Genomic DNA, 54198 nt, shown 5'->3' on the forward strand with positions numbered 1-54198 from the left:
TGTCCAGTGCTTTCAACATCAGCTCTTCATCCAGAGCTTCTGCCATGACCCGCACGAGCGGCTCGGTTCCGGATTTTCTGACAACCATCCGACCACGGTCGCCGAGAAGGGCTTCGGACTCGGCGAGCGCGGCCTTGACCCTATCATTTTCGAGAGGGTTCGCGCCTGTGTAACGTATGTTAATCAGCTTCTGCGGTGCTGGCTTGAATACGTTCAGCCTCTCCGAGGATCGGCCACCACGCGCCGCCAAGACTGACAGGACCTGCAGTCCGGCCAGCAATCCATCGCCTGTTGTGGAGACATCCGAAAGAATGATGTGACCGGATTGTTCTCCACCGAGATTATATCCGTGTGCGCGCATATGTTCGCCAACATACCGATCGCCCACTTTTGTGCGCGCAAGGTGCAGGTCCTTGGCTTTCAGGAATTCCGAAAGGCCCATGTTGGACATAACGGTGGCGACCATTCCGTTGCCCCGGAGGCGGCCTGTGCGATGCATTTCTTCAGCAATCAGCGCCATGACCTGGTCACCGTCAGCTTCTTCACCGGTTTCGTCGATCACGATGAGCCGGTCGGCATCTCCATCCAACGCGATGCCAACGTCCGCGCCCGACTCGACGACTACGGCTTTCAGGGCGCCTGTCGCCGTAGAGCCAAAGCCGGCGTTGATATTTATGCCGTCCGGCGTTGCGCCGATCACGGTCAACTGCGCGCCCAGTGCTCTGAGCGCTGCCGGCGCCGTTTCAAAGCCAGCACCGTGAGCGCAGTCGAGCACGACCTTCAAGCCGGAAAGATCCCGTGCGCCTTGCAGGGTGTCGATGCAGCGGCGAACGTATCGTGTGCCTGTAGCTTCCAGTGTTCGCGCATGCGCAATTGCATGCGGCGGCGCATAGTCTCCCTCGAAAGCAGAGGCCATAGCCGCCTCCAGCGCCTCTTCAGTGGCGTCGTCAAACTTTATGCCTTCGGGGCTGAAAAGTTTGAGGCCATTGTCTTCAAACTTGTTGTGACTGGCGGAGACCATCACGCCAAGCGCCGCGTCGGTTTCACGGGCCATCATTGCAACGGCCGGAGTGGGAACAACTCCAAGCAGGACGGGTGTTAGCCCCATCGAGGAAAAGCCCGCGATCAGCGCCGCCTCAATCATTTCGCCGGAGCGCCGTGTGTCGCGGCCAATGACCACTTCTCTGCCGCCGTCGGGCGCAAAGGTTCGTGCAGCAGAGATTGCAAGCCGCAAAGCTGTCTCTGCTGTCATAGGCTTCTTGTTTACGCGGCCTCGGATGCCGTCGGTGCCGAAATACTGGCGGGTCATGCCTCTTCTCCGGTCTTCGCCAGTCAGGCGGGCGTCACGTCTCCAAAGACGATGAAATGAGGATTGTCATAGCCGCGCTCACGCTTGCCGTAGAGCAACGGCTCATGGTCCGTGGTCAGCACGCGACCACCGGCGGCTTCCACCACCGCCTGCCCCGCTGCCGTATCCCATTCCATGGTTCGGCCGAGGCGAGGATACACATCCGCCTCTCCCGACGCCACAAGGCAGAATTTTAGCGCGGAACCTGCGCCTTGAATGTCGGCCACAGGATACTTTGATAGCCATTCATCCGTTTCCGGACTTCTGTGTGACTTTGAGGCAACCGCAGTCAGGCCGTCTGCGGGCGCTTGCCGGATGCGCAAAGGGGCGCGCTTGTCTGGAACTGGACCATCGGGAGCGGCTTCTGCCTGCCATGCCTTCGATGGGGATTCGGCAACGAACAGGCGGTGCAGCGCGGGGGCATAGACGACCCCCATGACAGGCCGGCCGTTTTCTATGATGGCGATGTTTACGGTGAACTCGCCATTCTTTGCGACGAACTCCTTGGTGCCATCAAGCGGGTCAACCAAGGCGAAACGGGCGCCATGCTCAGGCATATTTCCGCTCGCAACTGACTCTTCAGCGATCACTTGCAGGTCCGGTTCAGCATCTGCCAACCCCTTCAGAATGATCGCTTCGGCAAGTCCGTCAGCTTCCGTAAGGACTGACTTGTCGTCCTTGTGGCTTACGCTGAAATCAGTGCGGTATACGCGCATGATTTCCTTGCCGGCAGCGAGAGCCAGGGCGGCAAGTTGGTTTGCGTCGACGGCCATGAAGATATCCTTTGTTTATTGCAGAACGTCTAGGAGTTCCACTTCGAACTGAAGTGCTGCGTTCGGAGGGATTGGGCCGCCTGGCGTGCCTTCTTCGCCATATCCGAGGTCGGATGGAATATGCAGCATCCAGTGGTCGCCGGGCTTCATCATGGAGAGCGCTTCCACCCAGCCGCTGATGAGCGCATTGGAGGGAAACACTTCCGGGTCGCCGCGCTGATAGGAGGAGTCGAACAACTCTCCTGTTTCGGCAAGACGGCCCTCATAGTGAACGACGACCAGCTGGCCGCCTACAGGGGATTTGCCCTCGGCGTCGCCGCTCTTGAGGACGACATACTGCAAACCAGATTCCGTGGTCTGAACTTCAGAAAGCTCAGGGTTCCAAGGATAGTATTTCGTCCAGGCGGCGGCGTCAGATTTTTTTGGCTCAACGATATCAAGAAGAGAAACAAAGAAGACGAGGTCGTCGCCTGCCTTGATCACATTGCCGCGGGCCTGTTGTCCGTAAGCGAGGTGATTGGGGATGTAGAACACATATTCATCTCCTTCACGCATTTCCTGCAGGCCCAACGTCCAACCGGGGATAACCTGATCGAGGCGGAACTCGGCGGCCGTGCCGCGGTCGAAGGAGGAGTCGAACTTCTCACCAGTCGGCAGGCGGCCATCATAGTGAACGCGGACCCTGTCGGTTGCGACGGGCTTCTTGCCGTCTTTGGGGCCTTCCTTGGCCACGATATACTGAATACCGCTGTCCAGGGTCTGGATGCCCTTCGCGTCTGGATTCCAAGGGACATATTTATCTAGCGGAGAGGTCATTGCGGCTTCTTCGGCTTTAGTTGTTGATGCTTGGGGCGCGCATGCCGTCAGCGACAGGCTGAGGGCGAATGCGACGGCGAGAACACGAAACATGGGGCAATGCCTCCTGTGGACGTCGAAACCAGAGTGACGTCTCTATTCGGGTTTTTCAGGTTAGTCACGCGCCTCGGCAGGCTAGAGCGCACGGGGCGGGTAACCAGCTTGCGCGAGCGCGTCGATTACTTCTTGGGTGTGCTGACTGTCCCGTGTTTCCATCAGGATGTCGAATTCTGCGCCCTTGGCGGGCACATCCAGCGCAATCCGGTTGTGTGCGACTTCCATGATATTGGCGCCATTGTCACCAATGATCTTGGACACGAGCGCCAACAGGCCGGGACGATCATCCCCCACGATACGAATACGGGCCAGCCGGTTCTCGCGAACCAACGCACGTGTCAGGACAGAGGCGAGAAGGCGAGTGTCGATGTTGCCGCCGCAAAGGACAAGGCCAACCTTCCGGCCATAGAAGCGCGAAGGATGCGCCAGAAGTGCTGCCAGCCCAGCCGCGCCGGCGCCTTCCGCAACGGTCTTTTCGACCTCTGCAAAGAGGGTTATGGCCCGCTCCAGATGCTCTTCTTCGACCAGCACGATGTCGTCGACGAGCTCCTCGGCAATGCGCCGAGTCAGTTGCCCGACTTCCTTGACCGCAATGCCCTCGGCGATGGTCGCGCCGCCCATCTTGGGGGACTTGCCGCGCAAGGCAGCGTGCATGCAAGGGTACATCGCCGCTTCGACGCCGATGATCTTGATGTCGGGTTTCAAGGCTTTGGCGGCGATTGCGATGCCGCTTATGAGGCCGCCACCACCAATCGGGACGACGAGTGTATCGAGACCGGGATTGTCAGCCAGGATTTCGAGCGCGATCGTTCCTTGGCCTGCGATGATATCCGCATCATCGAAGGGGTGAATGAAGGTCAGGCCTTCTTTCTCTCCAAGTTTGAGAGCGTAATCCTTTGCTTCGTCGAAGATTAGACCTTCCAGAAGCACTCGGGCGCCGTGATCGCGGGTATGCTCCACTTTATTGAATGGGGTTGTTTCCGCCATGACGATGGTCGCCGGAATGCCAAGCCGGCGCGCGTGATAGGCGACGCCCTGAGCATGGTTGCCGGCGGACGCTGCGATGACGCCTGCTTTCTTTTCGTTGTCCGACAGCTTCACCAGCTTGTTCAGCGCGCCGCGTTCCTTGAAGGCGGCGGTGAACTGGCGATTTTCGTGCTTCACCCAGACTTCGGCGCCAGTGATCGCCGACAGCGTCTTGGAGTGAGACAGCTCAGTGCGCTCAATCTGCCCCTCAAGCACCTTGGCGGCGGCCTGGATGTCTTCCAGCGTAACGGGCAGGGCGGGATTCAATGTGTCAGGCATGGTGTAGGGTTCCGGCAAAGGCGGCCGCACCCTATTCGGGCGAAGGTCAATTTACAAGCAATCCTGCTGCACCAGGGGCCGGGTCATGCTCAGCAACCCAATGGTTTGCAGACACCTGAACCAGCTGGGGTTGATATTGGTCGGCTTCGGGGTCGTCCACCAGCTTGGACTTCAGGAAACGAAGCGCTGCCCGGCTATCCAGGGGGCTCGGCAGGTCGCCTGTCAGGCGTGTGCGTTCGCGCGTGCGTTCACCCTTGGGGTCTGCGTTAGGGACGGCCGCGATCAGGCCCTGCGTATAGGGGTGGCGGGCATCTTCATAAATCTCGTTGCGCCCGGCCAGTTCCACGACGCGGCCCAGATATAGCACCATCACCCGGTGGCTGATCTGACGGACGACTGCTAGGTCATGGCTGATGAAGATCATAGCGAGGTCGAACTCCTTCTGAAGTTCGATCAGAAGGTCGACCACCTGGGCCTGAACCGACACATCGAGCGCGGATACTGCTTCATCGCAAATCACCAGCTTCGGCTTCAGGATCATGGCGCGGGCAATGCCAACACGCTGGTTCTGGCCACCGGAAAGTTCGTGCGGATAGCGGTTGATCAGGTTTGGATCGAGCCCGACGCGGGGTAGAATCTCGCGGACTTTCGCTTCTCGTTCGCTTCGGGATAAGCTCGGCGCGTGCACTAGCAGGGGCTCTGCGATCGAGGCTCCGATTGTCATGCGGGGATCAAGGCTGGCGAGTGGATCCTGGAACACGATCTGCAGGTCGTCGCGAAGGCGGTCCATTTCGCGGCGGCTGGCATGAGCGATGTCTTTGCCAAGCCAGGCAACCGTCCCGGCGGTGGGAGGGATCAACCTGAGAACACCGCGGGCCAGCGTGGATTTTCCGCATCCGGACTCTCCGACGACGCCCAGAGTTTCCCCAGGTTTGAGATCGAAACTAACGCCATTTACCGCCTTCAACGGTTTGCGCTTGCCGAATAGCCCCCCCTTAACCTGAATCGGGAAGTGGACTTTCATATTGTCGACTCGGAGCAGGGGCTCGATATCTGACGCGGGTGAAGCGCTCAGCGGCGGTCGACCCGGCGGATCTGGTTGGTCGAGCCTCGGAACGGCGGCCAGTAGCATTTTTGTGTATTCATGTTTGGGCGCGTAGAAGATGTCGTCGGTTGCGCCCTGCTCGACAATCTCGCCATGGCGCATCACGATCACACGGTCGCACATACGGGCGACCACGCCCATATTGTGCGTGATGAGAGCAATGCCCGTTCCGGTTTCGCGCTTCAGTTCGTCCATTAGCTCCAGAACCTGCGCTTGAACGGTCACGTCCAGGGCGGTAGTCGGCTCATCCGCGATCAGGAGCTTGGGGCCACAGAGCATGGCTATCGCGATCATGACGCGTTGGCGCATGCCGCCAGAAAGCTCGTGGGGGAACTGTTCCATCCGGCGGGCAGCTTCCGGGATGCGAACATGCTCTAGCCACTCGATGCAATGACGATTTGCTTCGTCGCCCTTCAGGCCCTTGTGAAGCGCGAGAATCTCCCGCATCTGCGCACCGACGGTCATGTGCGGCGTCAGGCTCGTCAGCGGATCCTGAAAGATCATTGACATTTCCGCGCCGCGAATGCGGCGCAGTGTCGGTGCCGACGCGCCGAGCATTTCTGTATCGCCAAAGCGAATACTGCCGGTGGAGGTGCCGTTTCCGGCAAGCAGGCCCATCGCCGCAAGCGCCGATTGGCTTTTGCCGGAGCCGCTTTCGCCTACGATCCCCACACACTCACCGGGCGAAATGCCAAATGAGATTCCCTTAACAGCATTAACGGTGCCATCGGGCGTGTCGAATTCGACCTTGAGGTCTGTCACAGTCAGAAGTGTCATGCCTTGACGAGTAACGAGGTGAGGGCGCGGCGCAAGTGCCTGTCGCAGATGGTGGGCACAGAAAAACGCCGCGTGCAGCTGGGAGGAGCGCGCGGCGTTTCCTGAAAGGCTGTTCCGGCTGGGATAGGGGGACTAGACGCCGGAACGGCCCCTATCTGACCGTGGCCGGGTCAGAATTTGTAACCAAGGCCGACGCCGACCACCAAAGGATCAATGTCCACGTCAGCGTTTACCTTGGCGCCCAAGGCCGTCGTGAAGTCGACCGTGACATCGGTGTTGATCCAAATCTTCTTGACGTCGACGTTGATGGCCCAACCACCTTCTTTTCCGTCGAGATCATAGTCGAAGCCTGCTTGCAGAGCCGGGCCAAAGCTTGGGTCGTAGTCAATGCCGTCGGCAACTGGGCCTGCGTCCTCATTGAAGAAGAAAGTCGCGTTTACGCCTGCGCCGACATAGGGTTTGAACTTGGTACCGTTCTGGAAGTGATACTGCAGCGTAAGTGTCGGCGGCAGGAGCCAGACGTCGCCAAGGTCGATGTTGGCATCGGTCAGCGCGCCCGGAACGGTTACGTTCACGGCTTTGACGTCATGTGGGGTCACCCCGAGGATCAGCTCAGCGGCGATGTTCTTCGTGAAGAAATAGGTGATGTCGAGCTCAGGCACATACTGATCGCCAATGTCTACGCCGCCTTGTAGCGCAGTATTGCCAACCGAGAGCGCTCCGGCTTCGTCAGGCATCACGCTGATTACGCGTGCGCGAACCATCCACGGATTGTCTTCGGCGCTTGCTGTGCCGGTAAATGCCATCAGGGCCGTCGAGGCCAACAGGGCGGTTGCGAGGAGCTTTTTCATGATTGAAACCCGCTGTTTCAGTGAAGGATAGGTTTGGGTTAGCTCTTTGGAATTAAAGGAGAAATCGTCCAGTTTGACGCGCGTCTGCGGGCCGCGCGGCACAAGCGCTCAATTAGGTACTCGTCCGTATTGAGATAAATTCACGCACACCGAAATATCGGGCTGCCAGCGCCTTGCTTGGAATCCGGTGGCGCCGGTCAAGGTGCCTCCCGTGACCCCGTATTGGGCAAAGCTGGCTGCCGTAAGGAGAGGCTTGCCTAATATCCGCTCAGTTGGGAACATGCGGCACCATATTTCCGCTGGAGTTCCGTATGCCCGTCATCAATTTCCTCACCCAATGCGTCTTTGACGCTGGTGCCCTCAAGCAACTTGGATCCCTTGCAAAGGCACGTGGTATAACGCGGCCGTTCATTGTGACGGATGCGGGCATCAAGGCCTCCGGCATTCTGGCGAAGGTGGAGGACGCCCTGGGTGTACCGGCGGCAGGTGTGTTCGCCGAAACCGTTCCCAATCCGACGGAAACCCAGACAAAGAAAGCCACCGCGCTTTACAAGGAATCTGGCGCTGATGGGATCATCGCAGTGGGTGGCGGGTCTTCCATGGATCACGCCAAGGCAATCGGTCTTCTGGCCAGTCATCCAGAACCACTGGAGACATACGCGGCCATTATCGGCGGTGCTAAGAAAATCGGGAAGACCCCGCCGCTGATCGCCATTCCGACGACCGCTGGCACGGGTTCTGAAGTTTCCGTGGGCATGGTCATCACAATGGAAAACGGCCGGAAGGAAACCTTTGCCTCGCCCAACCTAATTCCAGTTGTCGCCCTCTGCGATCCGGACCTGACGCTTGGGCTTCCGGCGGGATTGACCGCGGCCACAGGTATGGACGCGCTGACGCACTGTATCGAGGCTGTTCTGACTCCGGCTATAAATCCGCCCGCGGAGGGCATTGGTTATGATGGCGCTCACCGTGCGTTTGGTATGGGAATGCTGCAGCGCGCAGTGAAAGACGGCTCAGATTCTGAAGCGCGTTGGCACATGATGATGGCGAGTTATGAAGGCGCGCTTGCCTTTGTAAAAGGACTGGGCGGTGTTCACGCGCTTAGCCACGCAGCGGGGCGTTTGCATGAGAAGAAGCTTCACCATGGAACGCTGAACGCCGTCTTCCTGCCACATATCCTGCGTTTCCATAACGGCGCGGCGGACGAAAAGTATGCGCGCCTTCGTCAGGTCATGGGCCTGAAAGCCGGCGCTGATCTGGCTGATGCGATTCAGGACCTGAACGACGCAATTGGAATTCCGAAGACACTCAGTGCAATGGGGCTCGCGGCTTCAGATGGTCCGGGCATTGTCGAATATGCGCTCAAGGACCTCGCGCACTTCGGAAACCCGAAGCCGATGAGTGCAGACGATTACGCAAAAGTCTACGAAATCGCATTGGGCTAAGGACGTTGCTCATGGGCCGCCTGTTCGCTCCGATCCTGAAAATGGCGGCAAGCCATCATGGCGGCGAAAAGGCGGTCCTTGAGAAATCCAGGAATGAATATGCGAGGGAGAACCTGGCCAAACAGCCGGCGGACCGCCTTCTTTCCGTGATGGCGCGCTGCGTCTTCAATGCCGGGTTCAACTGGAAAGTCATCGATGCCAAGTGGGAGGGGTTCGAAGCGGCGTTTGAAGGCTTCGATCCCGCCAAGCTCGCTTTCTTCGGTGAAGAGATGCTGGATCGTCTGGTGTCGGACCAAAGAATTGTGCGCAACGGACAGAAGATCAAGGCAACGCTCGAGAATGCAAGGCTTGTTGCGGAGATAGAGGCGCGAGAGGGCGGATTTGCCAGATTTCTCGCGACTTGGCCTGCGGCTGATCAGATTGGGCTACTCGACATTCTGAACAAACGCGGCAGCCGTCTCGGTGGCGCAACCGGGCAGTATTTCCTGCGCTTTGCGGGATGGGACGCATGGATTGCGTCGTCGCATGTGTGTGCGGCGTTGGTGCGCGAAGGTGCGCTCGACAAGCCGCAGGCGACCAGCAAGCGCGATCTGGTCAGTCTACAAGCCGCTATCAACGCTTACCATGATGATAGCGGCTTGCCGCGTGCTCAGATCAGTCGGTTGCTGGCATTGAGCGTTGGCTGACGTTCCTGCTAGTTCATTGCGATGAAGTTGCCGTGGAATCCCGGTGGGATCCGGTGTGGTATGTTGATAGCTGCAACTGGAGCGCCTTCAAAGTTGGCGGCGTCCAAGATTACGAGTTGGGATTGTTCGCTGCGAGTGTTGATCACATAGCCGATCAACCAGCCGTCACCCTCGCCGGCATTCTCCGAGGCGGGAACGAAAACGAATTCGCCGGGCACATTCCCTTCACCAAAGTCGTGAACCTGACGCTTGCCTGTTTCCAGGTCATGTTTGAACAGGCGGGTCTCGTTCAGGAACGCTGCGTCACCATGCTCGGGCAGTGCAACGGTATAGGCAAATCGATACGGTTTCCCCGTCCTGCGTTCGTCATAACGCGGAAACTCCTGAGGCGCTGCATCCAGGGTTGTCCGTGTTACGCGCTTGTTGGCTGGATTGATTTCCAGTCTCTGGAAACGGGCGTATGTCGTGTCAGGTCCGCGTGCATCGCTGTCGAACATCGTCTCATAGACGCAAGCATCCAATACAACCTTGCCATCATCCGTTTCGAAAGCATTCGCGGGGTGGAAGATGAAGCACGGGTCAACCTCGCACCACACAACATCCGCGGCGTTCCCATGGCGCGGCAATAGTCCTATACGCGCGGCGTGTTTTGAATTCCAGCGGTAGGGCAGACTGATGCCACCCACCATCGAGGCCATTGAGAATGTCACCGGCAGATCCATGATGATCACGTAATGTGGTGTGATCATGCAATCATGGATCATGGGGCCGTGTTCAACTGGTATCGGTTCGCGACGGCAAACTTTTCCTTGAGCGTCGATCACAGTGTGAAAGATCGTGACCGGGTTCAGTGGATTGTAGCAGATCGCGTGCATCTCGCCCGTGTCCGGATCGTAATGTGGGTGTGCGGAGTAGGATTCGCCAATCAAGCCATTGAAGTCGCTATGCGCGCGTGTCTCTAGATCTTCCGACACTTCGACCGGAAAGCCGCCAGCCTCAACGACGGCCCAGATCTTGCCGGCATGCCCGACAATATTCGTGTTCGGATTGTCAGTTCGCGGGTTCCGTGGGCCGGGTGCCCGCGGCTCTCCCAAGGCATCGCTGACGGAATTGGAGCGTACCCAGCGATTGCGATACCAGAGCGCTTTGCCCCCCTGCAGACGGACACCGTGAAGCATGGCGTCTCCGGTGAACCAGTGATGCGTTGCCGGGTTCACTTTCTGAAGCGGGTTTGGTCCATTGCGAACGTACAGGCCGTTCAGCCCCTCAGGAATTTGCCCCGTCACTTGAAGGTTGTCTTCAATAAATTCAGCCGCAAGGGGGGAATGAATGCCGCTCAAGAAGGGGTTGGTGCCCTTCATTTTGCGGTGGTTTCGATTGAAGTTTGCCAGGGCCATCACGCCTTGAGTGACGACGCCGCGAATGGCTGCTTCCACAGGGCTCGGCATTTCTATCTCCCCTCGGCCTTGTCGAGTGGCCGGTTATGTTTACACTGGCAACATGACCAATAAAGATAACACTGTCAACATAAAGCCTCGCAAGGCCCGCTATCATCATGGCGATCTGCGATCCGCCCTGATTGAAGAGGGGATGGCAGAGATCTCCATGAAGTCGCCCGAAGAGATTAGCTTGCGGGAGATAGCGCGCCGCGCCGGTGTCTCTGCGACGGCTGTTTATAGGCATTTTCCGGACAAAGCGGCGTTGCTGGGGGCATTATGCGAAGTGGGGAGTGAGCGCCTCAATGCCGCGTTCGAAGAGGCGATGAAGCTTACGCCGGGTGGCCGGGAGGCATTGAACGCCATGGGGCGCGCCTATGTCCGCTTCGCGCTCGCAAATCCCTCGCTGTTCCGGATGATGATGACCTATCCGTCGCCGGGAAGTGCGGGAGATGCCGGCGCGCCACTCTGGGAGGCGAGGTTGCGGATGGTTTCGCGTTCGCTTGAGGGCATTCTGCCAAAGGGGGCATCCGCAGAGCGACGGCGCATCCGCCAGCTTCAGGCATGGTCAATCGTGCATGGCTTGGCGATGCTGATGCTAGATGGACAGGTTCCAGCAGACGACGCTGTAATCGATCAGGTTGTGGAATCGAGCTTCGTCTAACGCTGCCTACTCGGCTTCAATGGGTTCCAGACTCAATGCTGCCTGGATGTCCAGCCAATCTACAATCTTGAAGTTTTGGTTCTGGCCGGAACGTGGGTTGCCATCGTCCTGAACCACGAGGATCCCTCGCGGAAAACCTGGCAGCGCACCGGAGAAAATATCAAGTCCATCCGTATGCGTTACTTTATCAATCCCTAGGCTTTCATTTTCCTGAATTGAGAAGCTGCCGCGATGCGTATAGGGCGCCTTTCGGTCGTAGACGACATAACGGTTCTCTGCTTGCGCGGAGGCAATCACCCAGCCATCCCCATTCTTGCCGCGCCAGATGGAAACACCCTCCACATCGGCCACCAGACCCGTAGTGCCGCCAACCGCGTCGATCAGCAGGGGCGCGGAGTTGGTGCTCTTATAATCTACTGCCCACAGTCCATGGTCTTCTTCGCCGACAAATAGGGTGCCATTGGCTTCATCGAAGACACAACCTTCAAGTTGGGTGTCGAACTTCCAAGAGTCTACCATCTCTCCGGACAATCCGTCATCGCTGACGTCGATAGCCCAGACTTGAAGGAGGCCGTCCTTGTAAGTCACGCCTGCATAGTCCTGTCCATCTTCGCGTGCCTGGCAAACGCCGTAAGGCTCTTCTGTCAATGTTGGAATGTCGCCGCGATGGGAGACTTCGCCTGTCTTGCGATCGATGAGAAAGATAGAGATTGCATTCACCTGATCGTTGCTGGCGACAGCAATATCGAAAGGACGATCCGAAGATTGACGGATGTCTACATTGTTGATCAGTCCGATCGGCAGACGCTGCACTTCGGCGCCGTCCAATGAAAATACGACAAGCCCTTCCCGTTTGTTGGTTCCGAGGATCAGGGATTTTCCGGCACTTTCGGGGTGCCGCCAGACAGCTGGATCATCCGCAGCGTCTCCTCGCGCGCCGGCGGGCGCTGTTTCAATGCTTGCCGGAACGAATTTCTGGCCCTCGATCACAGGAGCTGGAGCGCTTGCGCAAGCAGCGGCGAATGCGGTTACGAGGATCGCGGAAAGCAGGCGCAAACGGGTCATAACAGCTCCTGAGGATGACGAGTTTACGGCCCCCAATATCGCAGCTGCGTGACAGAATGGCGACGGTTCCCCGCCTTATTTGCCGGCGGCGCTCCAGTAAGCGGCCCAGCGCAATGTCAGCGCGTCAGATTTCTCGGCGGTCAGGAGTCTGGACATAAATTCTGCCTTCTTCAGAAGCCGTTTCTGGTCGCGTACAGCCGCGCGTCTCACTTGCTTGAGCGCGCTTTCATCCAATCCCGTCGCCTCGAGCTCATCCAGGGCTGCGAGCAACAGGCCGGTGTCCCGCCAGTCTCCCAGAAGTTCTGAAAGCCGGCCGGCCATCCTTGCGTGACCGTCCATCGCGTCCGGACAGATGCGGGAGAGCAGGAGCGTCTGATGCCAGTGATTTTTTGCGCTTTTCCGCCAACAGTGCTTTGCTTCCTCTTCATCTGTCTTGAGGGCGTCAGCAAAGTCTCTGCGCAGCTTTCGATAACTGCGCTTCAGGCCGGGCTGGATCAGATCGAATCCGGCGCCGGAAATGTCCCAATGTTCTGCTCGCCTGGCCGCCGCCTTCATGTCCTTCGCAAACGCTTTCAGAAGCTCGGCGGGCGTGCCCCCGATTGCGGACGGTCGGGTAAGGGTATGTAGCGAGGCTTCGACGCTGCCGCGGATCTCCGGCGAAAGTTTCAATCGTGCGAGGCTTTCCAGCAAAGCGCTACAATCGCGCGCCGAGGACAGGCTGCGCGCTGCGTCCCGCAAGACGGTATTTTCGCGGGCAGCGTTGGCAAACATCGGTGCAATGAGTCGGATGAGTGAGCGCAGCCGTTTCGTGCACTTGCGGGCTTCGTGCACCTTGCGCGCGATTGTCAGCGTGTCGTCGGAGACAACTTCGGCAATTCTATCGAATTCGGCGCGTGCAATTCTGCGAACGCCGTCCGGAACGCTCTCGCCGCCGGGCTTCAGTTTGTAGGTCATCGATGAGAACCTGAGCTCAATGGTCCACAAAGTCTCATATTTTTAGGCCAATCGCCAACCAGATCCCGCAAAGGGCGAGTGCTGAGTGGCAGGAAACCGGCGAAAATCTACATGCCTTTACCGCGAATCCAGCGATAAGGGGGGATGCTCGATAGCCTTCAATCCCTATTCAATGGCATTGCCCTGATCAGTTGCGCGATGGCGATCGGTGCGTCTTGGGTCGCTTCGGTAGCGTCCCCTAATTGCAGTTTCGACAAGTTGACGGGTGCTCGCGCCGATTCCCATGTCCGAGAGCTGCTCTACCGGACCGCGACGCCGATCTCGGGCATGATGCTTGTTTCCGGTGCTCTGTTCCTGCTCGCCACCAGTTGGATCTCGGGTGTCGTCGCGCTGGTTTCGTCGTTTGGCTTTTTCTCTACGCGGCTGATGCTCGCGCCCAAGGAAGGCAAAAATCCGAAGGGAGTCCGCACGCGCCGGAAGGAGCAGCGGGGCAGCTCTGTGCTGCTGTCTTTGATGTTCACGATTGGCTCAGTGGCGGCGGCCCTGCTCGGCCTTTTCGGCCTTTAGGCCATCACCAGCCAGAGGCAGCCCATTTCGTGAAGCTGCCGGAAGTTTTCGGATGAACGCTGCGCCGCCGACTTCGCCAGGCGGCCAGCTGTTTTCCGGTTCGCTGCCAGCATCATGACGCAGATTACGAGCCCGACACCTGCCATCCACCAGCCGATCACAAGGGCGGCGATTACACCGGCCAGACAGGCCAGATAGGCAATCGCGTCCAGCACTCTGAGGCGCACATGCCATCCACGCCCAAAAGGTTTGAGCAGTTCTGGGTTGCGGTGCAGCGTTTCGGCATCGATCGCGAAACGCGTGCCTGGCGTGTTTTCGAATACCAGTGCGCGTGTCATGCGGCCGGCATCGTGCGGATTAGGTTGGCAAGTAAGAAACATAGGCATCGCTCCCGCTGGACTCTCCCCATGGAAGAATAAGTACCGGTAGGGTGTTAACTCTGTGCAGGCCGGGGCACGGAAGTTTCAGGGGTTTTCAAGACTTTCAGTTAACCCTTCGCTTTCCCCTGGGTGAGATCCTCACTGGCGAAACTATTTGCCGCATCAGAATTTGGGGCGTACGCTGCACCGCAGCAAAAAAGGGTTTGAAGGACGATGCTCTACTCCCTTGTCGAACTGAATCGGGTGGCGATGGCGCCTATGCGGCTTGCCGCGCGGGCTGGCCTTGCAGCTCTGAATTCACCACTGAACCCGATTGGTCATACCAGTTATGGTAAGTCCCTTGCCGCTATGGCGGACGTGTTCGAAAGTGCGACGCGGTATTATGGCAAGCCGGAATGGCGGATCACTTCGCTTCGGATCAACGGCATTGATGTGCCGGTAGAGACCGAAGTCGCTTGGCGGTCTCCCTGGTGCAACCTCGTCCATTTCCGAAAGGACGCCGATCGTCTCGCGGCAGCGCGCCGGAAAGGCGCAGCTCCGCTGCCCCGCATGCTCATCGTTGCGCCCCTGTCAGGACATTACGCAACCCTGCTGCGCGGAACCGTGGAAGGTTTCCTCGAGACGCATGATGTCTACATCACCGATTGGGTAGATGCGCGCATGGCGCCCGTCTGGCTCGGCCGTTTCGATCTAGACGATTATATTGACCATATCCGGAAGATCCTTACCCGTTTGGGTGGTGGCGCGCATGTCGTTGCGGTTTGCCAGCCTGGCCCTCCGGTGCTCGCGGCTATTTCCATGATGGCGGAAGATGAGGATCCGGCTTTGCCGGCCAGCATGACCTTCATGGGGTCACCCATTGATGCGCGCCGCTCGCCGACCGTACCTAACAAGCTTGCTGAAGAGCGCTCGTTCGATTGGTTCGAGCAGAACATGATCTACACTGTGCCTGCGCCTTATCCGGGTGTTCTTCGGCGGGTGTATCCGGGCTTCGTTCAATTGGCTTCGTTCATGAACATGAACTGGAACCGGCATGTCGATGCGCATTGGAAATTCTTCAATCACCTTGTCGACGGCGACGGCGACAACGCCGCAAAGCACCGCGAATTCTATGACGAATACCTTTCTGTCCTTGATCTGACGGAAGAGTTCTACCTTCAGACCATCCAGCGCGTATTCCAGGAACACCACCTGCCGCGCGGGATTTATAATTATCGCGGCGAACGGCTCGTCAAACCCGAAGCTGTCCGCGATGTTGCCCTGATGACGGTTGAGGGTGAAAAGGACGATATTTCCGGCATCGGCCAGACCCAGGCTGCGCACGACCTTTGCAAGAACATCCCCGATGATATGCGGACGGATTATATCCAGCCCGGTGTCGGCCATTACGGTGTGTTCAACGGCTCGCGCTTCGAGACGGAAATCGCGCCGCGTGTGACCCAGTTCACGCGCCGCTTTACCAGCCGGGAAAGAGAAGAAGCCGCCGCCGAGAAGCTCGCCAGCTAGGGCCTAGTTGCAAACGCTGGCTTCGAAATCGATGAGTTCGATTTCCGGCGTCAGATGGCTTTCCTTGTGTGGCTCTTCCGATGCAAGCGCGGTCGAAAGGTATTTCTTGTTGTCGTCGCAGAAGACTGTGGCGACGCAGGCGCCCTCACCAATTTTCTCTGCGGCCATCAGGGCGCCAATCAGGTTTGCGCCGGACGAGATGCCGACGCCGAGGCCCAGCTCACGCGCCAGGCGCTGCGCCATCCGGATGGCGTCGCCATCAGACACGGCAATCACGTCGTCGAGCTGATCAAGCTTTACCAGCGCCGGGATAAAATCGTCTGAAATGCCCTGAATGCGGTGGTGGCCCACCTTGTATCCAGTGGACAGTGTTGGCGACTCTTTCGGCTCGAGCGGGTGAACTTTTACGCCGGGAAATGCTGCCCTCAGTGTGCGCCCAACGCCCATAACGGTTCCGCCCGTTCCAACACCGGCGACGAAAGCGTCTGGCTTCAGACCGACGCAGCTCATCTGTTCGATGAGTTCCCGGGCGGTCCCTTCGGCGTGCGCTGCTGCATTGTCGCCGTTGGAGAATTGGCAGGGCAGGAACACGGAGTTGCTTTCGGTGGCGCGCGTCTCAGTTGCAGCGATCGCGCCAAGGAATCCGCCTTCTTCGCGCGACAGGAGTTTGAGGTCCGCGCCGAGGCTGCGCAGCAGGCATTTGCGCTCATCGCTCATCCAGTCGGGCATGTAGATTTCCACTGGATGGCCAAGCGCGCGGCCGAGTGCCGTGAGGGCGATGCCGGCGTTGCCGCTGGTGGCTTCCGCAATGATGTCGCCCGGTTGTAGCGCTCCGGTCCGGTAGGCGGTTGAAAGGATCGACAGCGCCATCCGGTCCTTGATGGAGCCCGTGAGATTGTAGTGCTCGGCCTTAGCGTGGATCACATGCTCCCGGCCGCGAAAGCGCAGCCGAATTGAAAGCATCGGCGTGCGTCCGATAAGGGCAGAAAGCGCCTTCAGCCGCGTCTCCTGGCAGGAGGAGGCCGTGGGGAGGGACGAGACGGCGGGCTGCTTGAGAGCGGAGGCGGGCTGAGGCATCTGCTGAGAATCCCTCAGTCCGAGGCCAAAATCATCTTATAAAATCTCTCTAATCCGGATATGTATGATAACAAAATTCGAGAAAATGGTATTTGAATGGAAAAGATTGACGAAACGGATCGTGTGCTGCTCCGCGCGCTTCAGATCGACGGGGCGACCTCTCTCGATTCGCTGGCAGAGATCGCCAGCATCTCGGTAAACACCTGCTGGCGGCGCATCAAACGGATGGAAGAGGCTGGCATACTCTCAAAGCGGGTTGCGCTGGTCGATCCGGACAAGGTTGGTCTGGCGCAAACGGTGTTTGTCGCCATTCGCACGCGGGATCACTCCGCCGCCTGGTTGGAGCGGTTTGCAGGGGCCGTTCGTGCCATTCCTGAAGTCGTCGAGTTTTACCGCATGGCGGGCGATGTTGATTACCTGCTGAAAATTCAGGTCGGCAGCGTTCCGGACTATGACCGGGTCTACAAGGCGTTGATTGCGCGAGTGGATCTTGCCGATGTCAGCGCAACGTTTGCGATGGAATGCCTGAAGAATACGACAGAGCTTCCGATCTAGGGCGCCTCGGCCGGGACGTGCAGCATCAGGTCTGGCATCAGGCAGCTTGCAAGTGGTTGGCCAGGCTCTGTGTGGGGCAGGGCGACCGGTTTGCGCAGATAGGCGCGCATGGCTTTACTGGCGTCCCGATCAAAACTTTCGATTGCTGCGGGTTGAGCGGTCTCGCGCAGGATGCGCGCGTCCTGGCAGGTACGCTGCTCCAGAATGGTCAGCGCTGCCGGTGACCGTCCAGTCCGCAACGCCCGCAGAGAGGCACGCATTGGATCGGGCCGCAGAACCGCCGCAGCCGGCAGGCCTGGCCCATCCGGCACGGCCAGCCACAGGGCATGGACGCTGCCTTCTGTGTCACGTCTTGGGAAGTTTACAGCGAGGATGATACCTCCGCGCGACTTGCGAACATCAATGCTGGTCACGCCGCGAGCGGCGAGTTTTTCCAGCCAGTCGCCGATGGCAAGATTGCGGGCTTCGACGGCAGCGCGATCTTCGCCCGCTGCCAGCAGGGCGACAGACTGGTCGAGGCGCTGAACCGGCGTAAGACGTGCTCCGCGTTTCACGGCGTCGTCAAAATGAAGAACGGCTGCCTGAGCCTGCCCGGAATCCATGGCGCCGCGGGCTGCGATCAGATGTGCGTCGCGTGTTTCGAAACGATCCGGACAATCTGAGATGAAGCTCTCTGCTGTCTGTTTCAGATAGGCCGGTGTCGCTTCAACGGCGGGCTGCAGCACGGCCGCCTGGAAGCGTTCTACCTCACGCAATCCGCAGCCGCTGTCAGCGTTCGCGGCGACCGGCAGAGATGCCAGAGCCGCCATGACACCCGTTGTTTTCACCCAATTCGTGAAGGCAACCATACCCGACTCCCGCCCATTCAGAGGCTTGTTTCGGGAAGTAACGGTGCAAGGGCCGTGCCGGTTCCATCAATGAGTATGGATTCCGGAAGGATCTCTCAGGCTGTGATCATGGTCGTGCGTGTCGCCCTCATGTCCATGGATCGGCATCAGCATGAGAACCAGCGCAATTGCGACCCCGCAGCCGAGCGCAAGGATGCCCCGGAAGGGCGGTTCGTCCTTCAGAGGCTGCATCAGAGGTCCTGTCGCAACATAGATCAGCAGGCCTGCCGAGACGGCGTAGAGCGCGGAGACAGCGTCCGCGCCGAGGCCTTGCATAAAGACGCCGCTTACGATTGCCCCCAGAGGTGTTGTCGCGCCGGCGGCCAGGAAGGCCCAGAGGACGGCTTCGCGAATCCGGAATCCGTGCCGGGTCAGAATTGCGAACGAGATCACGCCTTCCGCAAATTCGTGAATGATGAGCGAGGTCGACGCGTAGACGCCAGCCTCAAAGCTTGCCGCAAAAGTGACAGAGTAAATTACTCCATCCAGAAAGGAATGCAGACCAATGGCGAGCAGGGGCGTGAAAGCGAGTGCCCGGCCGCCCGCTTTTTCCGGAAACAGCATCGCTATACCGGAGGACAGCATCAGCCCGCCAAAGAAGCCACCAAGCACAAACATCGGCGCACCATTGCTCATGCGAATGGCTTCCGGCGCAATGTGCAACAAAGTTAGCGAGATCAGCATGCCGCCGGCGGCCAATGAAAAGAGGCCGGACTGGCGCGCAGTCCACTCACTGCGCAACGCAACAGCGAGTAGTCCCATGGAAGTTACAAGCGCGGCCAGCAGGCCGAACAGGATTGGCGCCTGAAGAGAGAAGGGCATGCGGCGTCTTACGTCCGGTTGTCGGGCCTGATGAGTGCCAGATGGGTTTGAAAAGGCTGCGCGATGTGCGCAGCGGCACCTTGCAGAAAGTGTTATAATGTTTCACTCATGGGCTTGCCAGAAGATTTTTACCTGCTTGCTGGTTTTTCAATGTTTTCGCCAGCCGGCAGGCTGACCAGGAGTTCTCCATGATCCAATTTCCCCGTCTTTCCCTGCCTGTGCTTGCTGGCGCGGCTTTTTCGCTGATCGCCGCCTGCGGACAATCCGAAACGTCGGCGCCTGCTGCGTCTCCCACGGAAACTACGGCCGCGGCCGCGGCAGGCGAAGCACATGATGATCACGTCCATGAGGAAGAAGCAGGACACGCTCATGAGGGTGAAGGTGACGCGCACGATCATCACGAGGATCATGCCGGCGGCGCAGCGCATGTGCATGGCATTGCCGATCTCGCCTTTGTGTTCGAGGGAAACCGGCTGACAGCCGAGATGATTTCGCCGCTTGCCAATTTCGGCTTATCCGAAGCTGACGGCACAATCACGGAAGAGGCAAAGGCTGCATTCCCCGGCCTTGTCACCGTGACAGGGGGCGAATGCTCAGCTGAAATGCCCGAAGCGGTCGTCGACACCAGCAGCGGCCACACCGATATTCACCTCAACTTCGTCTGGAGCTGCGCCCGGCCAGGCGCGGTCACGGCGGCACGCTTCGATGGTTTCACCGTGTTTCCCGGTTTTGAAACGATCAATGCCGTCTTCATCGGCGACACGGTTCAGAAAGCCGCAGAGCTGACGCCTTCCGCACCTGAAATTTCCCTGAAATAAAAGCGGCATGGCTGATCCCGTCATTGAAATCGAAGGGCTGCGCTTTGCGTGGAAGGGCGGGGCCCCTGTGCTCGATATTGCTGGCTTCCGTATGGAAGCAGGTGAGCGTGTTTTCCTGCGTGGCCCCTCCGGCTCCGGCAAATCGACGTTACTGGGTCTGATCGCCGGGGTTCTGCAGCCTCAGGCTGGCCGTATCGCGGTTCTGGGCGAAGATATGTCCAGCCTCGCTGCGTCTCGGCGCGATCGGCTGCGGGCCGACCGGATGGGCGTCATCTTTCAGATGTTCAATCTGGTACCTTACCTGTCGGTGACTGGGAACGTGCTTTTGCCGCTGCGGTTCTCGGCGGCACGTCGCGAGGCCGCCGGCGATCATCCGCAGGCAGAAGCGCAGCGCCTGTTGGCCCGGCTCGGTCTTGACGATGCGGATCTGCTTTCCCGACGTGTGTCCGATCTTTCCGTCGGCCAGCAACAGCGCGTGGCGGCTGCCCGCGCTTTGATCGGCAGCCCCAGCCTGGTGATTGCCGACGAGCCGACCTCCGCGCTCGACGCAGATGCGCGCGACCGGTTCATCAATCTGCTCTCCGAAGAGGTGGCTCGTTCTGGCGCCAGTCTCCTGTTTGTCAGCCACGATGCTTCGCTCGCCAGCCTGTTCACCCGGGCTGCTGACCTGACTGAAATGAACCGCGCCGGGGTAAAGGCATGACCGCTCTCTTCTCGCTGGCATGGCGCAGCCTGCTGAACCGCAAAGGCTCGGTCATCCTCACCATCGTTGCGGTGGCGCTTTCCGTCGCCCTGTTTCTTGGTGTTGAAAAAGCACGCAGCGGCGCGCGCGAAGGGTTCGAAAACACGATTTCCGGAACTGACCTGATCATCGGCGCGCCGACGGGCACGGTGAACCTGCTGCTCTATTCCGTGTTCCGCATGGGCTCTGCAACAGCAGAGGTTTCCTGGCCCACTTATCGTCAGATTGCGGAGCGCCCGGACATAGCCTGGGCTGTTCCGATCGCGCTGGGTGACAGCCATCGCGGCTACCGCGTGATGGGCACGACGACCGAATATTTCGACCGCTATAAGTATGGCGGTGGTCAGCCCCTTCAGCTGGCAGAGGGCGCGGTGTTTGACGACCTTTTCGATGCTGTCATCGGCGCGGATGTCGCCCGCGAGCTTGGGTATCAAATCGACACGCCTCTGGTGCTCAATCACGGCCTTGGCGCGGCAGACCTCGGCTCTGGTCACGAGAACCGCCCCTTCCGCGTGTCCGGCATCTTGAAGCCGACCGGCACACCGGTGGATCGCACAATCCATGTGTCGCTCGAAGCGATCACTGCCATCCATGTCGGCTGGGAGACGGGCGCCAAGAACCCGCTCGCCGATTCGATCCCAACAGAGATGATCCGCTCGTTCGACCTCACGCCTAAAACGGTAACCGCCATCTTCGTGGGCCTTGAGCGGAAGGGGACGATCCTGACGACGCGCCGTCAGATCAATACCAACAAAACCGAGCCCCTGATGGCGATCATTCCGGGAGAGGCTTTGCACGAGCTTTGGGGTGTCACCGCCATCGCCGAGCGCGCCCTGCTGGCGGTTTCGGCTTTTGTGATCGCTGTTGGACTGGTGTCCATCCTGACCTCCATTCTGACCAGCCTGAATGAGCGTCGCCGTGAAATGTCCATTCTGCGTGCGACGGGCGCCCGGCCTGGCCACATCTTCTTGCTGCTGGTTCTGGAGGCGGGCCTGATCGGTTTCCTTGGCGCGGTGATCGGTATCTTCATCATGCACGCGCTGTTTGCCGTGGTAAGTCCACTCCTTCAGGCGCGGTATGGCGTGTCCTTCGGCGGTGGCGGCCCTGGCCTGCTGGATCTCTATGTTCTGGGCGCGGTGACAAGCGCTTCTCTGATCATCGGTGCGGTTCCGGCCGTGGCGGCAATGCGGCGATCACTGGCAGATGGCCTCAGCGTCCGATTGTAACAGCATTGTGCTCTTGGCGCGCGCCGCTCAGTCAGCCTAAATTGGCGCCATGAAAACGACATCCCTTCCGGGCTTCGCCCTCGCCAGCCTCGCATTTGGTCTTGCCGCTGCTTGCGGCGGGGCCACCACCGTCGGAACAGCCGAAGCTGCCCCGGCCAAACCCGCCAAGGAATCGGCCACCGAGACGAAGGCGGAAGGCCCGAAAGTGGGCGACAAGATCGGCCAGAGTGCCGCTGAGCGCGCTGCCGCCCGCGCCGAAGCTGCAAAGAAGCGCGCGGAAGAGCAGGCCCGCAAGGATGCTGAGCTGGCCGCCCGCGGCGTCACCCGGATCGGTTGGGAAGACCTGATGCCGGAAGGGGAGGAAGAACGCCTCGCCCAAATGTATCAGGCGCAGATGGCGATGCTTTATTCAGGCAGCGGCATTGCCGAAGGATCGGCCGCCGATACCGCCGTCCAGATCGGCACTTTCAACACAGTGAAGGAACTCAACGGCAAGAAGATCCGTATTCCGGGCTACACAGTGCCGTTCGAATACGGCGCGGATGCCCAGATCAAGGAGTTTCTCCTCGTGCCGTACTTCGGTGCTTGTATCCACGCGCCTCCGCCTCCGCCGAACCAGACAGTGTTCGTCATGTCGGACAAGCCGATCAAGATGCAGGACCTCGCCCAGGCCGTCTGGATCGAAGGCACCATCCACACCCAGACGCAGGAAAGCGAACTGGCGGATGCGGCCTATACGATCACCCTCACGGGGATCGAGGAATACACTTACTGACATCAGCATTGTCGCGTTTTCAGATCAGGCTCAATCCGAACCCGGATTGGGCCTGATGCGTGTTTGCGTCTGACAATCTCAAGCTGGGGCACCGCTTGGATACTGCACTTGCACCAAAAGACTGGCGCCAAAAGCAAGAAGGGCGACCCGACAGGCCGCCCTCCGCACTCTACGCGGTACTCTACTATCCACAAAGTAGCAGCAGACTGCTTAATACTTTGCGAACCCGGTGCCGCAGTTCCTACTGGTTCTTGGCCAGCAGGTTGCGGATCTCTTCGAGCAGCACTTCCTGGCGCGGCGGAGCCGGCGGCGGTGCAGCTTCTTCTTTCTTCTTGAGTGTGTTCATTCCCTTGATGATCATGAACATCACGAAGGCGACGATGATGAATGAGATCACCGCTGAGATGAAAGCGCCAAGCTCTATGATGGCGGCTTCCTTAACGACTTCGCCTGCTGCGCCGACTTCAGCCGGAACGACTGTGAACTTCAGAGAGGAAAGATCGATGCCACCCATGATGGGCGCGAGGACCGGCAGGAAAACGCCTTGAATGAAGGCAGTTACAACGGTGGCGAATGCGCCGCCCATCACAAAGCCGACAGCCATGTCGATGAGGTTGCCCTTCATCGCAAATTCTTTGAATTCCTTGAGCATTTTACCCCTTTCCCATGGAACCAAGCCCAAACCTAAGTTGGGCTGAACGTCGCGGGGTTTGCCTGCAGCGTCAAGAAGCTGCATCAGCGGCGCGAAGACCTCGGCACCATTATCGCGCTTCGGGGTCGCTGCCGCCATTCACGCGGGCGCGCAGTTCCTTGCCTGCCTTGAAGAAGGGGACGGCCTTGGCCGGAACCTTGACCGGTTCGCCGGTGCGGGGATTGCGTCCTTTACGAGCGTCCCGCTTGCGCACGGAAAAAGCGCCAAAGCCGCGCAGTTCCACCCGGTCACCCCGGGCGAGCGCTTCGCCGATTTCGCCGAGAATAACGTTCACCACCTTTTCTACGTCTTCATGACGCAGGTGCGTGTTCTCCTCAGCGAGCTTCTCTATGAGTTGGGACTTAAGCATTGCGTTGATATTAAATGCATTTGCGGCGGGAGCGCTAGGCCCCCGCCGCAAACATTTCGGGAAATTTAGGTTGCCGGTCAGCTTTGCGGCAGACCGGCTCCCAAATTAGGCCAGAGAGTCAGCCTGATCCTTCCAGCCATCGCGCTCGAAGCGGCCCTGGATGGCCAGTTCTTCTTCCAGACCGGCGATTTGCTCGTCGGACAGGGCAGCGATTTGCCAGAAGTGATAGATACCAGCTTCGTTGAGCTTCTTCTCGAAAGCCGGGCCGAGACCTTTCAGCTTCTTCAGGTCGTCAGCTTCGCCTTGCGGACCGGACAGACGGCCCTGGGCGTCGAGCGCGGAGGAGTCGCCGGCCGATTTCGTCTTGCCTTTGGAAGAGGCAAGCGCGGCGCCGAGGATGTCGCCCAGCGATGCACCGGCGTCAGCCGAACCGTATTGTGCAACGGCTTCAGCTTCTTCGGCGATCTCAAGAGCTTTGATCGAGAGCGAAACGCGGCGCGTTGCGCGGTCGATCGTGAGGATTTTCGCGTCGACCTTGTCGCCAACAGCGAAACGCTCAGGGCGCTGGTCTGCGCGGTCACGCGACAGGTCGGAGCGGCGGATGAAGGCCTTCATCGGCGGGGCGCCGAATTCGACTTCGATGCCGCCCGAAGTGACCTCGGTGACGGTGCAGGTGACGGTGCCGCCACGCTTCAGGCCGCCGCCGGTGTCGCTGGTAGCAGACTCGATCGGGTCGCCCGACAGTTGCTTGATGCCCAGCGAAATGCGCTCTTTCTCGACATCAACGTCGAGAACTTTCGCGCGAACGCGGTCGCCTTTCTGGAAGGCTTCAATCGCTTGATCACCCGATTTGTCCCAGGCGATGTCGTTGATGTGCACCATGCCGTCGAGGTCCGGGCCGAGGCCAACGAACAGACCGAACTCGGTGATGCCGCGCACTTCGCCCTCGATTTCCGAGCCAACCGGGTTGGCAGCAAGGAAGGCGTTCCACGGATTGTCCATGGTTTGCTTGAGGCCGAGCGAGATGCGGCGCTTTTCGCTGTCGACGTCCAGCACTTCCACTTCGACTTCCTGAGAGGTCGAGAGGATCTTGCCGGGGTGGACGTTCTTCTTGGTCCAGCTCATTTCGGAGACGTGGATCAGGCCTTCCACACCGTCTTCCAGCTCCACGAAGGCGCCGTAGTCGGTGATGTTGGTGACGGTGCCCGTCAGGCGTGCGCCAACCGGGTAGCGGGACGAGATGTTGTCCCACGGATCGGTGCCGAGCTGCTTCATGCCGAGCGAGATACGCTGGGTCTCGGGGTTGATCTTGATGATCTGAACTTCGACTTCCTGACCGACTTCGACCACCTGCGAGGGGTGGTTGATGCGCTTGTAGGACATGTCGGTGACGTGCAGCAGGCCGTCGATACCGCCGAGGTCGACGAAGGCGCCGTAATCGGTGATGTTCTTGACGATACCCTTGCGGACGTCGCCTTCAGCCATGTCGGAGACGATTTCCGCACGCTGTTCGGCGCGGCTCTCTTCGAGGATTGCGCGGCGCGAGACAACGATGTTGCCGCGAACGCGGTCGAGCTTGAGGATTGCGAACGGCTGGACTTCGCCCATGAGCGGGCCGACATCGCGCACGGGGCGAATGTCCACCTGGGAGCCCGGAAGGAAGGCGTTGACGCCGCCGAGGTCGACGGTGAAACCACCTTTGACGCGGCCGGAGATGGCGCCTTTGACAGGCTCGCCTTTCGAGAAGCTCTTCTCGAGCTTGATCCAGCGCTCTTCGCGGCGGGCTTTGTCGCGCGAGAGGACAGCTTCGCCGAGGGCGTTCTCGATGCGGTCGAGATAAACGTCGACCAGGTCGCCCGGAGCGGGCTGCTTCTCTTCGAGAAGGAATTCTTTTGCCGGGATGCGGCCTTCGGTTTTCAGGCCGATGTCGACGACGACGGCGTCATTGTCGATGCGCAGGACGGTTGCCGGGATAACCTGGCCTTCCTGCATCGCCGAAGCTGCCGGCGAAGATTCGAACATCGCGGCAAAATCGTCAGTGGTGGGGTTCATTTGATTGGTCATAGGGTCTCCGGTGAGGGACGAATGGCTCAAAGGCAGGGCCGGCACTATTGCCGCCTGCTAACACTCGACCCGTCGCGTGGGCTTATAAGATTTGAAGCGGGTTCCGCCTGTTTGGATTGAGGTTGTCCCGTTTCAGAGAGCCCCTCAGGCAGTCTTTCCCTTGGCGAGAGCAGCCTCCACGGCAGCCATCGCCCTTTCCACAGCCGCGTCTATAGTGAGATCAGTGGTATCGATCAAGATGGCATCGGCGGCGATTGTTGCAGGCGCATCGGCCCGCCCCTGATCACGTGCATCCCGGATTTTCAACTGCTCGATCACCTGGTCCAGCGTGACGGTCTCGCCATTGCCGACCAGTTCCTTCCAGCGTCGCTCGCCCCGCTGGCGGACATCGGCGTCGACCCAGAGCTTCACATCGGCGTCCGGGGCGATCACCGTGCCAATGTCGCGCCCGTCAAGCAGGGCGCCCCCGGCGCGGGTGGCGAAGGCGCGCTGCAATTCAAACAGGGCCTGACGCACCGACGGGATCGCCGCCACAACGCTGGCGGCTTTGCCTGCTTCGGCCGAGCGCAGCTCGTGTTCCACAAAGTCGGCTAGGTCCAGCATCCGGGCTAGGTCGGCCAGGGCGCCGGCCTCATCGAGCGGTACGCCCTTCTTCAGCGCGGCGACCGCAACGGCGCGGTAAAGCCGTCCGGTGTCCATATGAGGCAGGCCAAAATGCCCGGCCAGGCGCCGCGCGATAGTGCCCTTGCCGGAAGCTGTCGTGCCGTCGATTGCAATGATCATGGGGGCGGGGAGTGGGCTAGCCGCCCTCGCAAGTCAAGTTAGGCGCTGGCAGGCTCTGTCACGAAGCCCTTCCATGACTTCATATAGCTCACGAAAGCAGGCCCCAGACCTTCGGCAACCAGATGCTGCTCGGGAACGGGCAGGGCGATCGGCTTGAACGCAGCGTCCGCTTTGACCTTCTCCGGGAAATCGTGATGGAGGATCGCGCCGCGGCCGATGGCCACGAAGTCCAGACCCGTCTCCATGGCGCGCTGGCAGCTTTCGCCGGTCGTCAGCTTGCCTGCGGCCCCCAGCCGGCAATTGCCGCGCGGCAGGCCGGTAAACCATTCGACCAGGGGGCGGCCCTTGAAGCTCGGATCTTCCGGTTCCTTGAAGGTGTCCCACAGCGACATGTCGAGATAGTCGATATCGCCGCTGGTCATAAGCTCGCTGGCGAGACGCCGGATCTCGCCGATATCCATGCCGAACCGCTCCGGCGAGAGGCGTACGCCGACAGAGAAGTTCCGGCCACACTCGGCCCGGACGCCCTTGATGATGTCCCAGAGAAGCCGCGTGCGGTTTTCATAGGTGCCGCCATAGGGATCTTCGCGCCGGTTTATTTCCGCGCTGATGAACTGGCAGAGAAGATAGCCATGGGCGCCGTGCAGCTCGACGCCATGAAAGCCCGCCTGCTCGCAGCGCTTGGCGGCGGCAATGAAATCGTCTCCGGCCTGTTTGACTTCATCCAGCGACATCGCCCGCGCGCCGGTCTCGGAGTCTGACGAGGGGCACAGCGGGGCCTCGCCCCCGATCAGCTCGCGCGGGGTGCGCATGCCGGCATGATGCAGCTGCACGACAGAATGCGTTCCGTTTGCGTTGAGCGCATCTGCAAGCCGCGTCAGGCCGGGCAGGTGTTTGTCATCGAACACGCCGAGTTGGCCCGGAAACCCTTGTCCCATCGCCTGCACATGCGCCGCGCAGGTCATGGTCAGGCCAAAGCCGCCTTCGGCGCGTTTCACCAGCCAGTGAAACTCGTCATCGCTCAGCGTGCCATCGGCATGGCTCTGCATATTGGTCAGCGGCGCCAGCATGAAGCGGTTCTTCAGCGCCGGGCCACGGGTGAGGGGGAGGGGATCAAACAGAGTTGTCATCGGCTGACATTGGCCAGCCTGCGGCATTCGTCAATTTTGCCCTCGGGGCAGGTCTCAGCCGCGAATATCCGCGCCGAGCATCTGCATATGGCTGAGGAACTCCGGATAGCTGGTGTCGATCATCGAGATATCGTCAACGCTGACGGCGTTCTGAGCCGCTGTTCCCATCACCAGTGCGCTCATAGCAATGCGGTGGTCGTGGCGGGTCTCGACGACGCCGCCGCCCGGAGGCGGGCCGCCGCAGCCCTGAACGGTGAAGCCGTCTTCGGTTTCTTCCACCTCCACACCATTGACGCGCAGCATGGCGACAACTGCGCCGATACGGTCGCTTTCCTTGACGCGGAGTTCTTCCGCGCCGGTGACGCGGGTTTCGCCGGTGGCGAAGGCGGCGAGCACGGCGAGGATCGGGAATTCGTCGATCATCGAGGCAACGAGACGTTCGGGCACGGCGATGCCCTGGAGATTGCCGTAGCCTGCGTGCAGGTCGATCAGGCGTTCGCCCGCCGCTTCGCCGCGCTCTTCTGCGCCGAGGCCTGCGCCCATCAGATCGGCGACATCGTAGAAGCCGGAGCGTGTCGGGTTCGACATCACGTTCTCGACCGTCACATCGCCTTGCGGGGAGAGGAGGCCAGCCGCAACGAGGAAGGCTGCCGAGGACGGATCGCCCGGAATGGCCGCTTCCAGACCGTACAATCGCTGGCCGCCTTTCAGCGCGATTTCATGCGCGCCGCCCGGCTCCATTTTGAAGCCAAGCTTGGCGCCAAACCCCTGCAACATCCGTTCGGTATGGTCGCGCGTCGGCTTTGCTTCGACGACAATGGTTTCGCCTTCGGCATTCAGGCCCGCCAGAAGCACTGCGGATTTCACCTGGGCGCTCGCTTGAGGCGGGGCGTAGCGGATGGCCTGCAGGTTTTTTGATCCCGTCAGGGTGAAGGGCAGCTTGCCGTCTGGGCCGGCAGTGTCCTTCAGGCCCATCAGGCGCAGCGGACTCAACACACGGTTCATCGGGCGGGAGCAGAGCGAGGCGTCGCCTGTCAAGGCAACGGTGAGGTCATATCCAGCCATCACACCCATCAGCAGGCGCGACCCGGTGCCGGAATTGCCGAAATCGAGAACATTGGCCGGCGAGGAAAGGCCTTTTGCCCCAACGCCGGTCACGTCCCAGGCGCCAGGGCCGGTGCGTGTTACTGTGGCACCCATGGCTTCCATTGCCTGTCCGGTGCGCAGAACGTCGTCGCCCTCAAGCAGGCCTGTGAAGCGGCTTTCGCCCTCCGCGAGGCCGCCAAAAATCAGGGCGCGGTGGCTGCAGGATTTATCTCCGGGCGCGCGAATGACGCCGGCGAGACGTTTGACCGGGTGGCTGGTCCATACCATTAGGGAAAGGCCTCATGCTTAAGGCAGGTTGCAAGATGTAAATTGGGGCTTTGACAGCGCGGGGCGTTCATGGCAAGCGCCCCGCCAACTTCCAACCGGCTTTTATGCCCCAAGAGGAGCGCGCCAGCCCCATGTCCAAGGACAAGCTCGGAACCAAACAGGTCTGTCCGTCCTGTGAGTCGCGATTCTACGACCTCAACAAACGACCGGCTGTCTGCCCCAAATGCGGCGCCGAATTCGATCCTGAAGATGAGGTCATCCGCACCACCATCACCAAAGTGAAGGCCAAGGCGGCCCGCGCTGCAGTGAAAGCGGCAGATGAGGACGAAGAGGACAACGAGGAGGAGGAAGACACCGCCATCCGCGATGATGACGATGAAGACGCCTCCGACGCCGACGATGGCGACGATGATGAAGACGACGCCAAGGAACTCGGCGACGACGATGACGATGTGATTCTCGAAGGCGGCGACGAGGAAGACGAAGAGGGCAAAGTGCCTTCGGGCTTCTCCGAGGACGGCGTTGACGAAGACGATGAGGACGAAATCCTCATTGCTGACGACGAAGAAGACGACTTCGAAATCGATGACGAAGACGAGGGCGATGATGACCTCGAAATCGATGGTGAAGAAGACGACGAACGGTGAAAAAGGGGCTTGAAAGCGGAAGAGCGCTCGTCTAGTGCATCCGCTTCCCGGTCCGGGGCCATAGCTCAGTTGGGAGAGCGCTTGCATGGCATGCAAGAGGTCAGGGGTTCGACTCCCCTTGGCTCCACCAGGACCCCTCCTTTTCCAGACACGGAAATGTGAGGAACACCAGCCGCCCCCAGGGGCGGCTTTTTCGTATCAAACAGTGTCATTTTGAGTACGTTTGAGGACGGCGCGTGTCAGAATTGGTCAATTCGCGGTCATTTCCGGTCCAAACCGGTCCCTCAATGCCCTGGTAACGATCCTTAAGGGCTTGCCCTTATCATGCCGCATCAAGGTGCTTGAACCGGCCACAATGCAGGCCCACTTTTCCTGCATGGCAAGGTGGCCAGCGAGCTCCCTGCCAGCGACCCCCGACGGGGCGCGGAAAGGAGTGGACTGATGACGACCGACTTCAACAAGACGAACCCGTTCGAAACCGATTCTTTCGTCTATATCCGCCATATGGATGCAGGCGAGGTGACAGGTCTCCTGCCGCCGGACGCGCTTGCTGACATAGACGACCTCGAAGACCTCTTCATCGTGTCGTCCCATGACGGGGAGCGACTGGCGATCGTCGAGGGGCGCGACGCGGCCTTTGCCGCCTGCCACGCCAACGATCTGCGTCCGCTCAGCGTCCACTGAGGCGGGGCACATAAGGGGCGCCGGCCCGGAAGGGCCTATACCGACCCTTTGCCATTCCCGGCCCTTGCTTTTCCCCGGATTGAAGTTGACACTTGCGTCATAACAATTCCGGGGAGGGATACAGATGATTATTCGCCTGAGCGCCATCGCGGGCGCCGCGACCCTGTTGGCATTGGCTGGCTGTTCACCAAAATCCACCGAGCCCCCGGCGCCTGGCATTGCCGGTCTGCCTGCCCCCATTTCGGCGGAGGGCGATTTCGGCGCGACGCTGCAGGCGGCGTTGATCGCGGCGCAGCCGGGCGAGACGATCATGCTGCCGGAAGGTACCTTCCAGCTGTCCGATGGCCTGTCGCTGGATGTCAGCGGCGTAACGCTGCGCGGGGCAGGGCAGGAGAAGACGGTGCTGGACTTCACCGGCCAGGAAGGCGCGGGCGAGGGCCTGCTGGTGACCTCCGACGATGTGACGCTGATGGATTTCGGCGTGCGCAACACCAAGGGCGACGGCATCAAATCGAAAGGCGCAGACCGGATCATCTACCGTTACCTGACGGTTGAGTGGACCGGCGGGCCGAGCGAGACCAATGGCGCTTACGGGATCTATCCGGTCGAGTCTGAAGATGTGCTGGTGGAGAATGTGACCGTGCGCGGCGCATCCGATGCGGGCGTTTATGTCGGCCAGTCGAAGAACATCATCGTGCGCAATTCGGTGGCTGAATTCAACGTGGCCGGGATCGAGATCGAAAATTCGATGAATGCGGACGTTTATGGAAACGTGGCGCGCGACAATACCGGCGGCATTCTCGTGTTCGACCTGCCCGACCTTCCGGTGACGGGGGGCAATTCCACGCGCATTTTCGATAACGAGATCATCCAGAACAACACACCGAACTTTGCGCCCGCCGGGAATATCGTGGCGAGCGTGCCCTCAGGCACCGGCGTGATCGTGATGGCGAACCGCAATGTGCATGTGTTCGACAACAACTTTGCCGACAACCGCTCCGCGCATGTGCTGCTGATGTCCTATTCGCTGCCGATCACGGATGAAACCTATAATCCGCTGCCGCGCGATATCGTGCTGAAGGGCAACACGTATGGCGCGGGCGGCAATGATCCGCAGGGCGACCTGGCACCGCTGGCCGCCGCGCTGGGTGGGCAATTGCCACCGGTCGTCTGGGACGGGGTGACCGCCTGGGGCGAGGGCGAGGCACAGACCCTCAACATTGCCGTGAACGAAGCGCCTGAAGTCGGCTTCATCAGTCTGGGCATTGGCCGCTACCCGATTGACCCGGCTGCGATTGCGCCTTCGCCGGAGCGGCCTGTGGCCGAAGCGGCGGCAGAGCCGGCCGCTGTTGTGCTGGCCCATTCCGATCGCTGAGCGCGGATTGACGATGGTGCGAACCGGCCTTCTCGCGGCGCTTTTCCTGCTGGCGGCCTGCTCGGCAGGCAAGGCGCCGGCAGGGCCGGATGACGGGGTGATCCTGGCCGCGGCGCCGGCTGAGAAGCTGTCGGACTACGGATTGTTTGTGGACATGGCGTCTGCCAGCCCTGCCACGGGTGTGATGGCGTATGACCTGATCAATCCGCTATTCTCCGACCATGCGGCCAAGCATCGCTTTGTGTATGTGCCGGGCGGGGAGCCGGCGACCTATCACGAAGACGACGTGTTCAGCTTTCCGGTGGGAACTGTTCTTGTTAAGACGTTTGCCTTTGCGCCCGACATGCGCGCGTCTGAAGAGGGGCAATGGCGGGTGGAGACGCGATTGCTGATCCACAAGGCCGATGGCTGGGCGGCCTATCCCTATGTGTGGAATGACGACCAGACAGAGGCGGTCTACACCCCGGCGGGCAAGCGGCTGGACATCGAGACGATCAGCCCGCAGGGCGAAGCGCTGAGCCTGCGTTACGCCGTGCCCAACCAGAACCAGTGCAAGACCTGCCATCAGGCGGGCAAGGCGATTGAGCCGATCGGGCCGAAGGCACGCCACCTGGCGCATGATGGCCAGCTGACCCGCTGGGCCGAGGCGGGCATTCTCAGCGGGCTTGCCGACGAGGTGACGGGCGATCCGTTTGCGTTCGATCCGTCCGCCCCGCTGGACCTGCGCGCCCGCGCCTGGCTGGACGTGAACTGCGCCCATTGCCACAAGGCAGACGGCTCGGCCTCCAATTCCGGCCTGTGGCTCGCCTCGACCGAGGAGAGCGCGACGCGTATCGGTGTGCTGAAACATCCCGTTGCCGCCGGACGCGGATCGGGCGGGCTGAAGCAGGTGATCGTGCCGGGGGACCCGGACGCCTCGATCCTCCTCCTCCGGATGGCCTCCACCGAGCCCGGCATTGCAATGCCCGAACTCGGCCGCAGCGTGAACGACCCTGAAGCCCTCGCCTTGATCCGGGAGTGGATTGCGGCGATGGAAGCCGAATGACCGTTCGAATTCTCGTCGATGCCGACGCTTGTCCCGTGAAGGACGAAATCTACAAGGTGGCCCTTCGCCATCAGGTGCCTGCTGTGCTGGTGGCCAATTCCTATCTGCGCATTCCAGAGCACGCGCTGATCTCCCGCAAGATCGTCAGCGATGGGTTTGACGCCGCCGATGACTGGATTGCCGAGCAGGCCGGGCCGGGGGCGATCGTGATCACGGCAGATATTCCGCTGGCCGACCGGGGCCTGAAGGCCGGGGCGCGGGTGCTCTCGCCTGCCGGCAAGCCGTTTACGGACGACTCCATCGGCACGGCGATGGCGACAAGGTCGATCATGGCCGACCGGCGCGTGGGCGTCGCCGGGATCGGGGCAGGCGGGCCGGCGCCCTTCAGCAAGGAAGACCGCTCTCGGTTCCTCTCGGCGCTGGACGCTGCGATCATCGCGGCAAAGCGCGAAGCGGGCTGAAAAGCGGCTTTGACTTGCGCTTAATGGCGTCCGTGCTAAGGCGCGATACATGAACCAGATCACCCTCCATAAGGGCGACCTTCCCAAAGGTCTGAGCCTTGGCCCCGTGATCGCCGTCGATACCGAGGCGATGGGCCTGAACCCGATGCGGGACAATCTCACCCTCGTGCAGATTTCGTCCGGCGATGGCACCGCGCATCTCGTGCAGCTCAACCGGGACTATGACTGCCCGAACCTGAAGGCGCTGCTGACCGATCCGAAGGTGCTGAAGATCTTCCATTTCGCCCGGTTTGACGTGGTGATGATGAAGCGCTGGATGGGCATCACCTGCGCGCCGATCTGGTGCACCAAGATCGCCTCGCGCCTCGCACGCACCTATACCGACCGCCACGGCCTGAAGGATGTGGCGCGCGAAGTGGCCGGGGTGGACATGTCCAAGGCGCAGCAAAGCTCCGACTGGGGGCAGGACAAGCTGACCGACGCACAGATCCAGTATGCGGCCAGTGACGTGCTCTACCTGCACCAGATCAAGGCGGGCCTTGAAGCCATGCTGGTGCGCGAGGGGCGGATGGAGCTGGCGCAGGCCTGCTTCGCCTTCCTGCCGACGCGGGCCGATCTGGACCTTGCCGGATGGGACGAAGAAGACATCTTCTCACATAGTTAATCCTGCCGGTGCGCTTTGCGTGTGATCTGCTGCTTTCGCGGCGTGGGTATCGTGTTTAAGACTGCTGCCTGACTTTAGTTCAGCCGGATCCTCCCGCCTCCATGGAAGCCACCCGCCATAATGACCCTATCTCGCTCTGGGCGCCGCGCCGTCAGCTGACGCTGGCGCAGGCCCGGCGCCGGTCTGAGCGGGTCAGATACCTGCGCTACGGGTTTGTGGCGGCTGCGGCGGCGGCCATCGGGCTGTTTACCGGATATATCGTGCGCAGCGCCATCTCGCAGGAGGCAGCGCCGCCGCCGGTGGATGACAGCCAGGCTGTAACGATGATCAACCCCCGCTTCACCGGGCGCGATGCTGCCGGTGAGATCTTCACGATCACTGCCGAGGCTGCCCAGCGCCGGCGCGCGCGGGATGGGGCAGTGGATCTCGTCAGCCCTGTGCTGCGCGATTCCAAGGGCACTGAAGTGAAGGCGCCATCAGGCTATTACGACCGCAATACGGGCATCCTGGAGCTTTATGAGGATGTGCGGATCTCGGACGCGGCAGGATATATGTTCAATTCTCAGGGCGCCCGGCTGCATGTATCCGAGGACCGCGTGGAGGGCCTCTCGCCGCTGGAAGGCAGGGGGCCTCTTGGCGATATCAAGGCGGACTCGTATGAAATCCTTGATGGCGGCGACCGCATCGTCTTCAAAGGCAATGTCCAGACGGTGATCTACCCCAGCAAGGCCGACAATTCGGCAGGAACGCGTGAAGGTGATGAAAATGGCACTCCTTAAGGCAGCCGGCGCAGGGCTTGTTCTCAGCCTCCTGATGGGCGTTCCGGCCCATGCGCAGATTTCGTCCGAAGGCGGGCCGATCTATATCAATTCGGAACGTACCGAGAGCCTGGAACGGGAGCGTAAGGTGCTGCTGGTCGGCAATGTCGACATCCGGCAGGGCACGGCGCGCCTGCGGGCCGATACGGTGACTATCCTGTTCTCCGGCCAGCCGGCGGAAGGGCAGACCACCAGCGGCGTGGCGGGCAATTTCGGCCAGATCGAGCGCATCCTCGCTGAGGGCGGCGTCTATTACGTGACGCCCGAACTCAAGGCGAAGGGCGACAAGGGCGTCTATGAGCTGGCAACCGATACGATCACCATGACGGGCAATGTGGCCCTGATGCGCGACAAGGACGTGGCCGAGGGCCAGATCCTGCGGATGGAGATCGCCAACCGGCGCACGACGCTGGAGGGTGGCGGCGGGCGGACCCGCGCCGTGATCGATCCGAGCAGCGCCTCGAATGGCAATCGGTGAATTTTGAAGGAATCCTGAAGCCGATCTTAAGCATGACGGGATAGGGTGACTGAGGGCGGCGATAACCGCCCCGCAAAAGGGAATGACCAGATCATGAGCGAACCGGCCGAAGGCCTTGTCGTCAACAACCTCGCCAAAGCCTTTGGCAAGCGTCAGGTTGTGCGCGACGTTTCGCTGTCCCTTGCGCGGGGAGAAGTCGTCGGCCTGCTTGGACCCAACGGGGCCGGCAAGACCACCTGCTTCTACATGATCATGGGGCTGATCGGGGCCGATTCCGGTTCCATTTCCATCGATGGCGAGGATGTGACCCGCCTTCCGATGTATCAGCGCGCCCGTCTGGGCGTGGGGTATCTCCCGCAGGAAGCCTCGATCTTCCGGGGAATGACAGTAGAAGAGAATGTGCTCGCCGTGGCGGAACTGGTCGAACCTGACCGGGCGGCGCGGATGGCACAGGTCGATGGCCTGCTCAGCGAGCTGCATGTCGAACATCTGCGCAACCAGCCAGCCACCTCCCTTTCGGGCGGTGAACGGCGGCGCGTAGAGATCGCCCGTGCCCTCGCGTCGCGTCCGAGCTTCATGCTACTGGACGAACCGTTCACCGGCATCGACCCGCTGGCCATCTCCGACATTTCCGAACTTGTCCGCTATCTGAAGCAGCGCGGCCTGGGTGTTCTGATCACAGATCACCAGGTGCGCGAGACGCTGCAGATCGTCGACCGGGCCTATGTCATGTATGATGGCGAAGTTCTGTTCACTGGCACACCAGAGGATGTGCTGAAGAATGAGGATGTGCGCCGGGTCTATCTGGGTGAACAGTTCGCCGCTTGATCTCAGGGGGCGCGGCCGATGGCCATGAAACAATCACTCGACATGCGCCAGGGCCAGTCCCTGGTGATGACGCCGCAGCTGCAGCAGGCCATCAAGCTGCTCCAGTTGTCGAACCAGGAACTTGCCGAATTCATCGAGACCGAGCTTGAGCGCAATCCGCTGCTCGTGAAGGTCGAGGATGAGGGCGGGGCAGGGCCTGCCGAAACAAGCGAAACCACGAACCGCGAAACGCTGCGGCTGGACGAGACCTCCGGGCTCGGAGAAGCGCGCGAGCAGCTGGACGCGCCGGGCGAAGATGTGTTCGAGCCAGGCACGGGATCGGATTCCGGCCTGTCTGCCGAAGGGAGCGGCCCGTCTGCGAGCACCGACTGGTCGAGCGTTTCCTCCGGGAGCAGCGGGGAAGACTTCGACTACGCCGCCAATGTTTCCAGCGATGTGACTTTGCAGGAGCACCTGCATTCGCAGCTGAGTTTTGCCGGCCTTTCGCCAGCTGATCGGCTGATTGCGGCGCGCCTGATCGATGAGACAGATGAGAGTGGCTATCTGCGTGCGCCGCTGGAAGACGTGGCCAAGGCGCTGGGCGCCGATATTGCCAATGTCGAGGCAGTGCTGACGGTTTGCCAGGGGTTTGACCCGACGGGCGTGATGGCGCGCTCCATTCCCGAATGCCTTGCGCTGCAGCTGAAAGACCGGGGTCGGTTTGACCCCGCCATGCAGGCAATGCTGGACAACCTGCATCTTGTCGCCAAGCACGACATGAAGGCGCTGATGGATGTATGCGGCGTCGACAAGGCCGACATGCAGGACATGCTGCTGGAGCTGCGCCAACTCTCGCCGAAGCCGGGCGCAGGCTTTTCCAGCGATACCACTGTGGCCGTGGCGCCGGATGTTTATGTCCGTGAACTGCCCAATGGCATGTTTGCCGTGGAGCTGAATTCCGACAACCTGCCGCGCGTGCTGATGGACAAGGCATATTATGCCGAGGTGACGGCCCTGCCGATGCGCGAGAAGGAAAAGGAATTCATTTCCGAATGCGCCGCGTCCGCAAGCTGGCTGGTCAAATCGCTCGACCAGCGCGCCCGCACGATCCTGAAAGTTGCCAGCGAGATCGTCCGCCAGCAGGACGGCTTCTTCGCGCATGGCGTGGCGCATCTGCGGCCACTGAACCTGAAACAGGTGGCCGACGCGATCGAGATGCACGAGTCGACCGTCAGCCGGGTGACGACCAACAAATACATGGCCACCCCGCGCGGCCTGTTCGAGTTCAAATACTTCTTCTCTGCCGCCATCCCGGCAACCGGGGGCGGGGAGGCGCATTCGGCCGAAGCCGTGCGCCACCGGATCAAGATGCTGATCGACGAGGAGTCCCCTGAGGACGTGCTGTCTGACGATCAGATCGTCGAGATCCTGACCGGCTTTGGCATCGACATCGCCCGCCGCACGGTGGCGAAGTATCGCGAGAGCCTCAACATCCCCTCCAGCGTCCAGCGCCGCCGGATGGGCAAGGCGAGCTAAGCGCCCTTACCCGTTCTGGCCGGTTCTGGAAGTGTTCCCTTAATCCGCCGCCGCTAGTCTGACGGGGATGGGAGAGCCTTCTATGACTGCAAAAGCTGCCGGCGGCCTGCTGCCCGAGAATATTGCCCTGCATCCGCGCGGCGCTGTGCCCTTCGTGGTGACGGTGTTCCTCTCGGCAGCGCTGGTTTTCCTCGTCCAGCCGATGTTTGCGCGCATGGCGACGCCGCTGCTGGGGGGCTCTCCGAATGTGTGGAACGTGTCGCTTGTCTGTTTCCAGGCCGCGCTCCTGGCAGGCTATGCCTATGCCCACCTCCTGACGCATCTCGTCAAATCGGTCCGCACGCAGGTGATTGTGCATGGCGCCTTTTTGCTTCTGGCGGCGCTGGTATTGCCCTTTGAGCTGAGCAGCGTGTTCGGGCCGCCAGATCCGTCACGCCCGGCGCTTTGGCTGATTGGCGTGTTTGCCGTGTCGATTGCGCCGCCTTTTGCGATCATCTCCGCCACCGCGCCGCTGATCCAGGCTTGGTATGCGCGCACAGGCCGGGCCGACGCGCATGATCCTTATCATCTGTATGCGGCCAGCAATGCCGGCTCCCTGTTGGGGCTGGCGGCCTATCCACTGGTTCTGGAACCGCTGGCGCCGCTGGCCGGGCAGGCGATGGCCTGGTCGGTAGGCTATGGCATTCTCCTGTTGTTGCTGGTCGGCTGCGGCCTGATTGCCATGCAGGGGAAGGGGGGCGCCATGGAAGGGCCGGCGCCAGAGCGCACGGCCGCCGCAGCGAAAACCGGCGCCGCGCTGTGGCGCCAGCGCGCCTGGTGGGTGGTGTTGGCGTTTGTGCCCTCAAGCCTGCTGGTGGGGGTGACGACGCATATCGCCACGGATGTGGCCAGTGCGCCGTTCCTTTGGGCGCCGCCGCTGATGCTGTATATCGCGAGCTTTATCGTGGTCTTCTCCAAGGCGCCGCTCATTCGTCTGGACCACGCCATTGCGCTGCTGCCAGTCATCGCGGGCCTTGCGCTCTTTGTGCTGACAAAGCTTTCTGGCGTACCGACATTGCTGAGCTTTGGGGTGCACCTTGCGTGCTTGTTCATCGCGGCGATTGCCTGCCATGGCCTGCTGGCGGCCGACCGCCCGGAGACGGGGCGGCTGACGGAGTTCTACCTGCTGATGTCGCTGGGCGGCGTTCTGGGCGGGGCGTTCAATGCGTTGCTTGTGCCAGTGATATTCACCAGCGTTGCCGAATACCCGCTGATGCTGATTGCGGCGATCCTGCTGGTGCCGCAACGCCACTGGATGGGGCCGGTGCATACGGTGGTGATCGCGGGCGTGGCGGTCGGCCTCGCCCTGATCGCGTTCTATGTTTATGAGGCCCCTTCGCTGTCGGCGCGGGCGCCGCGCTCGTTTTTCGTGTTGCTGACGATCGGGCTGGTGCTGCTTTATCTTGTTCGCCGCTCGCGCTTGTGCGGCGCGGTGGCGGCCGCCTCCATCTGGATGATCGGCGTGGCGGGCAGCCCGACGGTCGGTGCGTATGCGGAGCGAGGGTTCTTCGGGGTCGTCAAGGTGGACGATCAGGGGACCTATCGCACCATGGTGCATGGCACGACGCTGCACGGCGCGCAGGCGCTGGACGAAGACGCATTGCGGCCCGCGACTTATTATGCGCCGGAGACGCCGATCGGCCAGATCTTTGCGGCGCATACGCGCGCCGGGCGCGTTGGCGCGGTCGGGCTGGGGGTTGGCTCTGTGGCCTGCTATGCCTGGCCGGGGCAGCATTACACCTTTTATGAAATCGACCCGATTGTCGCCCGGTTGGCGCGCGACCCTGAGTGGTTCACCTTTCTTTCCGAATGTGCGCCGGATGCTGACATTGTTTTGGGGGATGGCCGCCTGACGCTGGCGGAGGAACCGGAAGACGCGTTCGACATCCTGCTGATTGATGCGTTCTCGTCGGACTCGGTGCCGGCCCACCTGCTGACGCGGGAAGCGGTGGCGCTCTATCTCTCGCGTATCAAGGAAGACGGCGTTGTGTTGCTGCATGTATCCAACCGCTACATGGCGCTGGAAGCCGTTGTGGCGCGGGTGGCCAGCGATCTTGGCGTGCCGGGGCGGATGCAGTTCCATACGATCCCTGAGCGCGGGCACCGGGCTTCTTCCAGTGCTGTCGTCGTGTTAGCGCGCAATGAGCTGGCGCTCGCCTCGCTGGACGCGGGCGGCAACTGGTCCGTGCTCGAAGGCGATGGTGGCCGTGCGTGGACGGACGACTATTCCAACATCCCCGGCGCGATCTGGGACCGCATGGTGAAAAAGATGCGTTAGGCTTCGGCTTCGCCGGCGAGCTTCTGCTTCAGGCGCTCGCTGGCGCGCACCTTCACGCTTTCCGAACGCAGCTGGCCGCAGGCGGCGAGGATGTCGCGTCCGCGCGGCGTGCGGATGGGCGAGGCATAGCCGGCGCGATTGAGCACTTCGGCAAAGCCTTCGATCGTTTCCCAGTCGGAGCATTCATACGGGCTGCCCGGCCAGGGGTTGAACGGGATGAGGTTGATCTTCGAGGGGATGCCCTTGAGCAGCTTCACGAGATCGCGCGCTTCGGCCAGCGTGTCGTTGACGCCCTTCAGCATGACATATTCGAAGGTGACGCGCTTGGAGTTTCCGAGGTCGGGATAGGCGCGGATGGCTTCAAACAGCGTCTGCAGATCGTATTTCTTGTTCAGCGGCACGAGCTCGTTGCGCAGGGCGTCATTCGTCGCGTGCAGCGAGATGGCGAGCATGGCGCCGGTGCGCTGGCCAAGCTCGGGGATCTTCGGGGCGACGCCGGCGGTGGACACCGTGATGCGGCGGCGGCCGATGGAGATGCCATCGCCATCGGAGATGGTGTCGATCGCCTCGGCGACATTGTCGAGATTGTAGAGCGGCTCGCCCATGCCCATGAAGACGATGTTCGTCAGGAGACGATCTTCATTCGAGGAGGGCCATTCGGCAAGCGCATCGCGGGCGATGATGACCTGCTGGACGATTTCCTGGGCGGTGAGATTGCGCACCAGCGCCTGCGTGCCGGTGTGGCAGAAGGTGCAGTTCAGCGTGCAGCCGACCTGGGAGGAGACGCAAAGCGCGCCCGCCTTGCCGACATCGGGGATATAGACGCTCTCGCCCTCAATGCCGGGAGCGTAGCGGGTGAGCCATTTCTGAGTGCCGTCGCGGCTGACCTGATGGTCGGCGACTTCCGGGCGGTCGAGCTCGAATTTCTCTTCCAGCTGGGCGCGCAGATCCTTGGCGATGTCGGTCATGCCGGCAAAATCGGTGACCCCGAAATGGTGAATCCAGCGGCGCAGCTGGCGCGCACGCATGGAGGCCGCCTTCGGCTCCAGGCCAAGGGCTTCCATTTCTGCCTTGAGGGCGGGAACCGAAAGGCCTGTCAGGCGTTTCTTGCCGGGCAGAGAGTTATTTCGGCGGCTGAGGTCGAGGGTCACGGTCATGCGCGGGCCTATAGCACGAGGCGCCAGACAAGGAAAACGGCGCAAACATGGACAGACTTTAACGCGCCAGAGTGCGAAAATCCCTTCATTTTAGAGGGGAAACAAAAAATCAGACGTCTGGTTGGCTCCCGTTCAGGTACGGCGTGCGACAGGCGGCAACATACTTCAGGCAAAGGGAGTCCTCCTCATGAAGAAGTCTATCCTCCTCGCAGCAGCTCTGGCGCTTCCGCTGGTGCATGCATGTGAAACCGGTCCCAGCCAGCGCGTCTGGACCACAACTGCAGCCGGCGCCATCCTTGGCGCAGGCGCCGGCATGATGGCTGGCGGCGACGACAAGCGGAACGCGGCCATCGGCGCAGCGGTCGGCGCAGTCGCCGGCGCAGGCGTTGGTGTCTACATGGACAAGCAGGAAGAAAAACTGCGTCAGCAGACTGCCGGTACGGGCATCGAGATCGAGCGTCAGGGTGACCAGCTCGCCCTCACCATGCCGTCGGGCATCACGTTCCGCCAAGGCAGCGCCGAGATCGATCCGTCCTTCTTCCAGGCGCTGAACAGTGTTGCGACCACGCTGGTCGAGTATCCCTCGACGGCTGTGGACATCCGTGGTCATGCCTCGTCCGAGGGGGACCGCGCGTTCAACCAGCGCCTGTCGCAACAGCGCGCAGACGCGGTCCGCAACTACCTGGCCAACCAGGGCGTTCAGGCTGTCCGCATGAGCTCGATCGGCATGGGCATTGATTATCCGGTGGCTGACAACTCGACCGAAGCCGGCCGTGTGCAGAACCGCCGTGTCGAAATCATCCTGACGCCGGTTACGCAGTAATCACTGCAGGTTCAGGAAACTGAGCAAATCGGGCGGCGGTCACTTTCCAGTGGCCGCCGCCTTTGCATTCGGGTCTAGCGGCAGGCTGCTTCGGCCTTCTCGATGGCATCGGAGGAGCCGCTGAGCGAGAAGCGGTAGGTGACGTTCGTGCCGCGGGCGGACCGGGCCGTCACGGTGAGGCTGGAGCCCTTGCGCAGCGCGTCGACGATGCGCGGATCATCGGCATCATCCGCGAAGGCTTCGCTGCCGGCTGCAAACATCTGCCAGGAGGAGCGGCCTACAGCTGTCTTGGGCGCCTTGCTGGTGCTGAGATCATAGGTGACGCGCAGGCTGGGCTGGTTCCGGGCCTGGCCGGATTTCCAGCTGGTGACGTAATACCAGACATCGCCATGCTTTACTGAAGAGGGGGCCTTCGAAGAGGCCTGAGTGACAGCATAGCAGACCAGGTCGCCGCCTTTTTCCTCGGTGAAGACCGACCATTCCTTGAACTTGCCCAAGGCCTTGGGTTCGGCAGCGGCGGAGCCCGCAAGCAATGCGGCCGAGATCACAAGCGTGAGAGGGCGAAGCAGTGTCGTTATTTTATGTTGCATGTTAAATAAAATACTCACACAGTACCTCCAGCGTTCCTGAATCCATACACTGGGGGGCGCTCCAAGCAAAACACCCTACACGAGCGTATCAGGGGAAATTCCAAGCGCCATGGTTGCTTTACGGTTTACGAAGGCAGACAATGACAGGCCGGCTTCCCGAAAGGCCAAGCGCTTGTTTGACCATACAGTCCGCACTGCGGATCCCGAATTGAGGGATCACCATGCCGATTGCATGGCGCAGATTGCAGACCGGCGCAGCCGGGGCGCCTTTGCAGATCTGTTCAGCTATTACGCGCCGCGCGTGAAATCCTTCATGCTGCGCCTTGGCGCGGGCGATGGGGAAGCCGAAGAATTGGCGCAGGAGGTGATGATCACCGTCTGGCAGAAGGCGGGGCTCTATGACCGGGCGCAGGCCTCGGTTTCGACATGGATCTTCAGGATCGCCCGCAATCGCCGGATCGACGCGCAGCGCCGCCAGCGCCGGCCGGAGCTTTCCCCCGACGACCCGGTGTTGTTGCCACCGGAAATCCAGACCCCGGACGAAATGATCGTTCGCGGCCAACTGGATGAGGTGGTACGCGAGCGGCTGGCCGGTCTGCCGCAGGACCAGCTGATCCTCGTGCAGGCAGCCTTCTATGACGGCCTCTCCCATTCAGAGATCGCGCGAGCGTTCAACCTGCCGCTCGGGACGGTAAAGTCTCGCATCCGCCTGGCTTTCAGCCGCCTCAAAGGAGAGCTGGAGGGGGGGGTATGACCCGCGTGCTGCAATCTCCGGCTGTGTTTGCTTGACGATGAGCCAAAGCGAACAATCTTTGCTCCAAGGATATGGGAACATCTGACACAAATGCCTTCTGCTTCGCCCAACACGTTCAGTGACCTCTACAGCGCCTATGCGGCCGGATGCCTCGATCCGGCCTTTGCCATGATGCTGGAGACCCAAAGCGCCGTGCGTTCGGATGTACGCCGGTCTGTGGTCGTCAGTGAAATGGTTTCCGGCAGCTTTCTTGATGCCGCGCCCGAAGCGGCGATGAGCGAAGGCGCACTGGAGCGGGCGCTGGCGATGGTGGACGCGCTGGAAATGCCGGCCGCTGCGCAGCGGGATGCCGGGCGCGCCGCCGGGGCAGCCCTCCGTGAACTGCTGGAATTGCCTGAGCCTGTGCGCGGCGCCGCGCTGGACGCTGCCGGGCGCGATGGCTGGCAGATGCTGGGGCTGGGCCTCAAACGCCTGAAGCTGGATGTGAGCGAGGCGATGGAAGTGGAGCTTTACCGCATCGCGCCGGGCGCGCGCATTCCGCGCCATTCCCATTCGGGCGCTGAGCTGACGATGGTGCTGTCGGGCGGCTTTACCGATGAGCGCGGCAATTATGGGCCGGGCGACATTTCGATGAACGGGCCGAGCGACACCCACCAGCCGGTGGCGGACGATGATGGCGTTTGCTATGCGCTGGCGATCCGCGATGGCGGGCTGCGCTTTACCGGCCTGATGGGCGCGATCCAGAAACTGCTTGGCGCGCGCTGAGCGCTCAATCTGCCGATTTGCGAGAACCTGTTTGAGATGGCAGCTTTCGGCGGCGCTGGCCTTCCGGGCCGCCCGGCATGATCGGGCGCGGGCCATAGCGGCCCATCGACAGGTGACGGTCGTACATTACCAGCGCGCCAGCAAGGCTGACATTGATGCAGAACTTGGTGGGGATCTTCACGACATGAACACAGCGCGCGAGCGCTTCGGGAGACAGGTTGCCCTTTTCGGGGCCGAGAATATAGGCTGCCTGCGGAGGATGCCGGAATTCCGGCAGCTCTACCGCGTCATCGGTCAGCTCGATCCCGACAAGCTGGCAGCCTCTGGGAAGCTGCATGTCATCCAGCGTGTCCCACTGATAATAAGGGATCTGGCTGGCGGACTTTGACGTGTCCGCGATGTTGGCGGTCTTCAGGCTGCGCGCAGCATCGATGGAGAAGACGAAGCTTGCACCGAAGGCGTGGGCCGTGCGCGTCAGGGCGCCGAGGTTCATGGGTTTTGAAATCCGCTCTGAACCGATGGCGAAATAACCGCGCATCTCAGAACACCCCCAGCCAGAACTTTCCGGCAGCGACGATGGCAAGGAGGACGACCGGGCCGCCCAGCGAGACGCGGCGGGCGAGTTTCATATGGGCGAGGGGATTGGGATATTCCGCCTCCAGATATTTGCGCGCGTCGGTATCGGCTTCGCCCCGACCCAGCGACAGGATGGCGGCGCGGTATTCAAGATCGTTCGGCCCGCCGCCGAACTTTGCAGCCAGCGCCCGGCGCAAAACGACCGAGATCATCATGCGCATCTGGGCGGCCAGCGCGAGGGCGAAGACGGCAATCACCGCCAGGGTCCAGAAAATAACGGTCACAGGAAAGTTGCCACTTCAAATCGGCCGCGCCAGTCGGCGAGGCCGCGTTTCAGTCCGCTGGAATTGAACCCAGCTGCGAGATCGCCATTGGCGGAGACGCCGATCATGCCGCCATTGCCGCCGAGGCGTTTGACATCGTCCAGCGCGCCCTTGAGGGCAGGGCCGAGCGTATCGCCGCCATAGCGGATGCGGGCGGAGACATCGGCGGCAGCATTGGCGCGCAGGAAGTATTCGCCAAGGCCGGTACAGGAAATGGCGCAGCGTTCGTCTGCCCAGGTGCCCGCGCCGATAACGGGCGTATCGCCGATGCGGCCGGGCGTCTTGGAGAGGACGCCGCCGGTGGACGTGGCGGCGGCAAGGTCGCCATAGATGTCGAGCGCGACGGCGCCGACTGTGCCCATCTGGACGCTGCCATCCTGGACGGTGTCTTCATCGACTGAGCCGTAATAGCTCGCCGGATCGGTGACGCGGGAAAGCCCGGCGGCGCCGGCGATGGCAGCGGCGCCCTTGCCGACGATCAGGACGTTGGGCGTCTTTTCCATGACGAGGCGGGCAGCACGGATCGGGCTTTCAAAGCCCTGCAGCGCGCCGACGGCGCCGGCGTTCCGCGTGCGCCCGTCCATGATGGCGGCGTCGAGTTCCCACTCCCCGGCGGTGTTGGGGCTGGCGCCCTTGCCGGCGACGTAAAGGCCGGAGGCTTCCAGGTCGATCACCATGGCTTCGACGACATCAAGCGCGGCTTCACCGCCTGCGAGCGCCTCGGCGCCGCGTTTCAGCAGGGCGGAGAGGTGCGCTTCTTCGGGTGCATAGTCGCGGCCAGGGATCGGTCCGGCGCCGCCATGGATGGCGAGAGCCCAGATTTTCGACATCGCGCAGTTCCTTTCCCCTAGCGTCAGGCTTGGCGCCTGCCTGCCGCATCGCTACCGTCTGAAGGTCGAAACAACAAGCTCGGAAGGGAGAGGCATATGAAAGCCGTTCTGTCGAAAGAAGTGGGCGGACCAGAGACGCTGGTGATCGAGGAGGCCCCCGTGCCAACCCCCGGCAAGGGGCAGGTTCTGGTGCAGGTAAAGGCCTGCGGCGTGAATTATCCCGACGTGCTGATCATTCAGGACCTCTACCAGTTCAAACCGCCGCGCCCGTTTTCGCCAGGTGGCGAGATTGCCGGGATCGTGGCCTCGGTGGGCGAGGGCGTTGCGCATGTGAAGGTGGGCGACCGCGTGCTGGCCTCGACCGGCAATGGCGGCATGGCCGAATATGCGCTGGCCGCCGCCCATGCCGTGATGCCGATCCCCGAAGGCATGCCATTCGAGGAGGCTGCTGCCTTCCTGATGACCTATGGCACCTCCTATTACGCCATCAAGGACCGGGGCGACCCGAAGCCGGGCGAGAAGCTGCTCGTGCTGGGCGCTGCGGGCGGCGTAGGCATTGCGGCGGTGGAACTGGGCAAGGCGATGGGCCTGGAAGTGATCGCGGCCTGCTCCAGCCAGGAGAAGGTGGATTTCTGCCTCTCGAAAGGCGCCGACAAGGGCCTTGTCTATGCGCGCGAACTTGACCGCGATGGGCAGAAGAAATTCTCCGACGACATCAAGACTGTTTCCGGCGGCGGCGTGGACATCATCTATGACGCGGTGGGCGGCAATTATGCCGAGCCCGCTGTGCGCGCGATGAACTGGGAAGGCCGCTTCCTGGTGATCGGCTTCCCGGCAGGCATCCCCAAACTGCCGCTGAACCTGACGCTTCTGAAAAGCTGCGATGTGCGCGGCGTGTTCTGGGGCGCGGCGGTTGCCCGCGATCCCAAGGCGCATGCGCAGAACGTCAAGGAACTGTTCGACCTCTACAAGGCAGGCAAGATCCGCCCGCATGTTTCCAACACCTATCCGATGGAGCAGGCCGCCGATGCGATCCGTGAACTGCAGGACCGCAAGGCGCAAGGCAAGGTCGTGGTGACGATGTAATCGCCAGCGCCTTTGCCCGGCGCAGCCCTTGGGCTGCCCGGCAAAATGCGTCTCCCCGGTAATCCGGGGACGGCAGAAAAAGCTAAGACGTGTCGGGGCGGGCTGCCAAAGCCTGCCCCGATTGCGTTTGGGGCATCGGCGCGATGCCCGCTACAGGCACGGGCACAGATACGAATACGGACGCGGCGTCTTCATCGCAGAACGCATCAGACAGGCAGGCGCGCGTCAGGCCGCAGGCATAGTCATACCCGGCGGGCGCATAAGAGGCCGGCGCAGCAAAGCTCAGCGTGGAGTCTGTCGGCAGACGGCGCAGGCGCACCCGGCCAAACTTCGAAATGGTGATCCAGTAAGGCACGCCGCGGCCATAGTGCTGCCGCACCCAATCGCGCAGGGCGATCAGCTGCACATAGATCAGCGGCCAGAGCAGGCGCTGAAGCAGGCTGAGGCCCGGCAGCGGGGAGGAAAAGGCGTAGTCCATAGGCGGAGGATGGAGCATGGGCAGCCCTGCCGGACAGGCGGGGCGGGATCTGTCGCGTGTATGGGGATTAGGTGTTGGATAGGGCGCGGGGTTTCCTCGGCGTTGGGCCGCTGAGAGACCAGGTTCGTCTTCCCGGAAAGCGCGAATGCGCTTGTCCGGGACCCAGTGAGGGATTGTTTTGGGGCTTTCTGGGTCCCGGATATTTGCTGTGCAAATTCCGGGATGACGGGGCGCGGGCGCGTGACTGCGCGGGCGAGCGGAAGGCCCGTTGGAGCTTTTTCCGGAAAACTCCAAAAAAACTCCAACGGGACTCCAAGCGTGCGACAAAAGAAAAACCCCGCCGGAGCGATCCGGCGGGGTTTTGTCTTTGGGCGGAGGGCCGCTGATTACTTGCGGTCGTCGACTTCTTCGAAGTCGGCATCGACCACATCGTCATTGCCCGACGCGGCAGGCTCTTCGCCTTCGCTTTCGCCCGCGCCCTGAGCGGCGTAGATGGCTTCGCCGAGTTTCATTGCAGCGCTCATCAGCGCCTGATGCTTGGCGGCGATGTCGGCGGCGTTGTCGGTTTCCACCGCCGCGCGCAGGTCGGTGATGGCTGTCTCAATGTCGCCTTTGACCGCATCAGAGACTTTCGAGCCATGCTCTTCAAGCTGCTTTTCGGTCTGATGGATCAGGGCTTCGCCATGGTTTTTCGCTTCGACCAGTTCGCGGCGCGCCTTGTCGGCGCCGGCATTGGCTTCGGCATCGGCCACCATCTTCTTGATGTCGGCTTCGGAGAGACCGCCATCTGCCTGGATGGTGATCTGCTGCTCCTTGCCGGTTGCCTTGTCCTTGGCCGAAACCGAGACGATGCCGTTGGCGTCGATGTCGAACGTAACTTCGATCTGCGGCAGGCCGCGGGGGGCAGGGGCAATGCCTTCGAGGTTGAACTGGCCGAGCTGTTTGTTGTCGCTCGCCATTTCGCGCTCGCCCTGGGCGACCTTGATGGTCACGGCAGGCTGGTTGTCCTCAGCCGTCGAGAAGACCTGGGATTTCTTCGTCGGGATCGTGGTGTTGCGCTCGATGAGGCGTGTGAAGACGCCGCCAAGCGTTTCGATGCCGAGCGACAGCGGGGTCACGTCGAGAAGGACAACATCCTTCACGTCGCCCTGCAGGACGCCGCCCTGGATCGCGGCGCCGATGGCGACCACTTCATCCGGGTTCACACCTTTGTGCGGCTCGCGGCCGAAGAATTTCTTCACCGCTTCCTGCACGGCCGGCATACGCGTCATACCGCCGACAAGGACGACTTCGTCGATCTCGGACGGGGACTTGCCAGCGTCTTTGAGGGCTTTCTGGCACGGCTCGATGGTGCGCTTGACGAGGTCTTCGACAAGGCTTTCGAACTTGGCGCGGGTCAGCTTGATGTTGAGGTGTTTCGGACCCGTGGCGTCTGCCGTGATGAAGGGCAGGTTCACTTCATACTGGGTGGCCGAAGACAGCTCTTTCTTTGCCTTCTCGGCTTCTTCCTTCAGACGCTGCAGGGCGAGCTTGTCCGTTTTCAGGTCAATGCCCTGCTCTTTCTTGAATTCGGCTGCGAGGAAGTCGACGACGCGCAGGTCGAAGTCTTCACCGCCGAGGAAGGTGTCGCCATTGGTGGAGAGCACTTCGAACACACCGTCGCCGATTTCGAGGAGCGAGACGTCGAACGTGCCGCCGCCAAGGTCGTAGACGGCGATCGTCTTGTTGCCGCCTTTGTCGAGACCGTAGGCGAGGGCTGCTGCGGTCGGCTCGTTGATGATGCGCAGCACTTCGAGGCCGGCGATGCGGCCAGCGTCTTTGGTAGCCTGGCGCTGGGCGTCGTTGAAGTAGGCCGGAACGGTGATGACGGCCTGGGTGACCTTGGAGCCGAGATAGGCTTCAGCGGTCTCTTTCATCTTCGTCAGGATGAAGGCCGAGATTTCCTGGGGCGCGTAATCCTTGTCGCGGCCTTTGACCCAGGCGTCGCCCGTGGGGCCCTTCACGATGGCGAAGGGGGACAGTTCCTTGTCCTTCTGTGCGGTCGGATCGTCAAAGGTGCGGCCAATCAGGCGCTTGATGGCGTAGAAGGTGAAGTCCGGGTTGGTCACGGCCTGACGGCGTGCGGGCTGGCCGATGAGGCGTTCGCCGCCATCGGTGAAGGCGACCACGGAGGGGGTGGTGCGGGCGCCTTCTGCGTTTTCGATGACCTTTGCCTGGCCGCCTTCCATGACGGCGACGCACGAGTTGGTGGTGCCAAGGTCGATGCCGATGATTTTGCTCATGTGTTACTCTCTCTTTCGTCAGCCGCCACTGGCTTCATTTGGGTTCGGTCTGCTCAGCAGCCCCGTGCCGCCAATGGCTCTTCAAGGTTTGATTTTCGAGCAGCGAGTTGGGCGTTTAAATCCGCTCGCTTCTTTCGCCTCGATATGGGGAACTGTAGGTCAGGCTCAAGAGGGCGTGACAGAAATGGCCATAGGCGGGCTCTATGACGCGCACAACCCGTATCAATTTGAAAATGGTTCTCAAAATGGCCATATAGAGGGCCTGACAACAAGGTTTGCGCTCATGCCCCGGCCCGCCCTCAAGACACTGACTTACAGCGCGATGCACTTCTGCGTCGCCATAAGTGTCGCCTTTGTGCTGACCGGCAGCTGGAAGGCCGCGCTGGCGATCGGCATGATCGAGCCGCTGATCCAGACGGTGGCCTATGCGCTGCATGAGCGGGTGTGGGAACGGCTGGGAATGGCGCGGGCGCCTGCAGCGGCGGAGCCTGCGCAGACCGCCTGACCTGTCGCAAACGCATGAGAAAAGCCCGGATTTTATCTGGTCAGCCCTGGAACGCTGGGGCATGGTCCGGCCCAGATAATCGGGGAGGATTTCATGCGTTTCCAGGCTTTTGCTGCAGCCTCAGTGCTCATTCTGGCGGGGTGTTCTGCCGGCGCGCCGCCGACAGAGGAGGCCGGTGCAGTTGAGGTGGCCGCCGCGGCGAACGCTGCAGGTGAAGGCATGACGGCGGCAGCAACGGCGCCGCGGCTGGAACAGCTCTGGGTGCAGGAAGGCTTCGAGCAGCCCGAAGGCGCCGCGATTGGTCCGGAAGGAAACTATTTCATTTCCAATGTGGCGGGCGAAAGCTCTGCCAGGGATGGCAACGGGTACATCTCAAAACTCGCGCCCGATGGCGCGGTGCTGATGCTGCGCTGGGCCGAAGGGCTGGACGCGCCCAAGGGCATGACCGTGCTGGGCGATACGCTTTACGTCGCTGACCTCGACCGCGTGGTGATGTTCGACGTGCATGACGGGACGGAGCGCGGCGCTGTCAGCGTCGAGGGTGCCAAATTTCTCAACGACATGACGGTCTGGAACGGCGATGTGCTGGTTTCCGATTCCGGCACGGCCTCGATCCACGAGATTACTCCGGATGGCGCTGAGCTGCTGGGTGCTTCTGCCGATTGGGACCGCATCAACGGCCTGCTGGGGGATGGGGACCGGCTGCTGATCGCAACGATGACCGCAGGAAACCTGATCGACCTGCGCAGCGCCGATTCCGAAGACATTATCGCGAGTGGCATGATCAATGCCGATGGCATCGGCCTGGTGCCTGGCGGCGGGTATCTGGTCTCCAGCTGGCCGGGGCAGATCCATTATGTCAGCGAAGAGGGGCAGGTAACGACGCTGCTCGACACCGAGGCGGAAGGCGTTCTGCAGAACGACCTCTCCGTGTTCGGCGATGTGGTGATCGTGCCGAACATGCTGCCGGGAACAGTTACGGCGTGGCGGGTGGCGCGGGACTAAGCCCGCACTGTCATCGCATCAGTTCGCCGGGCCGGTGCTGACGGCGACCATGGCGGCGCGCAGGGTGCGTTCGCCAATGCGCCAGCCGGGCTGGAATAGCTGGGCGATGGTGCCGGAGGGTTGGGGCGAGGGGATCTGCGCCACGGCCTGATGCACGTTCGGATCGAAGGCGGCGCCGGGATCAGCGGCAATCGGCGCAACGCCGTGACGGCCAAGCACGGTGTGCAGTTCCTTCGCCGTCATTTCGATACCCCCGAGCAGGTTCTTGCCAGCGTCTGTGAGGCTTTCGCGTTCGCTTTCGGGCAGGGCTTCGAGGGCGCGGGCGAGGTTGTCGGCCACGCTGAGCAGGTCACCTGCAAACTTCTCGATCGCGTAGACGCGCGCTTCGCTGACCTGCCGGTCGGCGCGCTTGCGGGTGTTGTCCAGATCGGCCAGCAGGCGGAGGATCTGGCCATTCATTTCCGCCTTTTCCGCTTCCAGCTTCAGGATCGTTTCTTCCGGCGCTACAGACGCGTCTGTTTCCGGCGTCTGGGCGGCGTCGATTTCAGCGGTTTCGCCCGGTTTGTTTTCGTCGCTCATCATTTCCCATCCTTTCCGCGCCGGGAGGAGAGGATTTCCCCCACCACCTTGGCGGTATAATCAACCATCGGGATCACCCGGGCGTAGTTCAGCCGCGTTGGGCCAATCACGCCGAGGGCGCCGATCACCTGTTTCGTGCCGCCCATATAGGGTGCCACAATGACACTTGAACCAGAGAGCGGGAAAAGCCTGTTCTCCGACCCGATGAACAGGCGAATGCCGCCCGCTTCGCGCGTTGTATCGAGAATATCAAGCAGGCTTTGCTGGCGTTCCAGCTCGTTGAACAATTGCCGCACCCGGTCGAGGTCGTTGGCGGCCTTGGCGTCTTCCAGCAGGTTGGCGCGTCCGCGCACGATCAGGCTGCGGCCCCGGCCGGGGGCTTCGCCACCCCATTCGGCAAGGCCGGCCTCGACCAGCGAGGCGGTGGCCGCATCCAGCTGGGCGCGGCGTTCCTGCAATTCGGCGCGCACTTCGCTGGACGCTTCGGCCAGCGTGCGGCCCTTGAGCCGCGTGGAGAGATAGTTGCCCGCTTCGATCAGCGAGGTGGCGGGCAGGCCTTCGGGCACTCGGATGACGCGGTTTTCCACGTCGCCGTCATCGGTCACCAGGATGCAGAGCGCGTCGCCTCCGGCCAGAGGCACGAATTCGACATGGCGCACGGCCGCGTCGCGGGTGGGCGAGGCAACAAGGCCTGCGCCGCCGGCGAGGCCGGAGAGAATGTCGGAGGCTTCGCCCAGAACTGCTTCGAGATCGGTTCCAGCCGAGCTGAGCCGATCATCGATCAGTTTCTTGTCGTCGCGTGAGGGGTCGCCATACTCAAGGAAGCCATCGACGAAGAGACGCAGGCCCCGGTGGGTGGGGGCGCGGCCCGCTGAGATGTGCGGGGCGTCCAGAAGGCCCAGTTCTGTCAGGTCGGCCATGACATTGCGAATGGAGGCCGGGGAGAGGGAAATGCCGCTTTTCGACAACGTGCGCGAGCCGACAGGCTCGCCTGTCGCCAGATAGCCCTCGACGATCTCCCGGAATATGTCCCGCGAGCGCTGGTCGAGGCGCTGCATCAAGCTCTGAATGTCCGACTTCTCCGCCATGTCTCTGGATTAAGGGCGGAATTTGCGCCGTTCAATAGGGCGAGACCTTTCGGCCCCGCCCTTGGAGATTTTGGGGGTGGGCCGCGTCAGATCGTGAGCCCTGTGCCGGCGTCCCGGTCGCTGGCGCCGCGCCAGGCGAAGTAGGAGTAGACCACCGATGCAAGGGCGACGCTGATCACCAGGACGCTGAGCTGCAGGGCCAGCCAGATGCCGCTGAAGACAAAAGCGCCGAGGAGGCCCAAACCGCCTGCCAGCATGAAGAGGGGGCCCGCAAACCGGTGGGTCTTCTCCCAGGCGGTGTCGGACGACAGCGTCCAGGGCGTGCGGATGCCGAACATGAAGCTGGGCCGTGTCTTGGGTAGGTAATTCCCGATCACAATGAACAGCGCGGCGCAGGCGGCAATGATCAGGCGGACGGCCATGCTGGACGGTTCGGCGTCCGCGCCGGATTTCAGCATGCTGACCGAGATGCCGCCCTGCACCAAAACGAGCACGAAAAGGGTGGCGATCCAGGTGGCCAGGTAGGCGCGGCGGCCGGTTTCGATGTTCTGCTTGCGCGGGTCAATCAATGGTACCAGCGCCAGGATCAGGCTGATGAACAGGATCGAGCCGGGCAAGATGGCGAGATAGATCCACGCTTCCGATTTGGCAGCGAACTGATCTGCGCGCCCATCCGGGCCCCAATGGACGGGAACTTCGCCGACTGCGGGCAGGGCGTTCCATGTGTAGAGCGCGGCCCCTGCTGTCAGCAGGAAGGCGATGGCCGATGCGATCAGGCCTGTGCGGATAAAGGGTTTCATTCGGCTGCCTCCTTGATGTCGTCGTCGCCATTGTCCCGGCCGAGAAGGCCGAGCAGGGCGGATGCTGCATCTTCCAGAACGCTGGTGTTCACCCGGTAGAGGATCTGGTTGCCCTGACGCTCTGCTGTGATGAGGTCTGCCTCTTTAAGGACCGCGAGATGCCGGCTCATGGTGGGCCAGCTTGCCTCAAACTCGGCGGCGAGATCCCCGGCAAGGCGCGGGCCTTTGCGGAGCATCGCAAGGATCTGCCGCCGCGCCGGGTGCGCAAGAGCTTTGAAGACGTTGTTTTCCACAGCCGCTAATTAGCAAAATTGCTAATTAGCGGCAATATCTATTTTCGGTTTTTGCTAAATGGCTATTTTGAAGGGCTAGTTCAGCCCTTCAATCTGGCCTTCAGCGTTGAGGTGGATGTGTTCGGCGGCTGGGTGGCGGGGCAGGCCGGGCATGGTCATGATGTCGCCGCAGATGGCGACAACGAAGCCGGCCCCCGCCGCCAGGCGCACTTCGCGCAGGCGCACGACATGGCCCTCCGGCGCGCCAAGCAGGGCAGGGTCTGTCGAGAAGCTATACTGCGTCTTGGCCATGCAGACGGGCAGATGGCCAAAGCCGGCCTTTTCCCAGGCGGCGAGCTGGTTCT

58 protein-coding genes and 1 tRNA gene (2 of these 59 cut by a window edge) are annotated in these 54198 nt (G+C 61.4%); 28 read left to right on the forward strand and 31 right to left on the reverse strand.

Features of this window, described 5'->3' with window-relative positions:
• The 6 genes from glmM to K1X12_RS04810 all read right to left on the reverse strand — a co-directional run.
• Positions 1–1309, reverse strand: partial view of a phosphoglucosamine mutase gene (glmM, locus tag K1X12_RS04785; protein ID WP_220986489.1) — the 5' portion only. Its footprint begins 41 nt before the window's first position; 1309 of the gene's 1350 nt are visible here — the first part of the coding sequence; its start codon is at positions 1307–1309; its stop codon lies beyond the left edge, outside the window.
• A gap of 23 nt (positions 1310–1332) precedes the next feature.
• On the reverse strand, positions 1333–2121 hold the full coding sequence (gene cysQ / locus K1X12_RS04790; RefSeq protein WP_220986490.1) for a 3'(2'),5'-bisphosphate nucleotidase CysQ: 789 nt from the start codon (positions 2119–2121) through the stop codon (positions 1333–1335).
• Positions 2122–2136: 15 nt separating this feature from the next.
• Positions 2137–3030 carry an FKBP-type peptidyl-prolyl cis-trans isomerase gene (locus tag K1X12_RS04795; RefSeq protein WP_220986491.1) on the reverse strand — a complete coding sequence of 298 codons (894 nt, stop codon included), beginning with the start codon at positions 3028–3030 and terminating at the stop codon, positions 2137–2139.
• Between the two features lie 81 nt (positions 3031–3111).
• Positions 3112–4338, reverse strand: coding sequence for a threonine ammonia-lyase (locus tag K1X12_RS04800; protein WP_220986492.1), 1227 nt, complete (start codon positions 4336–4338; stop codon positions 3112–3114).
• Positions 4339–4384: 46 nt separating this feature from the next.
• Positions 4385–6220, reverse strand: a complete 1836-nt coding sequence (locus tag K1X12_RS04805; protein WP_220986493.1) for an ABC transporter ATP-binding protein — start codon at positions 6218–6220, stop codon at positions 4385–4387.
• 170 nt (positions 6221–6390) lie between these two features.
• Complete coding sequence (locus tag K1X12_RS04810; RefSeq protein WP_220986494.1) at positions 6391–7071, reverse strand: OmpW/AlkL family protein; 681 nt, start codon at positions 7069–7071, stop codon at positions 6391–6393.
• A gap of 311 nt (positions 7072–7382) precedes the next feature.
• On the opposite strand from K1X12_RS04810, the gene K1X12_RS04815 reads away from it, so the two are divergent.
• The gene (locus K1X12_RS04815; protein WP_220986495.1) at positions 7383–8516 is read left to right on the forward strand and encodes an iron-containing alcohol dehydrogenase; all 1134 of its coding nucleotides are present in this window, start codon (positions 7383–7385) and stop codon (positions 8514–8516) included.
• Between the two features lie 11 nt (positions 8517–8527).
• Positions 8528–9202 (forward strand): DNA-3-methyladenine glycosylase I, encoded by a 675-nt coding sequence (locus tag K1X12_RS04820; protein ID WP_220986496.1) that lies wholly within the window; start codon positions 8528–8530, stop codon positions 9200–9202.
• Positions 9203–9210: 8 nt separating this feature from the next.
• On the opposite strand, the gene K1X12_RS04825 is transcribed toward K1X12_RS04820, so the two are convergent.
• Positions 9211–10650, reverse strand: coding sequence for an 8'-apo-carotenoid 13,14-cleaving dioxygenase (locus tag K1X12_RS04825; RefSeq protein ID WP_220986497.1), 1440 nt, complete (start codon positions 10648–10650; stop codon positions 9211–9213).
• Positions 10651–10702: 52 nt separating this feature from the next.
• Between K1X12_RS04825 and K1X12_RS04830 the strand changes: the two genes are divergently transcribed.
• The gene (locus tag K1X12_RS04830) at positions 10703–11302 is read left to right on the forward strand and encodes a TetR/AcrR family transcriptional regulator (protein WP_220986498.1); all 600 of its coding nucleotides are present in this window, start codon (positions 10703–10705) and stop codon (positions 11300–11302) included.
• Positions 11303–11308: 6 nt separating this feature from the next.
• Here the strand turns inward: K1X12_RS04830 and K1X12_RS04835 are convergent, their stop codons facing one another.
• Together K1X12_RS04835 and K1X12_RS04840 are read right to left on the reverse strand one after the other, a co-directional pair.
• Positions 11309–12367, reverse strand: a complete 1059-nt coding sequence (locus tag K1X12_RS04835; RefSeq protein WP_220986499.1) for a phytase — start codon at positions 12365–12367, stop codon at positions 11309–11311.
• A gap of 75 nt (positions 12368–12442) precedes the next feature.
• The gene (locus tag K1X12_RS04840) at positions 12443–13321 is read right to left on the reverse strand and encodes a CHAD domain-containing protein (RefSeq protein ID WP_220986500.1); all 879 of its coding nucleotides are present in this window, start codon (positions 13319–13321) and stop codon (positions 12443–12445) included.
• 144 nt (positions 13322–13465) lie between these two features.
• Here K1X12_RS04840 and K1X12_RS04845 point away from each other — a divergent pair, with 144 nt between their 5' ends.
• Complete coding sequence (locus K1X12_RS04845; protein ID WP_220986501.1) at positions 13466–13888, forward strand: hypothetical protein; 423 nt, start codon at positions 13466–13468, stop codon at positions 13886–13888.
• On the opposite strand, the gene K1X12_RS04850 is transcribed toward K1X12_RS04845, so the two are convergent.
• Complete coding sequence (locus tag K1X12_RS04850) at positions 13885–14226, reverse strand: hypothetical protein (RefSeq protein WP_220986502.1); 342 nt, start codon at positions 14224–14226, stop codon at positions 13885–13887. The two genes, K1X12_RS04845 and K1X12_RS04850, sit on opposite strands and share 4 nt — an antisense overlap.
• 255 nt (positions 14227–14481) lie before the next feature.
• On the opposite strand from K1X12_RS04850, the gene K1X12_RS04855 reads away from it, so the two are divergent.
• The gene (locus tag K1X12_RS04855; protein WP_220986503.1) at positions 14482–15774 is read left to right on the forward strand and encodes a polyhydroxyalkanoate depolymerase; all 1293 of its coding nucleotides are present in this window, start codon (positions 14482–14484) and stop codon (positions 15772–15774) included.
• Between the two features lie 3 nt (positions 15775–15777).
• On the opposite strand, the gene K1X12_RS04860 is transcribed toward K1X12_RS04855, so the two are convergent.
• Positions 15778–16851: a PLP-dependent cysteine synthase family protein gene (locus K1X12_RS04860; RefSeq protein WP_220986504.1), complete on the reverse strand. Its 1074-nt coding sequence runs from the start codon at positions 16849–16851 to the stop codon at positions 15778–15780.
• A 96-nt stretch (positions 16852–16947) separates the two neighbouring features.
• On the opposite strand from K1X12_RS04860, the gene K1X12_RS04865 reads away from it, so the two are divergent.
• Positions 16948–17406 (forward strand): Lrp/AsnC family transcriptional regulator, encoded by a 459-nt coding sequence (locus K1X12_RS04865; protein ID WP_220986505.1) that lies wholly within the window; start codon positions 16948–16950, stop codon positions 17404–17406.
• Here the strand turns inward: K1X12_RS04865 and K1X12_RS04870 are convergent.
• Together K1X12_RS04870 and K1X12_RS04875 are read right to left on the reverse strand one after the other, a co-directional pair.
• Positions 17403–18254, reverse strand: a complete 852-nt coding sequence (locus K1X12_RS04870; RefSeq protein ID WP_220986506.1) for a hypothetical protein — start codon at positions 18252–18254, stop codon at positions 17403–17405. The two genes, K1X12_RS04865 and K1X12_RS04870, sit on opposite strands and share 4 nt — an antisense overlap.
• 66 nt (positions 18255–18320) lie before the next feature.
• Positions 18321–19115, reverse strand: coding sequence for a ZIP family metal transporter (locus tag K1X12_RS04875; protein ID WP_220986507.1), 795 nt, complete (start codon positions 19113–19115; stop codon positions 18321–18323).
• Positions 19116–19303: 188 nt separating this feature from the next.
• Between K1X12_RS04875 and K1X12_RS17110 the strand changes: the two genes are divergently transcribed.
• The 4 genes from K1X12_RS17110 to K1X12_RS04895 are packed head-to-tail and all read left to right on the forward strand — an operon-like array spanning position 19304 to position 22676.
• Positions 19304–19933, forward strand: coding sequence for a ZrgA family zinc uptake protein (locus tag K1X12_RS17110; RefSeq protein ID WP_220986508.1), 630 nt, complete (start codon positions 19304–19306; stop codon positions 19931–19933).
• Positions 19934–19940: 7 nt separating this feature from the next.
• Positions 19941–20636 (forward strand): ABC transporter ATP-binding protein, encoded by a 696-nt coding sequence (locus K1X12_RS04885; RefSeq protein WP_220986509.1) that lies wholly within the window; start codon positions 19941–19943, stop codon positions 20634–20636.
• Complete coding sequence (locus tag K1X12_RS04890) at positions 20633–21901, forward strand: ABC transporter permease (protein ID WP_220986510.1); 1269 nt, start codon at positions 20633–20635, stop codon at positions 21899–21901. Before K1X12_RS04885 ends, K1X12_RS04890 begins: the two co-directional genes overlap by 4 nt.
• Before the next feature lie 49 nt (positions 21902–21950).
• Complete coding sequence (locus K1X12_RS04895) at positions 21951–22676, forward strand: DUF3299 domain-containing protein (protein WP_220986511.1); 726 nt, start codon at positions 21951–21953, stop codon at positions 22674–22676.
• Between the two features lie 241 nt (positions 22677–22917).
• On the opposite strand, the gene mscL is transcribed toward K1X12_RS04895, so the two are convergent.
• The 6 genes from mscL to aroA all read right to left on the reverse strand — a co-directional run bounded on the left by mscL (position 22918) and on the right by aroA (position 29088).
• On the reverse strand, positions 22918–23466 hold the full coding sequence (gene mscL / locus K1X12_RS04900; protein ID WP_225907873.1) for a large conductance mechanosensitive channel protein MscL: 549 nt from the start codon (positions 23464–23466) through the stop codon (positions 22918–22920).
• The gene (gene ihfB, locus K1X12_RS04905) at positions 23438–23737 is read right to left on the reverse strand and encodes an integration host factor subunit beta (protein WP_220986512.1); all 300 of its coding nucleotides are present in this window, start codon (positions 23735–23737) and stop codon (positions 23438–23440) included. The genes mscL and ihfB overlap by 29 nt, the downstream gene beginning before the upstream one ends.
• Positions 23738–23842: 105 nt before the next feature.
• On the reverse strand, positions 23843–25801 hold the full coding sequence (gene rpsA, locus K1X12_RS04910) for a 30S ribosomal protein S1 (protein ID WP_220986513.1): 1959 nt from the start codon (positions 25799–25801) through the stop codon (positions 23843–23845).
• Between the two features lie 144 nt (positions 25802–25945).
• Positions 25946–26584, reverse strand: a complete 639-nt coding sequence (gene cmk, locus K1X12_RS04915) for a (d)CMP kinase (protein WP_220986514.1) — start codon at positions 26582–26584, stop codon at positions 25946–25948.
• A gap of 38 nt (positions 26585–26622) precedes the next feature.
• The gene (locus K1X12_RS04920; RefSeq protein WP_220986515.1) at positions 26623–27714 is read right to left on the reverse strand and encodes an NADH:flavin oxidoreductase; all 1092 of its coding nucleotides are present in this window, start codon (positions 27712–27714) and stop codon (positions 26623–26625) included.
• 54 nt (positions 27715–27768) lie between these two features.
• The gene (gene aroA / locus K1X12_RS04925) at positions 27769–29088 is read right to left on the reverse strand and encodes a 3-phosphoshikimate 1-carboxyvinyltransferase (protein ID WP_220986516.1); all 1320 of its coding nucleotides are present in this window, start codon (positions 29086–29088) and stop codon (positions 27769–27771) included.
• Positions 29089–29219: 131 nt separating this feature from the next.
• On the opposite strand from aroA, the gene K1X12_RS04930 reads away from it, so the two are divergent.
• The 12 genes from K1X12_RS04930 (at position 29220) to K1X12_RS04985 (ending at position 39920) form a co-directional block, all read left to right on the forward strand.
• On the forward strand, positions 29220–29735 hold the full coding sequence (locus tag K1X12_RS04930; RefSeq protein ID WP_220986517.1) for a TIGR02300 family protein: 516 nt from the start codon (positions 29220–29222) through the stop codon (positions 29733–29735).
• A gap of 54 nt (positions 29736–29789) precedes the next feature.
• Positions 29790–29865, forward strand: a tRNA-Ala gene (locus K1X12_RS04935).
• A 311-nt stretch (positions 29866–30176) separates the two neighbouring features.
• On the forward strand, positions 30177–30419 hold the full coding sequence (locus tag K1X12_RS04940) for a DUF1150 family protein (protein ID WP_220986518.1): 243 nt from the start codon (positions 30177–30179) through the stop codon (positions 30417–30419).
• Positions 30420–30543: 124 nt separating this feature from the next.
• Positions 30544–31794, forward strand: a complete 1251-nt coding sequence (locus K1X12_RS04945; protein ID WP_220986519.1) for a parallel beta-helix domain-containing protein — start codon at positions 30544–30546, stop codon at positions 31792–31794.
• 13 nt (positions 31795–31807) lie between these two features.
• Positions 31808–32839: an SO2930 family diheme c-type cytochrome gene (locus tag K1X12_RS04950; protein ID WP_220988796.1), complete on the forward strand. Its 1032-nt coding sequence runs from the start codon at positions 31808–31810 to the stop codon at positions 32837–32839.
• A complete protein-coding gene (locus tag K1X12_RS04955) occupies positions 32836–33300 on the forward strand; it encodes a YaiI/YqxD family protein (RefSeq protein WP_220986520.1) in 465 nt (154 codons plus the stop codon). The genes K1X12_RS04950 and K1X12_RS04955 overlap by 4 nt, the downstream gene beginning before the upstream one ends.
• A 49-nt stretch (positions 33301–33349) precedes the next feature.
• The gene (locus K1X12_RS04960; RefSeq protein WP_220986521.1) at positions 33350–33964 is read left to right on the forward strand and encodes a ribonuclease D; all 615 of its coding nucleotides are present in this window, start codon (positions 33350–33352) and stop codon (positions 33962–33964) included.
• Positions 33965–34065: 101 nt separating this feature from the next.
• Positions 34066–34743, forward strand: a complete 678-nt coding sequence (gene lptC, locus K1X12_RS04965) for an LPS export ABC transporter periplasmic protein LptC (RefSeq protein ID WP_220986522.1) — start codon at positions 34066–34068, stop codon at positions 34741–34743.
• Positions 34730–35260 (forward strand): LptA/OstA family protein, encoded by a 531-nt coding sequence (locus K1X12_RS04970; RefSeq protein ID WP_220986523.1) that lies wholly within the window; start codon positions 34730–34732, stop codon positions 35258–35260. The genes lptC and K1X12_RS04970 overlap by 14 nt, the downstream gene beginning before the upstream one ends.
• A 93-nt stretch (positions 35261–35353) precedes the next feature.
• Entirely contained in the window at positions 35354–36088 is a 735-nt protein-coding gene (gene lptB / locus K1X12_RS04975; RefSeq protein WP_220986524.1) for an LPS export ABC transporter ATP-binding protein, read from the forward strand.
• Between the two features lie 18 nt (positions 36089–36106).
• Entirely contained in the window at positions 36107–37603 is a 1497-nt protein-coding gene (rpoN, locus tag K1X12_RS04980) for an RNA polymerase factor sigma-54 (protein WP_220986525.1), read from the forward strand.
• 82 nt (positions 37604–37685) lie between these two features.
• Positions 37686–39920 carry a fused MFS/spermidine synthase gene (locus K1X12_RS04985; protein ID WP_220986526.1) on the forward strand — a complete coding sequence of 745 codons (2235 nt, stop codon included), beginning with the start codon at positions 37686–37688 and terminating at the stop codon, positions 39918–39920.
• On the opposite strand, the gene rlmN is transcribed toward K1X12_RS04985, so the two are convergent.
• Positions 39917–41077 carry a dual-specificity RNA methyltransferase RlmN gene (gene rlmN / locus K1X12_RS04990; protein ID WP_220986527.1) on the reverse strand — a complete coding sequence of 387 codons (1161 nt, stop codon included), beginning with the start codon at positions 41075–41077 and terminating at the stop codon, positions 39917–39919. The genes K1X12_RS04985 and rlmN overlap by 4 nt on opposite strands.
• 187 nt (positions 41078–41264) lie before the next feature.
• Here rlmN and K1X12_RS04995 point away from each other — a divergent pair, with 187 nt between their 5' ends.
• Positions 41265–41900, forward strand: coding sequence for a YiaD family glycine zipper/OmpA-like lipoprotein (locus K1X12_RS04995; RefSeq protein WP_220986528.1), 636 nt, complete (start codon positions 41265–41267; stop codon positions 41898–41900).
• Positions 41901–41974: 74 nt separating this feature from the next.
• Here K1X12_RS04995 and K1X12_RS05000 read toward each other — a convergent pair whose 3' ends face one another.
• Positions 41975–42490 (reverse strand): invasion associated locus B family protein, encoded by a 516-nt coding sequence (locus tag K1X12_RS05000; RefSeq protein WP_225907874.1) that lies wholly within the window; start codon positions 42488–42490, stop codon positions 41975–41977.
• Between the two features lie 232 nt (positions 42491–42722).
• Between K1X12_RS05000 and K1X12_RS05005 the strand changes: the two genes are divergently transcribed.
• Complete coding sequence (locus tag K1X12_RS05005) at positions 42723–43244, forward strand: sigma-70 family RNA polymerase sigma factor (protein WP_225907875.1); 522 nt, start codon at positions 42723–42725, stop codon at positions 43242–43244.
• A 90-nt stretch (positions 43245–43334) separates the two neighbouring features.
• On the forward strand, positions 43335–44009 hold the full coding sequence (locus K1X12_RS05010) for a ChrR family anti-sigma-E factor (protein WP_220986531.1): 675 nt from the start codon (positions 43335–43337) through the stop codon (positions 44007–44009).
• A gap of 4 nt (positions 44010–44013) precedes the next feature.
• On the opposite strand, the gene K1X12_RS05015 is transcribed toward K1X12_RS05010, so the two are convergent.
• The 3 genes from K1X12_RS05015 to K1X12_RS05025 are packed head-to-tail and all read right to left on the reverse strand — an operon-like array spanning position 44014 to position 45738.
• Positions 44014–44547: an RNA methyltransferase gene (locus K1X12_RS05015; RefSeq protein ID WP_220986532.1), complete on the reverse strand. Its 534-nt coding sequence runs from the start codon at positions 44545–44547 to the stop codon at positions 44014–44016.
• A 1-nt stretch (position 44548) separates the two neighbouring features.
• Positions 44549–44869 carry a hypothetical protein gene (locus K1X12_RS05020; protein WP_220986533.1) on the reverse strand — a complete coding sequence of 107 codons (321 nt, stop codon included), beginning with the start codon at positions 44867–44869 and terminating at the stop codon, positions 44549–44551.
• Entirely contained in the window at positions 44866–45738 is an 873-nt protein-coding gene (locus K1X12_RS05025; protein WP_220986534.1) for an isoaspartyl peptidase/L-asparaginase family protein, read from the reverse strand. The genes K1X12_RS05020 and K1X12_RS05025 overlap by 4 nt, the downstream gene beginning before the upstream one ends.
• A 96-nt stretch (positions 45739–45834) precedes the next feature.
• Here K1X12_RS05025 and K1X12_RS05030 point away from each other — a divergent pair, with 96 nt between their 5' ends.
• Positions 45835–46824 (forward strand): NADPH:quinone oxidoreductase family protein, encoded by a 990-nt coding sequence (locus K1X12_RS05030; protein ID WP_220986535.1) that lies wholly within the window; start codon positions 45835–45837, stop codon positions 46822–46824.
• An 82-nt stretch (positions 46825–46906) separates the two neighbouring features.
• Here the strand turns inward: K1X12_RS05030 and K1X12_RS05035 are convergent, their stop codons facing one another.
• Positions 46907–47320, reverse strand: a complete 414-nt coding sequence (locus K1X12_RS05035; protein WP_220986536.1) for a hypothetical protein — start codon at positions 47318–47320, stop codon at positions 46907–46909.
• A 368-nt stretch (positions 47321–47688) separates the two neighbouring features.
• On the reverse strand, positions 47689–49584 hold the full coding sequence (gene dnaK / locus K1X12_RS05040) for a molecular chaperone DnaK (RefSeq protein ID WP_220986537.1): 1896 nt from the start codon (positions 49582–49584) through the stop codon (positions 47689–47691).
• Between the two features lie 283 nt (positions 49585–49867).
• On the opposite strand from dnaK, the gene K1X12_RS05045 reads away from it, so the two are divergent.
• The gene (locus K1X12_RS05045; RefSeq protein ID WP_220986538.1) at positions 49868–50089 is read left to right on the forward strand and encodes a DUF2061 domain-containing protein; all 222 of its coding nucleotides are present in this window, start codon (positions 49868–49870) and stop codon (positions 50087–50089) included.
• A gap of 93 nt (positions 50090–50182) precedes the next feature.
• On the forward strand, positions 50183–51094 hold the full coding sequence (locus K1X12_RS05050) for an NHL repeat-containing protein (protein ID WP_220986539.1): 912 nt from the start codon (positions 50183–50185) through the stop codon (positions 51092–51094).
• 18 nt (positions 51095–51112) lie between these two features.
• Here K1X12_RS05050 and K1X12_RS05055 read toward each other — a convergent pair whose 3' ends face one another.
• The 5 genes from K1X12_RS05055 to K1X12_RS05075 form a co-directional block, all read right to left on the reverse strand.
• On the reverse strand, positions 51113–51673 hold the full coding sequence (locus tag K1X12_RS05055) for a nucleotide exchange factor GrpE (RefSeq protein WP_220986540.1): 561 nt from the start codon (positions 51671–51673) through the stop codon (positions 51113–51115).
• Positions 51673–52761, reverse strand: coding sequence for a heat-inducible transcriptional repressor HrcA (gene hrcA, locus K1X12_RS05060; RefSeq protein ID WP_220986541.1), 1089 nt, complete (start codon positions 52759–52761; stop codon positions 51673–51675). The genes K1X12_RS05055 and hrcA overlap by 1 nt, the downstream gene beginning before the upstream one ends.
• A gap of 86 nt (positions 52762–52847) precedes the next feature.
• Positions 52848–53561 (reverse strand): SdpI family protein, encoded by a 714-nt coding sequence (locus tag K1X12_RS05065; protein ID WP_220986542.1) that lies wholly within the window; start codon positions 53559–53561, stop codon positions 52848–52850.
• Positions 53558–53854, reverse strand: a complete 297-nt coding sequence (locus K1X12_RS05070) for an autorepressor SdpR family transcription factor (protein WP_220986543.1) — start codon at positions 53852–53854, stop codon at positions 53558–53560. Before K1X12_RS05070 ends, K1X12_RS05065 begins: the two co-directional genes overlap by 4 nt.
• Before the next feature lie 75 nt (positions 53855–53929).
• Positions 53930–54198, reverse strand: the final stretch of a protein-coding gene (locus K1X12_RS05075) for a formate--tetrahydrofolate ligase (RefSeq protein ID WP_220986544.1). The gene runs 1402 nt beyond the window's last position; the window shows 269 of its 1671 coding nt (coding positions 1403–1671); its start codon lies beyond the right edge, outside the window — the gene reads right to left on this strand; the stop codon is at positions 53930–53932.

Origin of the sequence: Hyphomonas sediminis (genome assembly GCF_019679475.1) — a bacterium.
GTDB classification, from domain to species: domain Bacteria; phylum Pseudomonadota; class Alphaproteobacteria; order Caulobacterales; family Hyphomonadaceae; genus Hyphomonas; species Hyphomonas sediminis.

Excerpts from the sequence above, each read along its gene's own strand:
- K1X12_RS04835 (WP_220986499.1), bottom strand. The coding sequence starts at position 12,367 with ATGACCCGTTTGCGCCTGCTTTCCGCGATCCTCGTAACCGCATTCGCC.
- K1X12_RS04870 (WP_220986506.1), bottom strand. The coding sequence starts at position 18,254 with ATGGTTGCCTTCACGAATTGGGTGAAAACAACGGGTGTCATGGCGGCT.
- K1X12_RS04970 (WP_220986523.1), top strand. The coding sequence starts at position 34,730 with ATGGCACTCCTTAAGGCAGCCGGCGCAGGGCTTGTTCTCAGCCTCCTG.
- ihfB (WP_220986512.1), bottom strand. The coding sequence starts at position 23,737 with ATGCTTAAGTCCCAACTCATAGAGAAGCTCGCTGAGGAGAACACGCAC.
- K1X12_RS04800 (WP_220986492.1), bottom strand. The coding sequence starts at position 4,338 with ATGCCTGACACATTGAATCCCGCCCTGCCCGTTACGCTGGAAGACATC.
- K1X12_RS04950 (WP_220988796.1), top strand. The coding sequence starts at position 31,808 with ATGGTGCGAACCGGCCTTCTCGCGGCGCTTTTCCTGCTGGCGGCCTGC.
- K1X12_RS04815 (WP_220986495.1), top strand. The coding sequence starts at position 7,383 with ATGCCCGTCATCAATTTCCTCACCCAATGCGTCTTTGACGCTGGTGCC.
- rpoN (WP_220986525.1), top strand. The coding sequence starts at position 36,107 with ATGGCCATGAAACAATCACTCGACATGCGCCAGGGCCAGTCCCTGGTG.
- K1X12_RS04805 (WP_220986493.1), bottom strand. The coding sequence starts at position 6,220 with ATGACACTTCTGACTGTGACAGACCTCAAGGTCGAATTCGACACGCCC.
- K1X12_RS04895 (WP_220986511.1), top strand. The coding sequence starts at position 21,951 with ATGAAAACGACATCCCTTCCGGGCTTCGCCCTCGCCAGCCTCGCATTT.
- K1X12_RS04940 (WP_220986518.1), top strand. The coding sequence starts at position 30,177 with ATGACGACCGACTTCAACAAGACGAACCCGTTCGAAACCGATTCTTTC.
- K1X12_RS17110 (WP_220986508.1), top strand. The coding sequence starts at position 19,304 with ATGATCCAATTTCCCCGTCTTTCCCTGCCTGTGCTTGCTGGCGCGGCT.
- K1X12_RS05030 (WP_220986535.1), top strand. The coding sequence starts at position 45,835 with ATGAAAGCCGTTCTGTCGAAAGAAGTGGGCGGACCAGAGACGCTGGTG.
- lptC (WP_220986522.1), top strand. The coding sequence starts at position 34,066 with ATGGAAGCCACCCGCCATAATGACCCTATCTCGCTCTGGGCGCCGCGC.
- K1X12_RS04890 (WP_220986510.1), top strand. The coding sequence starts at position 20,633 with ATGACCGCTCTCTTCTCGCTGGCATGGCGCAGCCTGCTGAACCGCAAA.
- K1X12_RS04850 (WP_220986502.1), bottom strand. The coding sequence starts at position 14,226 with ATGACACGCGCACTGGTATTCGAAAACACGCCAGGCACGCGTTTCGCG.
- rlmN (WP_220986527.1), bottom strand. The coding sequence starts at position 41,077 with ATGACCGTGACCCTCGACCTCAGCCGCCGAAATAACTCTCTGCCCGGC.
- rpsA (WP_220986513.1), bottom strand. The coding sequence starts at position 25,801 with ATGACCAATCAAATGAACCCCACCACTGACGATTTTGCCGCGATGTTC.
- K1X12_RS04955 (WP_220986520.1), top strand. The coding sequence starts at position 32,836 with ATGACCGTTCGAATTCTCGTCGATGCCGACGCTTGTCCCGTGAAGGAC.
- K1X12_RS04995 (WP_220986528.1), top strand. The coding sequence starts at position 41,265 with ATGAAGAAGTCTATCCTCCTCGCAGCAGCTCTGGCGCTTCCGCTGGTG.
- lptB (WP_220986524.1), top strand. The coding sequence starts at position 35,354 with ATGAGCGAACCGGCCGAAGGCCTTGTCGTCAACAACCTCGCCAAAGCC.
- K1X12_RS04845 (WP_220986501.1), top strand. The coding sequence starts at position 13,466 with ATGCTCGATAGCCTTCAATCCCTATTCAATGGCATTGCCCTGATCAGT.
- K1X12_RS04810 (WP_220986494.1), bottom strand. The coding sequence starts at position 7,071 with ATGAAAAAGCTCCTCGCAACCGCCCTGTTGGCCTCGACGGCCCTGATG.
- K1X12_RS05010 (WP_220986531.1), top strand. The coding sequence starts at position 43,335 with ATGCCTTCTGCTTCGCCCAACACGTTCAGTGACCTCTACAGCGCCTAT.
- K1X12_RS04885 (WP_220986509.1), top strand. The coding sequence starts at position 19,941 with ATGGCTGATCCCGTCATTGAAATCGAAGGGCTGCGCTTTGCGTGGAAG.
- K1X12_RS04945 (WP_220986519.1), top strand. The coding sequence starts at position 30,544 with ATGATTATTCGCCTGAGCGCCATCGCGGGCGCCGCGACCCTGTTGGCA.
- K1X12_RS04865 (WP_220986505.1), top strand. The coding sequence starts at position 16,948 with ATGGAAAAGATTGACGAAACGGATCGTGTGCTGCTCCGCGCGCTTCAG.
- K1X12_RS04960 (WP_220986521.1), top strand. The coding sequence starts at position 33,350 with ATGAACCAGATCACCCTCCATAAGGGCGACCTTCCCAAAGGTCTGAGC.
- K1X12_RS04795 (WP_220986491.1), bottom strand. The coding sequence starts at position 3,030 with ATGTTTCGTGTTCTCGCCGTCGCATTCGCCCTCAGCCTGTCGCTGACG.
- K1X12_RS04820 (WP_220986496.1), top strand. The coding sequence starts at position 8,528 with ATGGGCCGCCTGTTCGCTCCGATCCTGAAAATGGCGGCAAGCCATCAT.
- K1X12_RS05065 (WP_220986542.1), bottom strand. The coding sequence starts at position 53,561 with ATGAAACCCTTTATCCGCACAGGCCTGATCGCATCGGCCATCGCCTTC.
- K1X12_RS05000 (WP_225907874.1), bottom strand. The coding sequence starts at position 42,490 with ATGCAACATAAAATAACGACACTGCTTCGCCCTCTCACGCTTGTGATC.
- K1X12_RS05025 (WP_220986534.1), bottom strand. The coding sequence starts at position 45,738 with ATGTCGAAAATCTGGGCTCTCGCCATCCATGGCGGCGCCGGACCGATC.
- K1X12_RS04855 (WP_220986503.1), top strand. The coding sequence starts at position 14,482 with ATGCTCTACTCCCTTGTCGAACTGAATCGGGTGGCGATGGCGCCTATG.
- K1X12_RS04860 (WP_220986504.1), bottom strand. The coding sequence starts at position 16,851 with ATGCCTCAGCCCGCCTCCGCTCTCAAGCAGCCCGCCGTCTCGTCCCTC.
- K1X12_RS05035 (WP_220986536.1), bottom strand. The coding sequence starts at position 47,320 with ATGCTCCATCCTCCGCCTATGGACTACGCCTTTTCCTCCCCGCTGCCG.
- K1X12_RS04830 (WP_220986498.1), top strand. The coding sequence starts at position 10,703 with ATGACCAATAAAGATAACACTGTCAACATAAAGCCTCGCAAGGCCCGC.
- dnaK (WP_220986537.1), bottom strand. The coding sequence starts at position 49,584 with ATGAGCAAAATCATCGGCATCGACCTTGGCACCACCAACTCGTGCGTC.
- cysQ (WP_220986490.1), bottom strand. The coding sequence starts at position 2,121 with ATGGCCGTCGACGCAAACCAACTTGCCGCCCTGGCTCTCGCTGCCGGC.
- K1X12_RS05045 (WP_220986538.1), top strand. The coding sequence starts at position 49,868 with ATGCCCCGGCCCGCCCTCAAGACACTGACTTACAGCGCGATGCACTTC.
- K1X12_RS05050 (WP_220986539.1), top strand. The coding sequence starts at position 50,183 with ATGCGTTTCCAGGCTTTTGCTGCAGCCTCAGTGCTCATTCTGGCGGGG.
- K1X12_RS05015 (WP_220986532.1), bottom strand. The coding sequence starts at position 44,547 with ATGCGCGGTTATTTCGCCATCGGTTCAGAGCGGATTTCAAAACCCATG.
- K1X12_RS05055 (WP_220986540.1), bottom strand. The coding sequence starts at position 51,673 with ATGAGCGACGAAAACAAACCGGGCGAAACCGCTGAAATCGACGCCGCC.
- K1X12_RS04920 (WP_220986515.1), bottom strand. The coding sequence starts at position 27,714 with ATGACAACTCTGTTTGATCCCCTCCCCCTCACCCGTGGCCCGGCGCTG.
- mscL (WP_225907873.1), bottom strand. The coding sequence starts at position 23,466 with ATGGCGGCAGCGACCCCGAAGCGCGATAATGGTGCCGAGGTCTTCGCG.
- K1X12_RS04840 (WP_220986500.1), bottom strand. The coding sequence starts at position 13,321 with ATGACCTACAAACTGAAGCCCGGCGGCGAGAGCGTTCCGGACGGCGTT.
- aroA (WP_220986516.1), bottom strand. The coding sequence starts at position 29,088 with ATGGTATGGACCAGCCACCCGGTCAAACGTCTCGCCGGCGTCATTCGC.
- K1X12_RS04930 (WP_220986517.1), top strand. The coding sequence starts at position 29,220 with ATGTCCAAGGACAAGCTCGGAACCAAACAGGTCTGTCCGTCCTGTGAG.
- K1X12_RS04825 (WP_220986497.1), bottom strand. The coding sequence starts at position 10,650 with ATGCCGAGCCCTGTGGAAGCAGCCATTCGCGGCGTCGTCACTCAAGGC.
- K1X12_RS05005 (WP_225907875.1), top strand. The coding sequence starts at position 42,723 with ATGGCGCAGATTGCAGACCGGCGCAGCCGGGGCGCCTTTGCAGATCTG.
- K1X12_RS04985 (WP_220986526.1), top strand. The coding sequence starts at position 37,686 with ATGACTGCAAAAGCTGCCGGCGGCCTGCTGCCCGAGAATATTGCCCTG.
- K1X12_RS04875 (WP_220986507.1), bottom strand. The coding sequence starts at position 19,115 with ATGCCCTTCTCTCTTCAGGCGCCAATCCTGTTCGGCCTGCTGGCCGCG.
- cmk (WP_220986514.1), bottom strand. The coding sequence starts at position 26,584 with ATGATCATTGCAATCGACGGCACGACAGCTTCCGGCAAGGGCACTATC.
- hrcA (WP_220986541.1), bottom strand. The coding sequence starts at position 52,761 with ATGGCGGAGAAGTCGGACATTCAGAGCTTGATGCAGCGCCTCGACCAG.